The 57,671-nt window shown below is 31.4% G+C and carries 63 protein-coding genes and 1 tRNA gene (2 of these 64 cut by a window edge); 28 read left to right on the top strand and 36 right to left on the bottom strand.

Annotated features, from left to right (window positions below):
• From ACYU7A_RS10435 to ACYU7A_RS10350, 18 genes are all read right to left on the bottom strand, one after another.
• Positions 1-189: the 5' portion of a YgaP family membrane protein gene (locus tag ACYU7A_RS10435; RefSeq protein WP_344816746.1), read on the bottom strand. 3 nt of this gene lie to the left of the window's left edge; 189 of the gene's 192 nt are visible here — the first part of the coding sequence; its start codon is at positions 187-189; its stop codon lies beyond the left edge, outside the window.
• Positions 190-223: 34 nt separating this feature from the next.
• On the bottom strand, positions 224-529 hold the full coding sequence (locus ACYU7A_RS10430; protein WP_460576352.1) for a hypothetical protein: 306 nt from the start codon (positions 527-529) through the stop codon (positions 224-226).
• A 132-nt stretch (positions 530-661) separates the two neighbouring features.
• On the bottom strand, positions 662-3,856 hold the full coding sequence (locus ACYU7A_RS10425; RefSeq protein WP_460576350.1) for an efflux RND transporter permease subunit: 3,195 nt from the start codon (positions 3,854-3,856) through the stop codon (positions 662-664).
• Between the two features lie 155 nt (positions 3,857-4,011).
• Positions 4,012-5,100 carry an efflux RND transporter periplasmic adaptor subunit gene (locus tag ACYU7A_RS10420; protein ID WP_460576348.1) on the bottom strand — a complete coding sequence of 363 codons (1,089 nt, stop codon included), beginning with the start codon at positions 5,098-5,100 and terminating at the stop codon, positions 4,012-4,014.
• A gap of 48 nt (positions 5,101-5,148) precedes the next feature.
• The gene (locus tag ACYU7A_RS10415; protein WP_460576346.1) at positions 5,149-6,462 is read right to left on the bottom strand and encodes a TolC family protein; all 1,314 of its coding nucleotides are present in this window, start codon (positions 6,460-6,462) and stop codon (positions 5,149-5,151) included.
• A 136-nt stretch (positions 6,463-6,598) separates the two neighbouring features.
• On the bottom strand, positions 6,599-8,197 hold the full coding sequence (locus ACYU7A_RS10410; protein WP_460576344.1) for a hypothetical protein: 1,599 nt from the start codon (positions 8,195-8,197) through the stop codon (positions 6,599-6,601).
• A gap of 80 nt (positions 8,198-8,277) precedes the next feature.
• Entirely contained in the window at positions 8,278-8,478 is a 201-nt protein-coding gene (locus tag ACYU7A_RS10405) for a hypothetical protein (RefSeq protein ID WP_460576343.1), read from the bottom strand.
• A 56-nt stretch (positions 8,479-8,534) separates the two neighbouring features.
• Positions 8,535-8,870 carry a hypothetical protein gene (locus ACYU7A_RS10400; RefSeq protein WP_460576342.1) on the bottom strand — a complete coding sequence of 112 codons (336 nt, stop codon included), beginning with the start codon at positions 8,868-8,870 and terminating at the stop codon, positions 8,535-8,537.
• A gap of 102 nt (positions 8,871-8,972) precedes the next feature.
• Complete coding sequence (locus ACYU7A_RS10395) at positions 8,973-9,164, bottom strand: hypothetical protein (protein ID WP_396145797.1); 192 nt, start codon at positions 9,162-9,164, stop codon at positions 8,973-8,975.
• Between the two features lie 96 nt (positions 9,165-9,260).
• The gene (locus ACYU7A_RS10390) at positions 9,261-9,458 is read right to left on the bottom strand and encodes a DUF6132 family protein (protein WP_460576340.1); all 198 of its coding nucleotides are present in this window, start codon (positions 9,456-9,458) and stop codon (positions 9,261-9,263) included.
• A 1-nt stretch (position 9,459) separates the two neighbouring features.
• Complete coding sequence (locus ACYU7A_RS10385) at positions 9,460-9,726, bottom strand: heavy-metal-associated domain-containing protein (RefSeq protein WP_298305371.1); 267 nt, start codon at positions 9,724-9,726, stop codon at positions 9,460-9,462.
• Between the two features lie 9 nt (positions 9,727-9,735).
• Complete coding sequence (gene trxA, locus ACYU7A_RS10380; protein ID WP_460576338.1) at positions 9,736-10,038, bottom strand: thioredoxin; 303 nt, start codon at positions 10,036-10,038, stop codon at positions 9,736-9,738.
• Between the two features lie 2 nt (positions 10,039-10,040).
• Positions 10,041-10,238 carry a hypothetical protein gene (locus tag ACYU7A_RS10375; protein ID WP_460576336.1) on the bottom strand — a complete coding sequence of 66 codons (198 nt, stop codon included), beginning with the start codon at positions 10,236-10,238 and terminating at the stop codon, positions 10,041-10,043.
• 7 nt (positions 10,239-10,245) lie between these two features.
• Complete coding sequence (locus tag ACYU7A_RS10370; protein WP_460576334.1) at positions 10,246-11,670, bottom strand: MBL fold metallo-hydrolase; 1,425 nt, start codon at positions 11,668-11,670, stop codon at positions 10,246-10,248.
• 226 nt (positions 11,671-11,896) lie between these two features.
• Positions 11,897-13,315 (bottom strand): MBL fold metallo-hydrolase, encoded by a 1,419-nt coding sequence (locus tag ACYU7A_RS10365; protein WP_460576333.1) that lies wholly within the window; start codon positions 13,313-13,315, stop codon positions 11,897-11,899.
• Positions 13,316-13,371: 56 nt separating this feature from the next.
• Complete coding sequence (locus ACYU7A_RS10360; RefSeq protein ID WP_460576332.1) at positions 13,372-14,181, bottom strand: sulfite exporter TauE/SafE family protein; 810 nt, start codon at positions 14,179-14,181, stop codon at positions 13,372-13,374.
• Positions 14,182-14,245: 64 nt separating this feature from the next.
• On the bottom strand, positions 14,246-14,875 hold the full coding sequence (locus ACYU7A_RS10355; protein ID WP_460576330.1) for a Crp/Fnr family transcriptional regulator: 630 nt from the start codon (positions 14,873-14,875) through the stop codon (positions 14,246-14,248).
• A gap of 2 nt (positions 14,876-14,877) precedes the next feature.
• A complete protein-coding gene (locus ACYU7A_RS10350; protein ID WP_344816709.1) occupies positions 14,878-15,333 on the bottom strand; it encodes a DUF1801 domain-containing protein in 456 nt (151 codons plus the stop codon).
• A gap of 108 nt (positions 15,334-15,441) precedes the next feature.
• Between ACYU7A_RS10350 and ACYU7A_RS10345 the strand changes: the two genes are divergently transcribed.
• Both ACYU7A_RS10345 and ACYU7A_RS10340 read left to right on the top strand, forming a co-directional pair.
• Positions 15,442-16,560 (top strand): DUF3667 domain-containing protein, encoded by a 1,119-nt coding sequence (locus tag ACYU7A_RS10345; RefSeq protein WP_460576328.1) that lies wholly within the window; start codon positions 15,442-15,444, stop codon positions 16,558-16,560.
• Positions 16,561-16,659: 99 nt separating this feature from the next.
• Entirely contained in the window at positions 16,660-17,691 is a 1,032-nt protein-coding gene (locus ACYU7A_RS10340) for a M28 family metallopeptidase (RefSeq protein WP_460576326.1), read from the top strand.
• Between the two features lie 43 nt (positions 17,692-17,734).
• Here the strand turns inward: ACYU7A_RS10340 and ACYU7A_RS10335 are convergent, their stop codons facing one another.
• Complete coding sequence (locus ACYU7A_RS10335; RefSeq protein WP_344816712.1) at positions 17,735-18,196, bottom strand: hypothetical protein; 462 nt, start codon at positions 18,194-18,196, stop codon at positions 17,735-17,737.
• 120 nt (positions 18,197-18,316) lie between these two features.
• Here ACYU7A_RS10335 and lpxD point away from each other — a divergent pair, with 120 nt between their 5' ends.
• Entirely contained in the window at positions 18,317-19,306 is a 990-nt protein-coding gene (lpxD, locus tag ACYU7A_RS10330; RefSeq protein WP_460576324.1) for a UDP-3-O-(3-hydroxymyristoyl)glucosamine N-acyltransferase, read from the top strand.
• Positions 19,307-19,367: 61 nt separating this feature from the next.
• On the opposite strand, the gene ACYU7A_RS10325 is transcribed toward lpxD, so the two are convergent.
• From ACYU7A_RS10325 to ACYU7A_RS10310, 4 genes are all read right to left on the bottom strand, one after another.
• Positions 19,368-19,441 (bottom strand) — tRNA-His (locus tag ACYU7A_RS10325).
• 63 nt (positions 19,442-19,504) lie between these two features.
• Complete coding sequence (gene bshB1, locus ACYU7A_RS10320) at positions 19,505-20,221, bottom strand: bacillithiol biosynthesis deacetylase BshB1 (protein WP_460576322.1); 717 nt, start codon at positions 20,219-20,221, stop codon at positions 19,505-19,507.
• A gap of 29 nt (positions 20,222-20,250) precedes the next feature.
• Entirely contained in the window at positions 20,251-21,309 is a 1,059-nt protein-coding gene (locus ACYU7A_RS10315) for an isochorismate synthase (protein WP_460576320.1), read from the bottom strand.
• Positions 21,306-21,734, bottom strand: a complete 429-nt coding sequence (locus ACYU7A_RS10310) for a hotdog fold thioesterase (RefSeq protein ID WP_460576319.1) — start codon at positions 21,732-21,734, stop codon at positions 21,306-21,308. The genes ACYU7A_RS10315 and ACYU7A_RS10310 overlap by 4 nt, the downstream gene beginning before the upstream one ends.
• Before the next feature lie 131 nt (positions 21,735-21,865).
• Between ACYU7A_RS10310 and ACYU7A_RS10305 the strand changes: the two genes are divergently transcribed.
• Positions 21,866-23,497: a hypothetical protein gene (locus ACYU7A_RS10305; RefSeq protein WP_460576317.1), complete on the top strand. Its 1,632-nt coding sequence runs from the start codon at positions 21,866-21,868 to the stop codon at positions 23,495-23,497.
• A gap of 6 nt (positions 23,498-23,503) precedes the next feature.
• Here ACYU7A_RS10305 and ACYU7A_RS10300 read toward each other — a convergent pair whose 3' ends face one another.
• The gene (locus ACYU7A_RS10300; protein ID WP_460576315.1) at positions 23,504-25,858 is read right to left on the bottom strand and encodes a DUF7619 domain-containing protein; all 2,355 of its coding nucleotides are present in this window, start codon (positions 25,856-25,858) and stop codon (positions 23,504-23,506) included.
• Between the two features lie 187 nt (positions 25,859-26,045).
• Here ACYU7A_RS10300 and purL point away from each other — a divergent pair, with 187 nt between their 5' ends.
• The 9 genes from purL to ACYU7A_RS10255 all read left to right on the top strand — a co-directional run bounded on the left by purL (position 26,046) and on the right by ACYU7A_RS10255 (position 35,565).
• Positions 26,046-29,738 carry a phosphoribosylformylglycinamidine synthase gene (gene purL / locus ACYU7A_RS10295; RefSeq protein ID WP_460576313.1) on the top strand — a complete coding sequence of 1,231 codons (3,693 nt, stop codon included), beginning with the start codon at positions 26,046-26,048 and terminating at the stop codon, positions 29,736-29,738.
• Between the two features lie 18 nt (positions 29,739-29,756).
• Positions 29,757-30,533, top strand: coding sequence for a hypothetical protein (locus ACYU7A_RS10290; protein ID WP_460576311.1), 777 nt, complete (start codon positions 29,757-29,759; stop codon positions 30,531-30,533).
• Positions 30,534-30,832: 299 nt separating this feature from the next.
• Positions 30,833-31,306 carry a hypothetical protein gene (locus ACYU7A_RS10285; RefSeq protein WP_460576309.1) on the top strand — a complete coding sequence of 158 codons (474 nt, stop codon included), beginning with the start codon at positions 30,833-30,835 and terminating at the stop codon, positions 31,304-31,306.
• A gap of 186 nt (positions 31,307-31,492) precedes the next feature.
• A complete protein-coding gene (locus tag ACYU7A_RS10280) occupies positions 31,493-32,005 on the top strand; it encodes a hypothetical protein (protein WP_460576307.1) in 513 nt (170 codons plus the stop codon).
• A 189-nt stretch (positions 32,006-32,194) separates the two neighbouring features.
• Positions 32,195-32,971: a hypothetical protein gene (locus tag ACYU7A_RS10275; protein WP_460576305.1), complete on the top strand. Its 777-nt coding sequence runs from the start codon at positions 32,195-32,197 to the stop codon at positions 32,969-32,971.
• A 260-nt stretch (positions 32,972-33,231) separates the two neighbouring features.
• Positions 33,232-33,618, top strand: coding sequence for a hypothetical protein (locus tag ACYU7A_RS10270; protein ID WP_460576303.1), 387 nt, complete (start codon positions 33,232-33,234; stop codon positions 33,616-33,618).
• Between the two features lie 170 nt (positions 33,619-33,788).
• Positions 33,789-34,313 (top strand): hypothetical protein, encoded by a 525-nt coding sequence (locus ACYU7A_RS10265; protein WP_460576301.1) that lies wholly within the window; start codon positions 33,789-33,791, stop codon positions 34,311-34,313.
• A gap of 210 nt (positions 34,314-34,523) precedes the next feature.
• Positions 34,524-35,045 (top strand): hypothetical protein, encoded by a 522-nt coding sequence (locus ACYU7A_RS10260; RefSeq protein ID WP_460576299.1) that lies wholly within the window; start codon positions 34,524-34,526, stop codon positions 35,043-35,045.
• A 67-nt stretch (positions 35,046-35,112) separates the two neighbouring features.
• Positions 35,113-35,565 carry a hypothetical protein gene (locus ACYU7A_RS10255; RefSeq protein WP_460576297.1) on the top strand — a complete coding sequence of 151 codons (453 nt, stop codon included), beginning with the start codon at positions 35,113-35,115 and terminating at the stop codon, positions 35,563-35,565.
• Between the two features lie 50 nt (positions 35,566-35,615).
• Here the strand turns inward: ACYU7A_RS10255 and ACYU7A_RS10250 are convergent, their stop codons facing one another.
• The 10 genes from ACYU7A_RS10250 to ACYU7A_RS10205 form a co-directional block, all read right to left on the bottom strand.
• Positions 35,616-36,041 carry a hypothetical protein gene (locus ACYU7A_RS10250; protein ID WP_460576295.1) on the bottom strand — a complete coding sequence of 142 codons (426 nt, stop codon included), beginning with the start codon at positions 36,039-36,041 and terminating at the stop codon, positions 35,616-35,618.
• 67 nt (positions 36,042-36,108) lie between these two features.
• Positions 36,109-36,447: a YtxH domain-containing protein gene (locus ACYU7A_RS10245; RefSeq protein ID WP_344816727.1), complete on the bottom strand. Its 339-nt coding sequence runs from the start codon at positions 36,445-36,447 to the stop codon at positions 36,109-36,111.
• A gap of 11 nt (positions 36,448-36,458) precedes the next feature.
• Entirely contained in the window at positions 36,459-37,100 is a 642-nt protein-coding gene (locus ACYU7A_RS10240) for a porin family protein (RefSeq protein WP_460576293.1), read from the bottom strand.
• 59 nt (positions 37,101-37,159) lie between these two features.
• The gene (locus ACYU7A_RS10235) at positions 37,160-37,315 is read right to left on the bottom strand and encodes a lmo0937 family membrane protein (protein WP_460576291.1); all 156 of its coding nucleotides are present in this window, start codon (positions 37,313-37,315) and stop codon (positions 37,160-37,162) included.
• A 350-nt stretch (positions 37,316-37,665) separates the two neighbouring features.
• Entirely contained in the window at positions 37,666-38,100 is a 435-nt protein-coding gene (locus ACYU7A_RS10230) for a response regulator (protein ID WP_460576289.1), read from the bottom strand.
• The gene (locus ACYU7A_RS10225; RefSeq protein WP_460576287.1) at positions 38,100-40,088 is read right to left on the bottom strand and encodes a PAS domain-containing hybrid sensor histidine kinase/response regulator; all 1,989 of its coding nucleotides are present in this window, start codon (positions 40,086-40,088) and stop codon (positions 38,100-38,102) included. Before ACYU7A_RS10225 ends, ACYU7A_RS10230 begins: the two co-directional genes overlap by 1 nt.
• Before the next feature lie 3 nt (positions 40,089-40,091).
• Complete coding sequence (locus ACYU7A_RS10220) at positions 40,092-40,652, bottom strand: helix-turn-helix domain-containing protein (RefSeq protein WP_460576284.1); 561 nt, start codon at positions 40,650-40,652, stop codon at positions 40,092-40,094.
• Between the two features lie 32 nt (positions 40,653-40,684).
• Positions 40,685-41,038 (bottom strand): cupin domain-containing protein, encoded by a 354-nt coding sequence (locus tag ACYU7A_RS10215; protein ID WP_460576282.1) that lies wholly within the window; start codon positions 41,036-41,038, stop codon positions 40,685-40,687.
• A 347-nt stretch (positions 41,039-41,385) separates the two neighbouring features.
• Positions 41,386-41,973 (bottom strand): dual specificity protein phosphatase family protein, encoded by a 588-nt coding sequence (locus ACYU7A_RS10210; protein WP_460576280.1) that lies wholly within the window; start codon positions 41,971-41,973, stop codon positions 41,386-41,388.
• Between the two features lies 1 nt (position 41,974).
• Positions 41,975-43,903 (bottom strand): LTA synthase family protein, encoded by a 1,929-nt coding sequence (locus ACYU7A_RS10205; protein ID WP_460576278.1) that lies wholly within the window; start codon positions 43,901-43,903, stop codon positions 41,975-41,977.
• A gap of 108 nt (positions 43,904-44,011) precedes the next feature.
• Here ACYU7A_RS10205 and ACYU7A_RS10200 point away from each other — a divergent pair, with 108 nt between their 5' ends.
• The 6 genes from ACYU7A_RS10200 (at position 44,012) to ACYU7A_RS10175 (ending at position 49,189) form a co-directional block, all read left to right on the top strand.
• On the top strand, positions 44,012-45,790 hold the full coding sequence (locus ACYU7A_RS10200) for an AMP-dependent synthetase/ligase (protein WP_460576277.1): 1,779 nt from the start codon (positions 44,012-44,014) through the stop codon (positions 45,788-45,790).
• A 206-nt stretch (positions 45,791-45,996) separates the two neighbouring features.
• Positions 45,997-46,638, top strand: coding sequence for a hypothetical protein (locus ACYU7A_RS10195; RefSeq protein ID WP_460576275.1), 642 nt, complete (start codon positions 45,997-45,999; stop codon positions 46,636-46,638).
• A 74-nt stretch (positions 46,639-46,712) separates the two neighbouring features.
• On the top strand, positions 46,713-47,114 hold the full coding sequence (locus tag ACYU7A_RS10190; protein WP_460576274.1) for a hypothetical protein: 402 nt from the start codon (positions 46,713-46,715) through the stop codon (positions 47,112-47,114).
• A 142-nt stretch (positions 47,115-47,256) separates the two neighbouring features.
• Positions 47,257-47,640, top strand: coding sequence for a hypothetical protein (locus ACYU7A_RS10185; protein WP_460576273.1), 384 nt, complete (start codon positions 47,257-47,259; stop codon positions 47,638-47,640).
• Between the two features lie 131 nt (positions 47,641-47,771).
• On the top strand, positions 47,772-48,581 hold the full coding sequence (locus ACYU7A_RS10180) for an alpha/beta hydrolase (RefSeq protein WP_460576271.1): 810 nt from the start codon (positions 47,772-47,774) through the stop codon (positions 48,579-48,581).
• 143 nt (positions 48,582-48,724) lie between these two features.
• Positions 48,725-49,189 (top strand): hypothetical protein, encoded by a 465-nt coding sequence (locus ACYU7A_RS10175; protein WP_460576270.1) that lies wholly within the window; start codon positions 48,725-48,727, stop codon positions 49,187-49,189.
• Between the two features lie 23 nt (positions 49,190-49,212).
• On the opposite strand, the gene ACYU7A_RS10170 is transcribed toward ACYU7A_RS10175, so the two are convergent.
• On the bottom strand, positions 49,213-50,580 hold the full coding sequence (locus tag ACYU7A_RS10170; protein ID WP_460576269.1) for a hypothetical protein: 1,368 nt from the start codon (positions 50,578-50,580) through the stop codon (positions 49,213-49,215).
• A 152-nt stretch (positions 50,581-50,732) separates the two neighbouring features.
• On the opposite strand from ACYU7A_RS10170, the gene ACYU7A_RS10165 reads away from it, so the two are divergent.
• The 4 genes from ACYU7A_RS10165 to ACYU7A_RS10150 all read left to right on the top strand — a co-directional run bounded on the left by ACYU7A_RS10165 (position 50,733) and on the right by ACYU7A_RS10150 (position 52,915).
• Complete coding sequence (locus ACYU7A_RS10165) at positions 50,733-51,686, top strand: DUF6624 domain-containing protein (protein ID WP_460576267.1); 954 nt, start codon at positions 50,733-50,735, stop codon at positions 51,684-51,686.
• Positions 51,687-51,721: 35 nt separating this feature from the next.
• Positions 51,722-52,102 carry a VOC family protein gene (locus ACYU7A_RS10160; protein WP_460576266.1) on the top strand — a complete coding sequence of 127 codons (381 nt, stop codon included), beginning with the start codon at positions 51,722-51,724 and terminating at the stop codon, positions 52,100-52,102.
• Between the two features lie 434 nt (positions 52,103-52,536).
• Entirely contained in the window at positions 52,537-52,731 is a 195-nt protein-coding gene (locus ACYU7A_RS10155) for a hypothetical protein (protein WP_460576265.1), read from the top strand.
• Positions 52,715-52,915, top strand: a complete 201-nt coding sequence (locus ACYU7A_RS10150; protein ID WP_460576263.1) for a hypothetical protein — start codon at positions 52,715-52,717, stop codon at positions 52,913-52,915. The genes ACYU7A_RS10155 and ACYU7A_RS10150 overlap by 17 nt, the downstream gene beginning before the upstream one ends.
• A gap of 134 nt (positions 52,916-53,049) precedes the next feature.
• Here ACYU7A_RS10150 and ACYU7A_RS10145 read toward each other — a convergent pair whose 3' ends face one another.
• Positions 53,050-53,340: a hypothetical protein gene (locus ACYU7A_RS10145; RefSeq protein WP_460576262.1), complete on the bottom strand. Its 291-nt coding sequence runs from the start codon at positions 53,338-53,340 to the stop codon at positions 53,050-53,052.
• A gap of 170 nt (positions 53,341-53,510) precedes the next feature.
• On the opposite strand from ACYU7A_RS10145, the gene ACYU7A_RS10140 reads away from it, so the two are divergent.
• The 5 genes from ACYU7A_RS10140 to ACYU7A_RS10120 form a co-directional block, all read left to right on the top strand.
• Positions 53,511-54,080 (top strand): DUF4274 domain-containing protein, encoded by a 570-nt coding sequence (locus ACYU7A_RS10140; protein WP_460576261.1) that lies wholly within the window; start codon positions 53,511-53,513, stop codon positions 54,078-54,080.
• Between the two features lie 215 nt (positions 54,081-54,295).
• The gene (locus tag ACYU7A_RS10135; RefSeq protein ID WP_460576260.1) at positions 54,296-55,048 is read left to right on the top strand and encodes a hypothetical protein; all 753 of its coding nucleotides are present in this window, start codon (positions 54,296-54,298) and stop codon (positions 55,046-55,048) included.
• Complete coding sequence (locus tag ACYU7A_RS10130) at positions 55,041-56,357, top strand: DGQHR domain-containing protein (RefSeq protein ID WP_460576258.1); 1,317 nt, start codon at positions 55,041-55,043, stop codon at positions 56,355-56,357. The genes ACYU7A_RS10135 and ACYU7A_RS10130 overlap by 8 nt, the downstream gene beginning before the upstream one ends.
• Before the next feature lie 198 nt (positions 56,358-56,555).
• Positions 56,556-57,146, top strand: coding sequence for a hypothetical protein (locus tag ACYU7A_RS10125; RefSeq protein WP_460576257.1), 591 nt, complete (start codon positions 56,556-56,558; stop codon positions 57,144-57,146).
• A gap of 178 nt (positions 57,147-57,324) precedes the next feature.
• Positions 57,325-57,671 carry the beginning of a hypothetical protein gene (locus ACYU7A_RS10120; RefSeq protein ID WP_460576256.1) on the top strand. 439 nt of this gene lie beyond the right edge of the window, so 347 of the gene's 786 nt are visible here — the first part of the coding sequence; its start codon is at positions 57,325-57,327; its stop codon lies beyond the right edge, outside the window.

Genomic DNA, 57,671 nt, shown 5'->3' with positions numbered 1-57,671 from the left:
ATCTTTCACTCCTAATTTAGTCAAAATATCGGCCATCAAACACCATTTTGTAATGGATGATTGTAAAAGATTAGCACCAACAAAGGCAGTAAACCACAACCAATTTTGATTTACATATAAAGATAAAAGTATGCTTATAAGGATAAAAGTTCCTGCAACAGCGTGAATAATTCTTGTTTTCATTTTAATATTAGATTTTAGATATTAAATATTAGATATCAAATTAATTAGATTTTTCAATGTTTATAACTGCGGAATGGATATGTGATAATGTCTCTTGTTTTGCATTGAATTCTGTAATTGCGCTACAAACCATATCAACATTTTCCTTTTCTACAAAGGCGTAAAACATTATGGATTCATTTTCGTTCATTTCTGTGCCAAACCAATTGCTTTCTATGGCGTCTTCTGACGTATTTCTGTAGCCTGTAACTTCTCGGTAAGAGAACGTTTTGACTTGTGCTTTTTTTAGAATTTGTTTGACTTCTTTTTCAAATTCGGCTACTGCTGTTATTAATAATAGTTTCATGTTTAAAAGTTTAAGAGTTTAAAAGTTTAAAAGTTTAAAGGCATAGCTTAAAAACTAAAACTTATATTTAAAATGCATTTCGACAAGCTCAGTGTGACAATTGACTGAATACTGAACACTGACCACTGACCACTAATTATTCTCCCATTTTTTTCTTTCTGTAATGTAGTAGATTAATGGTACTACAATCAAAGTTAGAATTGTTGAAACGATGGCTCCAAAAACTAATGAAATCGCTAATCCTTGGAAAATTGGATCGAATAGAATGATTACAGCTCCAATTACAACAGCTCCTGTTGTTAGTAAGATTGGTGTGGTTCGCACTGCTCCTGCTTCGATAATGGCTTGTTTTAATGGAATTCCATCATTCAGTCGGATCTCGATAAAGTCGATGAGCAAGACCGAGTTCCTGACCATTACTCCTGCCAAAGCAATCATTCCGATAAAAGAAGTTGCTGTGAAAAAAGCTCCCAATAACCAGTGTCCAAATACAATTCCGACCAACGAAAGTGGAATCGCCATCATCATAACCATTGGTGTTTTGAAATTTTGGAACCAACCTACAATCAACATATAAATAATCACGATTACAACCGCAAATGCTACTCCTAAATCACGGAAAACTTCTAATGTAATTTGCCATTCGCCATCCCATTTTACAGTAAAATCACTTTCATCTGATGGTTGATCCATGTACAATTCGTTGACTTTGTAGCCTTTTGGCAATTTCATTTTTTGCAATTCTTCGTTCATTCCCAAAATAGCATATACCGGACTTTCTAGTGTTCCTGCCATATCTGCCGTTACATACACTACACGTTTTTGGTCTTTTCTGTAAATCGTTTTCTGCAAAGTATCAGCAACCACTTTAACCAAATCAGAAACTGGAACTACATTACCTTGACTTCCTTTTATTTTTAAATTCTGAATATCTTGCAACGATGTTTTGTCTTTATCATCAAGAGACAATACGATTCCAACGCTGTTATTAGAATTTTCATCATATAAATTTGAAACTGGATATTCTTTCAACAAATAAGTCAAGTTTCCAACTACTTGTTGTGGAGCGATACCATTAAGCATTGCTTTTTCTTTGTCAACTTCCAATCGATATTCGGTTTGGTTATCTTCAGTCATCCAATCGACATCAACAATATCAGATGTTTTTTCTAAAATACCTTTTACTTGATTGGCAACTGCAATTTGATCTTTATAATTTGGACCATAAATCTCGGCAACCAATGTTGATAAAACTGGTGGTCCGGGCGGAACTTCGATAATTTTGACATTCGCACCATATTTTTTAGCAATCTTTTGCACTTCTGGACGAACCAATTTGGCAATATCATGACTTTGTAAATCTCTATCTTCTTTGTGTAATAAATTTACTTGAATATCAGCCATATTGCTACCACCACGCAAATCGTAATGACGAACCAAACCGTTAAACGTAATTGGTGCAGAAGTTCCGATGTAATTTTGATAATCCACCACTTCTGGAATAGTCGTAAGATATTGAGCAATTTCTTGTGTCACAGCCGCGGTTCGTTCCAACGTAGTTCCTTCAGGCATATCTACTACTACTTGGAATTCGTTTTTGTTATCAAAAGGCAGCATTTTTACCAAAACGGATTTGGTGAAAAACATCAAAACTGAACCTGCTAACAAAACAACCGTAATTCCCAACATCACTCTACGTTTGGTAGAATTTTCTAAAAATGGACGTTCCAATTTATTGTACACTCTATAAATCCAAGATGTTTCTAATCCTTGTTCAGCTTTGTGTTCTTGTTCGTCTTTTTCGTGTAATAAATGGTAACCTAAATAAGGAGTAACAGTTAAAGCTACAAACAATGAAAGCAACATCGCAATAGAAGCTCCAATAGGCATCGGACTCATATAAGGTCCCATCATTCCTGACACAAACGCCATTGGAAGAATTGCTGCAATAACGGTAAACGTTGCTAAAATGGTAGGATTTCCAACTTCATTAATCGCAAAAATAGCGGCTTGTTTGAATGGTAATCGCTTCATTTTGAAATGGCGGTGCATGTTTTCGGCAATGATAATACTATCATCAACTACAATTCCGACCACAAAAACTAAGGCGAAAAGCGTAATTCTGTTAAGCGTATAACCCAACATATAGTAAGCAAACAAAGTCAAAGCAAACGTCAATGGCACAGAAAAGAATACCACTAATCCACCACGCCAACCCATAGCTAACATAACTAAAAGTGTTACGGCAATAATCGCAATTCCTAAGTGCATCAACAATTCTCCTACTTTGTGAGAAGCAGTTTCTCCATAATTACGAGAAACCTCCACATGAACGTCGTCGGTAATTAATGTTTTCTTCAAACCTTCTACTTTTTCAAGTATTTTATCTGCAATTTTCATCGCATCAGCGCCTTTTACTTTTCCGATAGAAATAGTAACGGCTGGATATTCTGATTTGTTTTTAGTATATTTTTCATTAGCTTTTCCGTAACCGAAAGACACATAACTTCTTGGTGTTGAAGGTCCATCTTGAACAGAAGCTACTTGTTTTAAATAAACTGGCATGTTTGCATTTACACCTACAACCAAGTTCTCAACATCTTCTGAAGTGGATAGAAATTGTCCTGTTGTAAGTAAAAATTCTTTATCATTTGAAACAAAACTTCCTGATTGCGAACTACCATTATTGGCTTGAATCATTTGCATAACACCCAATGCATCCACGCCATTTTCGGCCATTTTATCTTTGTCTAAAACTACTTTTAGCTCACGCGTTCTTCCACCAATTTCTTTGGTAATAGCAACATCTTTTACTTTTTCAATTTCAGAAGTTACTTCTTCCGCAATTTGACGAATTTCGAAATCGTTTAATGTTTCACTCCAAAGCGTCAATCCCAACATAGGAACATCGTCAATAGAACGCGTTTTTACCATAGGTTTGTAAACACCTTTTGGAAAAATATTTTCGTTTTTCATCAACTCGTCGTATAATTTTACATACGAGCGTTCTGAATCTTCACCCACATAAAATTGCACAATAATCATCGCTTGACCATTCATAGCCATACTATGCAAATGCTCAACGCCTTTGATGTTGGACAAAATTTTCTCTAGCGGTTTTATAACACGGCTTTCCACTTCAGCCGGACTTGCTCCTGGATAACCAATCATAACATCGGCCATTGGAACATTGATTTGCGGTTCTTCTTCACGTGGAATTAAGAACGAACTGTATACACCAATAATCATCAATCCAACCATCAACAAAATGGTTAATTTAGAGTTGATGAAAAAATGGGCTATTTTACCTGATATACCTTCTTGCATTTTTTTTTTAGTTTATGAGTTTAGAAGTTTAAGAGTTTAAAAGGCAATGCTGAAAAACTGAAAACTTATATTTAAAAATCACTTCGACTGCGCTCAGTGTGACACTGAAAACTGCGACTGATTACTGCGACTGAACACTGATCACTGAACACTGATTACTGAACATTAACCAAAGCTCCGTTATACAATTTTCCTTCTGCTGAAACGATGTATTGTTCGTTAGCCGATAATCCTGATAAAACTTCTACTTGATTGCCGAATGATTTTCCGGTTCTTATCCATCTTAAAATGGCAGTTTTTCCGTTGGCTACTGTGTAGATACCTGTTAGTTGTCCTTGTTTTACCAAAGCACTTTCTGGCACCATTACTTTATCTGATTTTACTGTTGTTTCCGTTTTTGGTTTGTTAGCTATTGGGAATTGAACATTCACAAACATTCCTGATAAAATGGCTTTGTCAGTTGCGTTCAAGGTTACTTTTACTAAATATTGTCCACCTGTATTTTTAGCCGAACCACTCACTTCAGAAACTTTTCCTGCCACTTCTTTGTTGATTGATTTTACTAAAACTTTAACTGCCATTCCGTTAGTAATTTGAGCAATATCACTTTCAGAAACCATTGCAGTTACTTGCATTCTAGAAACTCCTTCAACACTTACCAAAGGCATTCCTGGATTCGCCATATCACCTTCTTTTACAAACGTATTGGTAACTTCTCCAGAAAATGGAGCCGTAATATTGGAATAAGAAAACTGCGCCATTACTTCGTTTCGCATTTGCCTTGCTCCTTCTAAACCAGCTTTTGCCATTTCGTAACGCGAAGTCATATCGTCTAATTCTTTTTGAGAAGCGCTTTGCTGATTGAATAAAGCTGTAAATCTTTCATAATCTTTTTTAGCATTATTATAACCTGCTGTTGCTTGCAAAATTGAAGCATCAACTTGTGCTTTTTTGGCTTGTAAGTCAGTGTTGTTTACACTAACTAAAAGTTGTCCTGCTCCTACTTTTTGTCCTACTTTTACGTGAACTTTAGTCACATAACCCATCATTCGGGTAGAAACATTGGCACTATTTTCGGCTTCAATTTTACCACTTGCTGTTACAAATTCGCCGTTATTATCTGCTGAAATTCCGCTTACTTGAACTGCAATGGCTGGTTCGTTATTGGTAGTTTCTTTCGTTTCTTTTCCGCATGATACGAATAAGAATGTTGAAAGGGTTAGGATAGTTATTATTTTCTTCATAATATTTTCTATTGTCTTAATACTTAATACTCTAATCTTAATACTCTTTTACTTAGTTAAAAACTGCAAATACTGTTTAGTGAAATTATACTCGAAAACCGATTGCAAATGCTCCAATTCTTTTTGAATCGTTTGAGTTTCTGATTGCAATAAATCGGTTGTTTTTTCTAATCCTTGTGTGAATCTGTTTTGACGAATTCTATAAGCTTCTTGGGATTGTTCCAATGCCAATTTTGACAGATTTACTTTATTTTCAGCATCTTTCAATTGACGATTGGTTTTGTTTAATTCCAACTGACTTTGCTTTTTGTATTGATCTTTTTCAACCTCGGCTTTTTGTGATTCGGCTTTAGCTTTTTGAAATTTTCCAATAGATTTATATCCATCAAAAACATTCCATGAAAGTTGTGCTCCAACTAAATAACCTTTAGCAGCCGTTCCTAAAAAGTTTTTGTCGTACAATTCATAACTTCCGAAAGCATTTAATCTTGGTAAGAATGCCATTTTAGACGATTGTAACATTTTAGCATAAGCTTCAGACGATTTACTCATCGCTTGAATATCTTTTCTATTATCTGATAATGAAGTGTTTATTTCTTCAATTACAATTGCATTATCCAATTCTTCCGATGGTTTGTAGATTTTCCCATTACTATCTTCATTCAATAAAAAAGCTAAATAATCGGACGCATTTTGCACATTACTTTTAGCATATTGCAATTGATTTGCGATTTCATTTACTCGAACTTGAACATTCAGCAAATCGGTTTTTTGCAACATTCCTTGTTTGAAATAATTATCAACTAATTTCAAATTGGCTTTTCCAGTTGTATTGGCTTTTTCTAAAACTTTTACAGCTCTGTAAGCCAATTGCAATTGCATGTACGCTTTTGAAACCTCTAATTCTAAATATTCTTTTGTACGCTCGGTTTGCAATTGATAGGCTTCCATTTTAGATTTTGCAGCTTTTCTTTCAAACAAACCATCAATATTTATAAGTGGTTGTTGGATTTCAAATTTGGTTGCAAAATTTTGAGTCTTCGCTGGATCATTTAACAACGCTGGATTGAAATCTGCCATAGTCAAAATCTCTTGATTTAGTTTAGAACCAAAAGCCATCAATGGATTGGTTGTAGAAATTCCGGTATGCGACACATTGATGTTGGGCAAAAAGAGTGCGTTGGATTGATTGTAATCTGCCTTTGCTGATTGATAGGTTTTTTCAGCAATTTTTATTTGTAAATTCTTTTCGGATAGTTTCTGAGACAATTCGCTTTTAGAAATAGCCAAAGTATCTTGACTAAAACCAAAAAACGAACTCAAAATTGTTCCTGTAAAAATGATGTAACTTATTTTCTTCATAATTTTATATCTGAATTATAAAGCAAAAGTAGAACGGTAAAAATGGCATTACAGTTACAAATGTTACAGAGTAACTAATGTTACAAAAAAAGCGTCCAATTTCTTGAACGCTTTTTGAATAAATAGTGTGATTTATTTAGTTAACTATCACTTTTTGAGAAACATAAAATTTATCATTAAAGATAAAAGTTATGATAACAGTTTGATTTGCAACGCCATCGATTTCAAAATTCATTGAATTTTCTCCTTGTTTGGCATCAGCAACTTCACCGTCAGTAATTATTTTTCCGTCTAATGAAGTTACGAAATAATCAATTGTTGTTTCATAAGCCATATTAAAATTGATTTTTACGACACCATTTTGAGTTGGATTTGGAGAAACCGACATAGAAAATGGATTTTTTCCGTTGATTTCTTGAACTCCCAAAGGTTGATTACGAATCAATTTTACTTCATAAATGGTTGCACTTGCCGAAGTTGTACTAGTTTGATTCACGCTAAAAGGATTTTGTGTCGGACTGCTCAAACCACCTACGATATGACCAATTACAAACTCATTTGCTGTGATTTCATCTAACTTTATTACTTCATTTGAAAAATGTGGTAATGCTTTGTTTTGAATAAATTCGGCACTTGCTCCTTTTAAAGAAGGCATTGTTTCTGGTAATTGATATTCTTGCAAAGAACCATCTGCAAAGCGTGTTGTGCGACTAATTGTATTTACAAAAGGAACCTCATTATCCTGAATCAAAGTGGTTCCGTTATAGTAATACTGACTCATTCCACCAAAAAACAAATTGTGCATTCTATTTTCAGTCGCATCATACAAAGCAGAAACAGCGCTGTGGTAATTACTCAAATACTGATTGAATGTGGTTTGCGGAAAATAACCTGTTTCTTTGATATCTACAGGATAAAGAAAAGGCAAATCGACATTAATTTGAAAAACTCCTGATGAAATCGTGAAACCCAATTCTCCATTAGGAAAAACTTGAGGCAACAAATTATAATCACGTCGGTGTAAATGAACCGCATCCGTAACGACTTGGTAATTTGAAATACTCAATTGCGAACCTGAATTGTCAATTTGAAATTTCTTGATACTGTTGGTGTAGGTTTGCGTAAAAGTGGGATTGTTCATTGGATTGTAGCGTCCGTCAAAACGATGCCCACCAACTAAGTAAAATGTATTATTAATTTTGGCTAAATGTCCACCATTGACCGCCAGATTTTCATCGGTCATTTGCTTGAAATTACTAGCAATTGAAGTTCCGTTGATGACAGCATTTATTAAATTTGGCACATCAACTGATGTCATTTTATTGAACGTAATATGATCATTGGCTGTGGCCGAAAACGCGTAACCACCAACTAAATAAAGAGTTGTGTCATCTTGGTAAAAGTTGAAATTAGTTGCTTGCAATTGCTCTTTTAAAGCAGTTGCCAAAGAATTTACAGAAGCCGACCAAAACTGATTGGTAGCAATATCAACCACATAAATATTGGTATTATTACTTGCCGCTGGAAAAGCATTGAAAGGTTGGCGTGCATGAATTCCGTCGATTCTTCCTCCTATTATTAACCATTTTCCGTTATGTTGTGCAAAGGCATACGAATGAATTCCGGGAAAATTCGGAATGGTTATCGGATTTAATTGCACCTGATAATCAAAAGTAGTTTGCGAAATGGCAAAACTTGAGATTAAAAGCAATACAATTTTATATAATGTTTTCATTTTAAGATTTTTAAAATTGTATAATAGAAGATTAGTGCCAATTAAAAACTGACACTAATCATCACTATTACATTAATAAATTACGCTTTTTTCTCTTCGGCTTTTTTAGAAGAACAACAGCCTCCTTTTTTCTCACCTTCACCACAAGATTTTTTCTCTTCTGAAGAACATGATTTTTCTGTTTTAGCTTTTTTCTTTTTTTGTTTAGGCTCTTGTTGAGCGTTGACATTCATTGAAAATAAGAAAGCTATTGTTGATAATATTGAAACTATTTTTTTCATTTTTTTATGTTTTAAATTTTAAATTGATTTGTTGTAATTCATTAAATTACATTGATTTAAGAACACAAAAGTGATTCTGGAGGCTGCCAAATAGTTACATTATAATTAGGACTAAAGTTTTTGTGGTATAAAATATTTTCTTTTTTTGGAATAAAACTTATGTTGTTTACAAAAGAATATGTTGAAGCAAATACTAAAAATGTTGGACTATTCAAGCTATAACTTAAGAGACATTTTTCTTTTTCACAACCTTTAGTTGGTTCACAGTCAGAATTGGATTTATTGCATGAAACTTGTTCTTTTTGAGCCAATTGCATTTTTATAGCTTTAACAGATGGAAGTATCGTTAAAGCATTAAAATAGAAGCATAATAAAATTGCAAAATATTTCATAGAACAAATTTATCTAATAAAATTCACTTAAAATGTGACAAATGTTACATAAAAAAAAAGCGTCCAATTACTTGAACGCTTTTTTAAAAATATCTTAGCTGATTATGCTGCTTTTTTAGATGCACAACATCCACTTTTTTTCTCACCTTCACTACAAGATTTTTTTTCTTCTGTTGTTGAAGCTGTTTTTTCAGTTTTAGCTTTTTTCTTTTTTTGTTTTGGCTCTTGTTGAGCATTTACATTCATTGAAAATAAAAACGCTACTACAGCTAACATTGATGCTACTTTTTTCATTTTTTATATTTTTAAAATTAATGTTTCTTTACTTATTTATATCAAATAGTGTTCCAAATATACTATTTTATTCATTAAACAAAAATAAATTAACTTTTATTTATTCTTGTTCTCCTTTACAAATAAATTGAATAACAATCCGCCCATCAAGGCTCCATATAATGTGCTATTCAATGGTTTGGATGTTATAGCACAAGTTCCGCTAGCGCAACCTACATAATGATAGTAGGCATATCCTGCAATTGCTCCAACGATAACTCCAACTGCTGTTATAATAATTGCTTTCTTACTCATATTATTTAGTCTCACTCATTCTTCCAATAGCGCAATTCACATAGGATTTGGCTTGACGAAGTAATGTATTGTCTCCTTTTTCTGGATAGCCTAACTCATTTAGTTTAGCAATAATTGTTTCTCTATTCGCTGTTCCTTTTACAACTATGGTATCAATTTCTTTATCAATGGTAACTTCTTCTACGTTATCAATTTTCAATAAAGCTGTTTTAATACTGTTCATACAACCACCACATTTTATATTCTCAACTTCAAAAATTGTTTCCATTTTTATTTATTAATTTGTTTTTTCCAGAATAATTTGAATAATTTCTTCTTTAGATAAAACTCCTGATTGACGCCACAGTTGTTGTCCTCTTTGATACAACATCATTGTTGGAACACCACGAACTTGTTGCATTGTAGCTAATTCTTGGTTTTTATCTACATCTACTTTAATGATAGAAACTCTATCACCTAAACTGTCTTTAACTTGTTTCAAAACTGGTCCAAGCATTTGACATGGTCCGCACCAAGTGGCAAAAAAGTCTATTAAAACAGGTTTGTCAGAATTGATAATATCTTTAAATGAATCGTTCATAATTATTTATTTTTATCGTAATTTACATTACATCCATTTGGTCCGCAACCCATATTAAAAAGGGCTTGAAACAAAAAGAAGATTCCAAAAACTATAAAAAACCATTCGTGCGTTTGATAAGCATTGTAAAATAAAAATAATGCTAATGCTACTCTAAGGAATCGCATAAAATGCCAATTGGTAAAAAGTAATTGTTTCATTATTTATTTATTTCAATGTAGATGGACAAACGTAATTTGTTGTTTTGATTCCAGTATTTCTTATGGCAGCAAAACCACCTAATACGTTGATTACATTATGATAACCACGAGCTTTTAATATCGATGCAGCAATCATAGAACGATAACCTCCGGCGCAATGCAAGTAAAAATCTTCTTCTTTAGGAAACTCAGCTAAATGTTCGTTTAAAAAATCTAAAGGAGTTGAAGGAACGTCTAAAATATGTTCAGAAGCATATTCACCTGGCTTTCTTACGTCAAAAACTGGAACCTTTTCATTGTCATTCTGAACTTGATTCAGAATCTCATCCAATTTTTCCGCTGTAACAGAAGTAATTGTGTCATATTCTAAACCAGCTTTTTTCCATTCTTCAAATCCACCTTTTAAATAACCTAAAGTGTTGTCATATCCTACTCTAGCTAATCTTTTGATAGTTTCTTCTTCTCTACCTTCTGGAGTTACAAGAAGAATTTCTTGTTTGATGTCTAAAATCAAAGCACCAACCCAAGGAGCAAATTGACCGTCAATACCAATAAAAATTGATTTTGGAATATGTCCTTTTTCAAAATCATCTTGGTGACGAACATCCAAAATCAACGCCTCAGTTTCGTTCGCAACTAATTCAAATGTTTTTGCATCAAAAGCTTTCGCTTCTTTGATAATATCTTCTACATTAACATAACCTTCTTTATTCAACTTTACATTCATAGGAAAATAAGCAGGCGGTGGCAATAAACCATCGGTAACTTCTGCAATAAATTCTTCACGAGTCATATCGGCACGAAGCGCATAATTGGTAGCTTTTTGGTCACCAATACTTCCTACAGTTTCTTTACTTAAATTTTTTCCGCAAGCACTTCCGGCACCATGCGCTGGATAAACAATTACATCATCTGCTAACGTCATTACTTTGGTGCGCAAGCTATCAAAAAGAATTCCAGCTAATTGTTCTTGTGTCATATCGGCTGCTTTTTGAGCTAAATCTGGACGACCAACATCGCCTAAAAATAAGGTATCGCCACTAAAAAGTGCGTAATCTTTTCCGTCTTTATCTTTCAATAAATAACACGAACTTTCCATGGTATGACCAGGCGTGTGAAGACATGTAATTGTTATTTCGCCTAATTGAAAAACTTCACCATCTTTAGCAACATGCGCTTGAAAAGTTGGATTAGCATTTGGACCATAGACAATTGGAGCTCCTGTTTTTTCTGCCAAAGTCACGTGTCCACTAACAAAATCGGCGTGGAAATGGGTTTCAAAAATGTATTTTATTTTACCTCCATTGGCAGTCGCTTTATCAACATAAGGTTGCACCTCACGAAGTGGATCAATAATAGCAACTTCTCCGTTACTTTCAATATAATAAGCGCCTTGTGCTAAGCAACCTGTGTAAATTTGTTCAATTCTCATACCTAAAAATTATTTAATGTAAAATTAATTAGTTTTACTCGATAACACGGTAACTTTAGTTACATTTTAACAAATAATAAGAAAAAAGTAATTCCAACTGAAGGTGATAAACAAAATTTTATAATTCCTTAAAAAAAACCATTAAGAAATTAAGTTTCATTAAGTCACTTTGCTTAATTTACTTAACTTTCTTAATGGTTTAAAGTTATAAAAACTTAGTAATTAATTATAACAATGTTGATGGACAAACATAATCCGTTTTAGCTAGACTTGTATTTTTTATATCTGCAAATCCTCCAATTACATCAACAAAATTATCAAAACCTCTTTGCTTTAGCATGGAAGCAGCAATCATTGAACGATAACCGCCTGCGCAATGCAAAATAAATGCTTTATCTTTTGGAAACTCAGCTAAATGATTGTGTAAAACATTTAATGGAATATTTACAGCATCAACCAAATGCTCTGATTGGAATTCGCTTACTTTTCTAACATCAATAATAAATTGTTTTCCTTCGTTACAATGTTTTTCAAGCTGTTCTGCTGAAATTCTGTGGACAATATCAATTTCTTTACCAGCGTTTTTCCAAGCTTCAAATCCGCCATCTAAATATCCAATAGCGTTATCATAACCTACTCTCGATAAACGAATAATAGCTTCTTTTACTTTGTCGTTATTCTCAGCAACAATTATAATTTCTTGTTTGATGCCTAAAATCAATTCGCCAACCCAAGAAGCAAAATTGCTCTCTAAACCAATATTCAAGCTATTTGGGATAAATCCTTTTGCGAAAATTTCGGCTCTACGTGTATCCAGAATTAAAACTTTCGTTTCGTTAATAAGAACTTCAAATTCTTTAATTGTAAAAGCTCTTTGACCTTTCTCCATAATAGAATCCAAAGAATCATAACCTTGAATATTCATCAATACATTTTTTGGAAAATATTGTGGTGGCGTTGTCAATCCAGTTAAAATTGCTTCTACAAATTGGTCTTCGGTCATTTCTTGCAAAGCATAATTGGTTTTCTTTTGATTACCAAGTGTATCAGTAGTTTCTTTACTCATATTTTTACCACAAGCACTTCCAGCACCGTGATTTGGATACACAATCAAATCATCTGATAAAGGCATAATTTTAGTGCGAAGCGAATGATACAAATGGCGTGCTAATTTGTCTTGAGTTAAATCGGCAATTACGTGTTGTGCTAAATCAGGACGACCAACATCACCAATAAATAAAGTATCACCAGAAATTAAACCTTGCTCTTTTCCATCTTCATCTGAAACTAGAAAACAAGAACTTTCCATAGTGTGACCTGGCGTATGGATAAGCTTGATTTTAATTCCACCAACTTTAAAAATTTCGCCATCGGTTCCAACGTGAATTTCAAAACCTGTTTTCATTGTTGTTGGTCCGTAAACAATTGTAGCTCCAGTTTTCTTTGCTAAATCTATATGTCCTGAAACAAAATCGGCGTGAAAATGGGTTTCAAAAATATATTTTAACTTTACATTATCACGTTCTAATCTATCTAAATAAGGTTGGGTTTCTCTCAAAGGATCAACAATTGCTGCTTCTCCATTGGAAGTGATGTAATAGGCAGCTTCTGCAATACATCCGGTATAAATTTGCTCTAATTTCATAAGATAAAAATTTTATCAAAAATAGAGGAACAAAAAATTAGAAAATATGATAAATATCAGATGTTACCAATGAAAGTCTCCTTGATGATAATGTAAATTCCCATGGCGAGAACGAACCATCCGAAACCTGTTTTGAGTTTTTCTCCTTCAATTTTTTTAGAAAGATAACTTCCTATAAAAACACCAATTATAGAGCAAACTGTGAAGATTATAATTAAATTCCAATCCAAATTTTGTTCTGGACGAATATCACCAATAAAACCTATTAATGATTGAACTGAAACAATAAAAAGTGATGTTCCAACTGCCATTTTCATTGGAGTTTTTGCTAAAAACAATAAGGCAGGAATGATTAAAAATCCGCCACCAGCGCCAACGAATCCTGCTACCAATCCTATAAAAAGTCCTTGAGAAAAAATTGCAATGTAGTTTAGTTTAGAATCATCATTAACTATTTTTTCTTTTAAAGGTTTTATCATTCTAAGTGATGCCGCAATCATAACAATGGCAAAAACAACCATTATCAAAACCGATTTATGCAATGTAAATGAAGTTGTTGAAAAGATAACTTCAGGAATATTGGGCACAATGAATTTTCGCGTTAAGAAAACTGCAAGAATTGTAGGAACACCAAATATTAGTACTTTTTTAAAATCGACTAATTGTTGTTTTGCCTTTTGAACACCACCAAATAATGCTGTTGTTCCAACTACAAATAAAGAATAGGCAGTTGCTAAAATAGGCTCGACACCCATAACATATACTAAAATGGGAACCGATAAAATTGATCCGCCACTTCCTATTAAACCAAGAGTGATTCCAACAAAAACTGCTAAAATGTATCCAATTATATGAGATATTTCCATTTACTAAATTTTGCTGGACAAAGGTTCGTATTTATACTTTTAAATTGGGTAACTATTGTTACAATTATTCAACAATTTCGATGGAAGCTCTGTGTAATTTTATTCTTCCTTCGTTTTCTAAAGCTTTTAGCAATCTTGAAATTACTACACGTGAAGTATGTAAATCATAAGCAATTTCTTGATGTGTGTTTTGAACGTGATTTGTTTTATTGATTTTTGCTTTCTCAAAAAGATAATTCAAAAGACGTTCGTCCATATTCATAAATGCCAAATTATCAATTGCTGTTAGCATTTCTTTCAATCGATTATTGTAGCTATTGAAAACAAAATTGCGCCATGATTTGTATTTCCCTAACCATTCTTCCATTTTATTGACTGGAATCATGATTAGTTTCACATCGGTTTCGGCAACGGCTTTAATTTCGCTTTTAGTATCTCCAAGGCAGCAAGCCATTGTCATGGCACAAGTATCTCCTTTTTCTATGAAGTATAATAATAGTTCTCCTTCATCAAAATCTTCTCTTAGAATTTTGATTGCGCCTTTCAATAATAATGGCATATTTTTGATATAATCACCAAAATCTATCAGCACATCTCCTTCCTTAAAATCGTAGATTCTTGCCACTTGGGCTATTTCTTCAAGAAGTTTTTCTTCAAAAATGGCACTGTAATTTTCTTTTACTATATCTAACATTATTATTTTTTTAGGTTTTTTTCATAGTCAGAAATCCATTGTTCAACAGTAACTTTTGAAAGTAATTCTCCAATTAAATCATAAGGAATATCGTTCATTTTCTTAAAGCGTATGCAACTTTTTCCCATATCTAATTTGGATTTACAATATTTAGGATATTCAGCCGAAAACCAATCGTGTAAATTTTTATCAGAATAAACCATCATATGATAGATGTTTATAGAATTCTTTTGAGAAGCGATAGCAAAAAAAGGCAAAGGCAATTCAGGTGTACAATGATAACCATTTGGATAAATAGAATGTGGTACAACATAACCCAACATACCATAACTAATTTGCTCTTCAAAACCTTTTGGAAGATTTTGTAACGTTATTTCACGAAGTTTTGACATAGCTTCTCTTCTGTCTTCTGGAAGTTCTGCTAAATATTGTTCAGGAGTTGTAGCTTTTGATTGCATATTCTAAATGTATTTGTAACAAAAATAAAATTTTATAACTAATTAATAGTATCAAAAGTAAAACTAATTTTTTTTAATAGCTTTACAACATAAAATATCGTTTACTTTATGTCGCACAAAAGTCCTTTAAGAGAAGATAAAACTTGTTTGAATTGCAATCACGTTGTTGCTGGTCGTTTTTGTCCCAACTGTGGTCAAGAAAACACTGAATCTCGTAAAACTTTTCATCATTTGTTTATACACTTCTTTGAGGATTTAACACATTATGAAAATGCTTTTTGGAAAACGATTAAAAATCTTTTATTACGTCCAGCATCATTAACTAAAGAATATTTATCGGGAAAACGATTGTCTTACCTTGCTCCTGTTAGGTTGTATATTTTTATAAGTTTTGTTACGTTTTTTCTAATTTCACTTTTACCAAGTAATATTGCTGAAGAGATAAAAGCTGATGAAGCTAAAACCAAACCAAAAATTACAAAAACTGCTGGTGGATTGGTTAAAATTACAAATAATACATCTACTTTTAATGCAGATACTCTAAAATTATCACCACAAGGATTAAAATTAAAATCCTTATTTAAAGAAGGAAAACTAACTCAAAAGGAATTCGATACACTACTTACTTACACCCAAAAATCGGAAGACAAACAAGTTAATTTTTCTTTTGGAGGACAAATATTCAAATCCTTACACGAGATGGATTCAATACAAAAATATGGTAAAAAAAAGTTGCATCCTGTTAGTTATTGGTTTGCAAGAAAGTTAATGAAAGTAACTCAAAATAAAGACAATGAAGAAATAATTCCTGCATTTATAGAATCTTTCAAACGCAACATTCCAAAAGCATTATTTATTTACATGCCTTTATTTGCCTTTTTATTATGGCTCTTTTATGATAAAAAGAAATGGTACTATTTTGATCATGGTATTTTTACTTTGCATTACTTTTCTTTCATGCTTTTAATAATTTTAATTTCAACATTTTTAATTAGATTTATTTATCTATTTGGAGAAAATGGAGTTACAGAAACCATTGATTTTATATTGAATTTAATTATTCCTATTTGGTTTATATTTTACTTTTACAGAGCAAGTAAAAATTTCTATCAAGGTAATCGAATAACATCATTCATAAAAAGTAGTTTGCTTCTATTTCTAAATACAATTTTGATGTTTTTTGTTTTACTCTTTTTTATAATCTATTCATTCATAACCATACATTAAAATATGAAATCGCCACTAACAACAAGTTTGTTGTAAACAAAAACCAATGATTAAAAAGGCGATACCATATGTTACCTCTAAAAAATAAAATTTAAACATATGAAAAAAATACTAATTACAGGTTTAGCGCTAATACTATTATCGTGTTCTGGAACTCAAAATAGTCCATCTACCAAAACGACTAAACCCTTAGATGTTAATAGCTATATTAACTCAATCTCTTCTGAAGAACTTAAAACAAGTCTTACCATTGTTGCTTCTGATGAAATGCAAGGAAGAGAAACTGGAAGTGAAGGTCAAAAAAAAGCTGGACAATATCTTATTGAACAATATAAGAAAAACGGAATTCCTTTTCCGAAAGGAGCTGATAGTTATTATCAAAAAGTTCCAGCAGCTTATTTGAACGAAAAGCAAAATGAAAACCTTCCTGATTCTGAGAACATTTGGGCTTTTATTGAAGGTTCAGAAAAACCAGATGAAATCATTGTTATTTCAGCTCATTACGATCACGTTGGAATGAAAAACGGCGAAATTTACAATGGCGCAGATGATGATGGCTCTGGAACTGTGGCACTTTTAGAAATAGCTCAAGCTTTTCAAAAAGCAAAGAAAGAAGGTCACGGACCAAAACGTTCCATACTAATACTTCACGTAACTGGAGAAGAACACGGATTGCATGGCTCAAGATATTATTCTGAAAATCCTTTGTTTCCTTTAGCTAATACTGTTGCTGATGTAAATATTGACATGATTGGACGTCGTGATGAAGCACATGCTGATTCAAACAATTATGTTTATGTAATTGGTTCCGATTATCTTTCAACCGATTTATACAATATTTGCGAAGCAGTAAATAATAAATACACCAAATTAACTTTGGATTATAAATACAATGACAGAAACGATAAAAACCGTTTTTACTATCGTTCCGACCATTACAACTTTGCTAAAAATGGAATTCCATCAGTATTTTTATTCAACGGAACTCACGCAGATTATCATAAACCTACTGATGAAGTTGATAAAATTGAATTTGATGCATTAGCAAAAAGAACCCAATTAGCCTTTTCAATTGCATGGGAAATAGCCAACAGAAAAGATAGAATTGTCGTTGATAAAGATGGTAAATAGATTATAAAAGAAAGCTCCGATTAATGTCGGAGCTTTTTTTGTATTAGAATTTTGAAATAAATTCCTTTAATAATTTTTCTGAAAAAAATAAAGACGAATAAGAATCGTGTGCTTGTGGATTATTTAATTCAAAATCGGCTAATTTATCTAGATATAATTTCAGTTGTTCTTTGGTTAATAGATTTCTATAATCTTGCTCTTGACGAATCAAGGTTTTAATATATAGAGCCGTATCTCTTTCATCTTCGGAAACATTCATTTTGTTATAAATAACTAATAATTCTTTATATTGACTAATGAATAAATCCTTGAAAATTGGATTTTGTTCTTCTGTATAATTTACAATTCCGAAAGTAATTCTACCTTTTGTTTGCCAGAACATAGTTTCACCTTCTGCACCTTTGGCAACAAAATTTTGCATCACAGCAACTTTAAGCTTAATTGCTCTTTCAATCTGTCCAAAGGTTAAGATTGGAGCTAAAAATAATATTAATAAATATTTCATCTTTTAAAATTATAGAAACAAAAGTAAAATATTTTCAAAAATAAATAAGGCATTTAACTAATAATTAGTGAATATGAAAACTATTTACTTAATTTGAAAGCTATAACCAAACCAAATTAAATGAAAAATTATACAATTCAGGAAATTAATGCCATTCTAAATGGTGAAATTATCGGAACTACCAACAACACGATAACTGCTCCAGAGCAATTAGAAGTAGCTACTGAAAATGAAATTTCTTTCATTGGAAATAAAAAATACGAAAAATATTGGGCAGCTTCAAAAGCTTGTGCTGCAATAGTAAACCAAGATATTTCAATAGAACCAGGTGAAAATCGAGTGTTCATAAAAGTAAAAAATGCCGATTTAGCGATGTCTCAAGTTCTTGAGATGTTTGCTCCACCTGCTCCACAATTTAGTCACGAAATTCATCCAACAGCTACCATTGATGCTTCTGCAAAAATTGGAAATGGTTCTAGAATTGGAGCTGGATGTTATGTTGGTCCAAATGTAGTTTTAGGCGAAAATGTTACTTTATATCCTAATGTAACCATTCTTGACGAATCGACTATTGGAAACAATACTGTGATTTGGCCTGGAGCTGTGGTACGTGAAAGATGTCATGTTGGTGCCTATTGTATTTTACATCCTAATTGTACTATTGGCGCTGATGGCTTTGGCTTTAGACCATGTCCTGAAAGAGGATTGGCTAAAATTCCACAAATTGGTAATGTAATACTTGGGAATAATGTAGAAATTGGAGCCAATTCAAGTGTTGATAGAGGCAAATTCAGTTCAACAATTCTTGGTGATGGATGTAAGATTGATAATTTAGTTCAAATTGGACACAATAGTAAACTTGGAAAATTCTGTATCATGGCAGGAAATAGCGGTCTTGCTGGTTCAGTAACTTTAGGAAATGGAGTTATGATTGGAGGAAGTGCTTCTATAAAAGACCATTTAACTATTGGTGACAGAGCTATAGTTGGAGCAGGTTCTGGAGTTGCAGCCGATGTTGAAGCAGGAAAAACTGTTTTAGGATATCCAGCAGTAGACGCTCGAACAGCCTTAAAACAATGGGCAATTTTAAAACGAATGGCTACAGAATAACTATTAATTAAACTATATAAACGAAAAAAGCCTTGAATTTCTTCAAGGCTTTTTAATTAAGGGTGGCTGACCGGGTTCGAACCGGCGACCCTCGGCACCACAAACCAATACTCTAACCAGCTGAGCTACAACCACCATTTTTAACGAGTGCAAATGTATTGCAAAAGTTTTATTTTACAAAGAAAAATTTAAAAAAAATTATTTCAAATCACTTAAGCTATTGACTGTCAAATATCTTTCTACAGTATATCCTTCAGCGTAAGCAACACCTGTTATTCTTCCTAAGTCTTGGGCTCTATATTTTACACTATCTAAGAAATTTTTCGAACTTATAGGAGACTCTGGTTCTTTAGAATTTGGATCATAAAATTGTGAGCCATATGCTAAAATTGATTCCATTTTAACTTCCATAAAACCTGAAATATCTACTACAAAATCAGGTTCCAAATTTTTCCATTGAATGTAATGATATACAACTTTTGGTCGCCAAGCACTTTGCTTTTCACCATTACATTCTGTTTCAATCATTCGTAAACCTGATAAAAAACAAGCGTCTGAAACTAATTTACTTCCTTTTCCATGATCGATATGTCTATCATCAATAGCGTTACAAAGCACGATTTCAGGTTGGTACTTTCTTATCATTTCGATGATTTTCAACTGATGTGCTTCATCGTTTACAAAGAAACCATCTCGCATATCAAGATTTTCTCTAACAGAAACACCCAGAATTTGAGAAGCCTTAGCTGATTCCGAATTACGAATTTCAACGGAACCACGAGTTCCTAATTCACCACGAGTCAAATCGATAATTCCGACTTTCTTCCCAAGAGAAATTTCTTTTGCAATAGTTCCGCTACAACCCAATTCGACATCGTCTGGATGAGCGCCAAATGCTAATATATCTAGTTTCATTTTTAATATTGTGTAATGATTATCTAATTTTATAATACACTTTTAATAGTCAAAGACTTATTTTGTGTTTCTATAAATTCTTTTTCAGGATTACTATCTTTTGTAATTCCGCAACCAATATATAAATTTACTTCTTTATTTTCAATTTTCATGCATCGCAAGTTCACAAATAAATCCGTTTGTTCTTCTTTAAAGGTTTGAAAATCCTTATTCCATTCTCCTAAAAATCCTGCATAAAATTCTCTATTATAACCTTCGCTTTCAAGAATAAATTGTTTGGCAACCTCTTTTGGAAATCCGCAAACAGCTGGTGTTGGATGTAATGAATCGATAATATTTGAAATACTATTCCTATCCTCAACTTCAGCTTGAATGTCTGTTTTAAGATGCACTAAATTTCCAGCTTGCTGATTATAAGGTTTTGAATAAGTTACATTTTCTGAAAAAGATTTTAAATTATTTACAATGAAATCGGTAACTATTTGCTGTTCTGAAATTTCTTTATCTTGCCATTTAACTAATTCTAAACCAGTATTTAATTGTGTACCAGCTAAAGAAACAGTTTTAATTAAATTTTCGTCAATTTTTAAAAACTGTTCCGGTGTTGCACCCATCCAAAAACCAATTTTAGGATGATAAAAACAATATTTAAAAGCCGATTTATAATTAAATAGTAGTTTTTTAAAAACCAATTCAATATCGAAATTATCAACTTGTGTGGTTTCTTTTCTTGATAAAACTACTTTTTCAAATGTGCAATTTTGTATAGAGTCAATTCCTTTTTTTACTAAACTCTCAAACTTATTTTTATCCTCTAAATTGGTTTCTGATTTAAAAGTATTTTCAAGAATAAAATCAGAATTTGAAACTTCTTCAAAATAAATATCCGAATTATCTTCAGGAATTAAATACCGCTTTTGATTATCAAAAGATACAAATGCGAAACCACTTTTATCATTTTCAAGCTCAAACAACGCATCATTTTTCTGAAGAAAAGCAATTATCTTGTCGGAATTGGGTTTGCAATAACTAACAAATGGAAGCTTGTTATTGAACTGCTCTTTTACTTTTTGAAATAAGAAACTCATCGTCCTTTACTTGGTAAAATCATGTTCGTTAATTTACATAACGATATTAATCTATCGGCTTCATCTACAATTCTTATTTCCCAAAGATGAATACTTGCTCCTTTGTGAAGGATTTTTGCGGTTGCTGTTACTATTCCTTCACGTTTACTTCTAACATGATTGGCTGAAATCTCTATACCACGAACTTCTTGTTTTTCTGGATTAACAAACATGATGGAAGCTGCACTTCCAACGCTTTCTGCTAAAGCAACAGAAGCACCACCATGCAACAATCCCATGGGTTGATGCACTCTTGGATTTACAGGCATCGTTGCCACCAGAAAATCTTCTCCAGCGTCGATGTATTCAATCTCTAATGTTTGCATCAAGGTATTTTTAGACCACTCGTTACATAGTTGTAACATCTTCTCTTTATCAAATGACATAGCAATAATTTTATACAAAATTAGTCATTTTTAAATTACTTGATTAGGAAGTAAACTAATAAGTAACTTTTGACGTTATCTATTTTTGAAATTTCAAATTATTACATACATTTACCAAAATTCAGTGATCCATGCGTAAATTACTTTTTTTATTATTTATAACTATTGCTCTAAGTTCTTGTAGAAAAGACTTTGAATTTGAACCGAATACAGGCGGATTATCATTTTCAAAAGATACGGTTTATCTTGATACGGTTTTTACTAACATTGGTTCAAGTACCTACAGATTAAAAGTTTACAACAAAAGTGACAAAGACATCTCAATTCCTAAAGTTCAATTAGGAAAAGGCATCAACTCTAAATACCGATTAATGATTGACGGAATGACTGGAGATGCTGGTGCTCAAGGTAAAATCTTTAGTAATGTTGAATTACTTGCTAAAGACAGTTTGTTCATTTTCATTGAAGTTACAAGTGATGTAGCAAGTGCTAATCCTACTGATTTTCTTTACACTGACCAAATACAATTTACTAATGTAACTGGAGCGCCGCAAACGGTTGAATTGGTTACTTTAATTCAAGATGCTTATTTTATTTATCCAAATCGTACACAGAATGTTGATAATTCATATACCTACGAAAATATATCTTTAGGATTGGATACTGACGGAAATGAAATTAAACTCATAGGAAGTAATTTAAGTGAAACCGATCCTGTAAATGGTGATGAACTCCATTGGACCAATGTAAAACCCTATGTAGTTTATGGCAATGCTTTAGTTCCGAATGGAAAAACATTAGTTGTTGATGCTGGAGCCAGAGTACATTTTCATGCTAATTCAAGTTTGATAGTCAATCAAAATGCATCTATTCAAGTAAATGGAGGAAATCCACCTGCCAACAATCCTGAGAATATAACCAATGAAGTTATTTTTGAAGGAGACAGATTAGAACCTTTATTTGCAAATGTTCCAGGACAATGGGGATCAATAATAATTTTATCTGAGTTAAATACTAACACCATTAATCATCTTACTATAAAAAATGCTACTGTTGGATTATTAGCTCAAAAAAGATTATTAGATGAAGACGATATCCACCAACCAAAGGTTACAATAACCAATTCTCAAATATACAATTGTTCCAATGTAGGTATCTTAGGTAGAGACGCACAAATTACTGGTTCTAACTTAGTTGTCAACTATTGTGGTGAAGCAAGTTTGGCAGCAACTCTTGGTGGTTCCTATAATTTTACACATTGTACCTTTAACAATAATTGGAATAGCTCAAGTCAGGTTGCTGTACTTTTGAGTAATTATTTAGAAACATCTACCGCGCTTTACGTTAGTGATTTAAATGTAGCAAACTTTAACAACTGTATTATATATGGAAGTAATCAAATCGAAATGTTTCTTGATAAAATATCCCCAACTCTTTTACCATCGAGTGTTAACGTTCTATTTAATTACAAATTCAATCATTGTTTGATTAAATTCAACAATATCAACAACCAGTTTACAAACAATCCAATGTATAATTTTAGCGACACTAGTCCTACTTCAAATTATACTTCTTGCTCTATTGCAACTAATTCTTCTACATTTAATCCAAAATTTAAGAATGTAGCTAAAAATAAATTATGGCTAAGCGAAGCTTGGAATACAGCAATGACAAATGATGCTGTATTTAGCTCTTTCAATGATATTGTTGGCAATTCACGAAGTTCTAATGTTGCATTGGGTGCTTATCAATTTGTTCCTTAAATTTATTTACTCTTTTAGAAATTGACAATTTGACAAACCTAAATTTGAAATGATTTTCACAAAGTAACTACCTGTTTTTAATTCAGAAACATCAATAAACCCATTTGGATTAGTAACTACTAAGACTAATTGACCTAAAGAATTATAAATATTAATTGAAGAAACATCAATATCTTTTTTTACTTTAAAATTCAATTTACTATTTGCTGGATTTGGATATAATGTTATATAATCAGTAAATTCAAAATCAGTTTTATTTAAATTTTGAATTGTTGTTAAAGTGGTGTTTGTTTCAATAGGAAAATTATAATCAAAATAAATATTAGCATTATTACTAAATGTATCTCCAATTGATAAACTTGGTAATGTCTTGATTTTAAATGCTACATAACCATCATTATTTGCATCATCAAAAGGCAATTGTATATTTTCAAAAATAAATTCAACAATAGTACCATTTGATATTTTAGTAACGAATGGATGGCTTGAGCTTGTTGGAGTTAAAGTATTAATATCAAACTTAGTAGCGTCAATAATATCTTTTACAACTATGTTCTCTGCAGGAAAAGTTCCAGTATTTTCAAATCGAATTACATAGTGAATATAATTTCCTATTACTTCAGCTCCAACCACATCACCTTCTATACAAGTTTTGTCATTAGGATCATAGGAACCAACCACAGTTTGTTTAAAATTTATTCTATTGTCTAGTATATACGAATCACCAGAAAGAGGGTTGATAATAACTATAAAATTTAATTGATCACCAATATTTACTGCTGGAGTTTCTGTTGGTGAATTAATATTCATTGTAATTATAATTTCTCTTGTTTCAAATGGTGCTAAATCAGAATAATTATAAATTAACTCACCAGTAGATATCGTTGTATAGGATGGCGTTGAGGAAACAAAATCCATTTTATTGTCTTCAAAATCTAATACAACGGAACCTGACAAAGTAGTATTTCCTTTATTTTTATATAGTATTTTATAAGTTGCATCAAAACCTGGTCTTGCTGGAAGTAATGGTATAATTACTACTTCCAAATCATTATAAACTCCATTGGGTGTAATGCAAAAATTTTGAATAATTGGATTACTCGCATTTGGAAGTGTAACTTGTAAACTTGATGGAGCTACATTAAAATAAGTTGGATTTTCTAAAATTGGAGTAATGGTATGTGTACCTTGACCAACAAAAATTGAATAATCACCTGAAGTATTAGCAATTATATTTCCTGATGAAAACCCATCAGTAATATTAAAATTTAAATTTGGAAATAGTACATCATTACTATCACAACCATTTACGTTAGAATCAAATTTTTGACTCCCTTGTATGGTGTAATAATTTCCACCTGGAGTAAATGAACAATAGGAATTTACATTACATGCAACACCATTAAAATAACTGGATACAACATCAAATTCGAATTCATCACAACAAACATAGCCTATGTTATCGTTTCCATCAGTTATCATACCGAAATTATCATATAATCCATTCTTACAATAAATATTATTCAAATTATTATATCTCAAATCTATACTATAAAGAAATGTGTTACTTTGATATCCTTTACAAACATCGTTTAAATTAATAGAAGTTATTTGATTGTTATTACAAAAAATTGTCCTTAACCATACCAATCCTGAAAGATCTATTTGTGTCAATAGATTATTTGGGGCATATAATGTCTCCAAAAAAAATAAATTTGAAACATTTAAATTTTCAATATTATTAAACCCACATCCTAATGTTTTTAATAAAGAATTATTGGATAAATCAATTGTATTCAGCAAAGGATTCCAACTACATTCTAAAACTTCTAAATTTGGAAGTGTATTTAGATTAAGACTTGAAAGTTGATTATAAATACAACCTAAAGATTTTAAAGAAGGTGCATTAGTATTCAAATTAGTAATTTGATTAAAGGAACAATCAACTATTTCAATGTTTGGGAAATAAGACAAATCAACATTTGTTAACATGTTTTCACTACAATACAATTCTTTTAAATTAGATAATCCAATAATATTCAAACTACTAACTTGATGTCCTGAACATCTAAAAAATTCTAAATTAACAAAGCTTCCAAGTCCTACTAAACTTGATATGTAATTATAATCAAATGCAGATCTTAAAACATCAATATATAAAACATTTGAAGCCTCATTTAGTTCTATTTGCTGGTTATTATTTTGGTCAATTTTAAAATAGTTTCCCGATAGATTTTTAGCTATATAGTTTGTAACATCTGCCTGTAAAAGTTTTGCTTTAAAATTAGCATCAGGAATATTAACAATTTGGCTATTTACTTGTAAAACAACAAGCAGGAAAAGAAAATATATTTTTCTCATATCTATAAATAATTTAGTACAAATATAATGATTTATAAATTTCAAGAATGCATTGTCAAAAACTCGTTAAAAACTATTTGCTTCTTTTTTGGCACTCCACACTATTTGACTTAAATTTGCACAACAACTAAAATTGAACTTCAATCAGATGAGAATTTGAAACAAGTTCAGATTAAACAACAACACAATGATTCACTTTTTCGGAAACGAAACCGCTACTGTATTTGCTGTTCAAACGCAAAACGAATTATCAGCAGAAACTATCTCAAAATTAAATTGGCTTTTTGGCAACGCACATAAAATAGATAAATCCGTACTTGCGGATTTTTTTGTTGGTCCACGTGCCGCTATGGTTACTCCTTGGAGCACCAATGCTGTCGAAATTACCCAAAACATGGGAATCGAAGGCATCATCAGAATTGAAGAATTTGAAAAAGTTTCAAGTGATTTCTCTGATTTTGATCCAATGCTTTTGCAAAAATATTCAGAATTAAATCAAGATATTTTTACCATCAATATTCAACCAGAAGCGATTCTTGAAATTGAAGATATTGCAGCTTACAACAAGCAAGAAGGTTTGGCGCTAAACGATGAAGAAGTTATTTATTTAGAAAATCTATCTAAAAAACTAAACAGAAAACTTACTGATTCAGAGATTTTTGCTTTCTCACAAGCGAATTCTGAACATTGTCGTCATAAAATTTTCAATGGAACTTTTATCATTGATGGTGTTGAAAAAGAAACTTCTCTTTTTAAATTAATCAAAAAAACATCTTCTGAAAATCCGAACGATATTGTTTCCGCATACAAAGATAATGTAGCTTTTGTTAAAGGTCCGAAAGTGACTCAGTTTGCTCCAAAAAGTGCAGACAAACCTGATTTTTACCAAGAAAAAGAATTTGATTCAGTACTTTCATTAAAAGCAGAAACCCATAATTTTCCAACAACAGTTGAACCTTTTAATGGTGCGGCAACTGGTTCTGGTGGAGAAATTAGAGATAGATTGGCTGGCGGACAAGGTTCTTTGCCTTTAGCTGGAACTGCGGTTTACATGACGTCGTATTCAAGATTGACCAACAATCGTTCGTATGAAAATAATGGTATGCCAGAAAGAAAATGGTTATATCAAACGCCAATGGATATTTTGATAAAAGCATCCAACGGAGCTTCCGATTTTGGAAATAAATTCGGTCAACCTTTGATTACTGGTTCGGTTTTGACATTTGAACATAGTGAGGCTTCGAGAACCTCAGCCTCCGACACTTCGACAAGCTCAGTGCAAGCAAGAAAGTTAGGTTACGATAAAGTAATCATGCAAGCTGGTGGAATTGGTTACGGAAAATTAGATCAAGCCATAAAAAAGAAACCACAAGAAGGAGATAAAATCGTAATTCTTGGAGGTGAAAATTATAGGATTGGAATGGGTGGAGCTGCGGTTTCCTCAGCTGATACTGGAGCTTTTGGTTCTGGAATTGAACTAAATGCCATTCAACGTTCCAATCCTGAAATGCAAAAACGTGCTGCCAATGCCATTCGCGGATTGGTGGAAAGCGATAACAATCCGATTGTTTCTATTCACGATCATGGTGCTGGTGGGCATTTGAATTGTCTTTCGGAATTAGTGGAAGAAACTGGTGGATTAATCGATTTAGACAAATTGCCTGTTGGTGATCCAACGCTTTCTGCTAAAGAAATTATTGGTAACGAATCGCAAGAACGAATGGGATTGGTTATTGGTAAAAAAGATATCGATACCCTTCAAAAAATAGCTGACAGAGAACGTTCTCCAATGTATCAAGTTGGTGATGTAACAAATGACCATAGATTTACTTTTGAGTCGAAAACTACTGGTGCAAAACCAATGGATTATGCGTTAGAAGACTTTTTTGGAAGTTCGCCAAAAACCATTATGACTGACAAAACTATCGTTAGAAATTATAGTGATTTAGAGTATTCTCAAGAAAATATTCCGGCTTATTTAGAAGAAGTTTTAAAACTAGAAGCTGTTGCTTGTAAAGATTGGTTGACCAATAAAGTCGACCGTTGTGTTGGTGGAAAAGTAGCCAAACAACAATGCGCTGGACCATTGCAGTTGCCATTGAATAATGTTGGTGTAATGGCTTTGGATTATAATGGAAAAGAAGGGATTGCAACTTCTATTGGGCACGCTCCTATTTCGGCATTAATTGACCCAAAAGCTGGAAGTAGAAATGCGATTGCGGAAGCATTATCAAATCTTGTTTTTGCTCCTTTAAAAGACAATTTAAAATCGGTTTCACTTTCTGCCAACTGGATGTGGGCTTGTAAAAATGAAGGTGAAGACGCAAGATTATATGAAGCTGTTGAAGCTTGCTCAGAATTTGCTATCGAATTGGGAATCAATATTCCGACTGGAAAAGATTCGCTTTCTATGAAACAAAAATATCCGAGTGATGAAGTGATTGCTCCAGGAACAGTGATTATTTCGGCTGCTGGAAATTGTTCGAATATTACTAAAGTGGTGGAACCTGTTTTACAAAGAAACAAAGGTTCGATTTACTACATCAATTTATCGCAAGATGATTTCAAATTGGGTGGAAGTTCGTTTGCGCAAACCTTAAATAAAATTGGTTCAGAAACGCCAACTATCAAAGATGCTCAGTTTTTCAAGAAGGCGTTTAACTCAATTCAAGAGTTAATTAAAGACAGACAAATCGTTGCAGGACACGATATTGGGAGTGGTGGATTAATCACAACTTTGTTAGAAATGTGTTTTGCTGATGTGAATTTGGGTGCAAAAATATCCTTCGATGCTTTCGCAGAAAAAGATTTAGTCAAAATTCTATTTGCAGAAAATATCGGAATTGTGCTTCAAGCAAATGATGACGCTGTTTTTGAAAAAGCATTTGAAGGAATGGAAATTTTCAAGATTGGTTCTGTACAAAATATACCTTCTTTAGATTTTGGAATTTGGAATTTCAATATTGGAATTTACCGTGAAATGTGGTTTGAAACCTCTTTCCTACTCGACCAAAAACAAACTAAAAACGGAAAATCGTTAGAGCGTTTTGAAAACATTCCAAATCAGCCTTTACAATATAAATTTCCAAGTCATTTTACAGGATTGAAACCTGTGATTGATGCAACAAAACCTCGTCCGAAAGCGGCTATTATTCGTGAAAAAGGAAGTAATTCTGAGCGTGAAATGGCTAATGCAATGTACTTAGCAGGATTTGATGTAAAAGACGTTCACATGACCGATTTGATTTCGGGAAGAGAAACTTTGGAAGACATTCAATTTATTGGAGCTGTTGGTGGATTCTCTAATTCAGATGTTTTAGGTTCAGCTAAAGGTTGGGCTGGAGCATTCAAATACAACGAAAAAGCAAACATTGCTCTGAAAAAGTTCTTTGAACGTGAAGACACACTTTCTGTTGGAATTTGCAACGGTTGTCAGTTGTTTATGGAATTAGAATTAATCAATCCTGAGCATGAAGTTCATGGAAAAATGCATCATAACGATTCTCACAAACACGAAAGCGGATTTACTTCGGTAACGATTCAAGAAAATCATTCTGTGATGTTGAATACTTTGGCTGGAACAACTCTTGGTGTTTGGATTTCGCATGGTGAAGGAAAATTCAAATTACCTTATGCTGAAGAAAAATACAACATTGTAGCCAAATATGCTTACGAAGGTTATCCTGCCAATCCAAATGGTTCTGATTTCAATACGGCTATGATGTGTGACAAAACAGGAAGACATTTGGTAATGATGCCACACATTGAGCGTTCTACATTCCCATGGAATTGGGCGTATTATCCAACCGATAAAAAAGATGAAGTTTCTCCGTGGATTGAAGCTTTTGTCAATGCAAGACTTTGGATTGAAAAACAATAAATTAAATTAAATAAAATTATGTCTAAATTGTCTAAATTATTTACGTTACTAATTACAGTAACATTGTTCTCTTGTTCTGGTGATGAAGGTAATAATTCTACAGCCGTCAATCCACCAGCTAATTCTTTAAAAAAAGTAACTGAAACAACCTATATTGCTGGAAATGTAGAAAATTTTTCAGCAAATTTTAATTATGAAAATGGTATCTTAAAAACAATTTCTGATCCTACAAATCGAATTGAAATTACCTATTCTAATAACAGAATTTCAAGCACAATATACTATAAAAACGAAGTAATTCAAAATAGTTATTCCTTCACTTATAATGGTAATTTATTGCAAACCATTTTGAATACAAAAAATAATTTTGAGCGAACATTGTTTGATTATAATAATGGTATTTTAGTATCAGAAAAAAATCAAAGCCTAATTGGTTCAACTTGGCAAACTGGATATACACAAAACTATGTTTTTGCGAACGGAAATATTATTGAAGAAAATAGTTTTTTTCAAAGTAATGCTCCTTACAAAAACACGTATGACTATGATACAAAATTAAATCCTATGCATTACATGAATCCAGATGTTAGAGAATTAATTGGTATGGAATCTGCAGATTTAAAAACTTTAAATAATCAAACAAATACCTACAAATACTCAAATGCTTCATCAACAACACCGATTTTAGATTTTACACGCGTAATAACCTATAACGCTCAAAATTTACCAATTTCAATTAAGAAATACACGACGAGTAACACTTTGGTTTCTGAGGCTAATTTTGAGTATTACTAAGTAATATATTTTTTAAGAAAATAATCAGTTCAGAAAATCGCAACTACGTAACGCGTTTTTGAATGCAAGACTTTGAATTGAAAAACAATAACTCGTTTTATAAAATAGTTGAAATCCTTACTTGTGTCAAAGCAATTAAGGATTTTTTTATATATTTACGAATGTTTTCAGACAGTTATAATTATTTGTAAATGTTTGTTTGTGTGGCTATTTTCAAGTTAGGCATAATGTTAAAACCGAAAGGAGAATTCAATGATATTAAGTTAAAAGAGACAAACCTAAAAACTAAACTAAATGTTATGATTAATTCGAATGAATTAAATGATTATTCAAATAAAGTTTATGAATATTTAAAAAAGAATAATAGCAAATTACTCGAAAATATATCATTGCAACCTTCCGATTTTGGAAAAAATCACATTTTTATAGAGCTTATAACTAAAAACGAAAATAGCGCTTCAAACTTATTCTTAAGTTCCGAAGATAACTTATTAACCGTTGGATTTGATAGTTATCATTGTCATTTTGATAGTTTTAGTGAACAAGATTTCGAAGAAGAAATGAAAATTGCGTTAGAATATTTTTATAAAATATTAAATGAGGAACTATTTGTTGTTTGCGCAGGAGGTGGAACTACTACTCTATTAACAAATGAAGAAATCAATATTATAGAAAACGGGCAGAAACTTGAAAAATTTGATTATGATTGTATCACATATTATGTAACTTCTTGGAGTGGCAAGTATGATAGAATCTTCAAAAATCCTAATTAATAAGCATTTTGAATAAACAAAAACACTATGCCTAACACACGCTACAAGCAATTTGGGTATTAGGCTTAATTTGAAATTGGTTTTGTATTTGGAAGATTTGGCAAATCCAAAAAATGGGCTTAATTTAGTCCCAAACTGCCTGTAGCGCGGGAACGTTGGCATCAATTCTGGACGAGAGAAGAATCAATGAAAAAAATAAACGATATAAATCAAGGAGACTTATTGACATTCAAAGCGAATGACGAAAAGTATAAAGTCTTACTTTGTACAAGTACACATAAAGAGAAAAGTCCTCAGATTTTTACTTTTGCCGCTTTGACATATGACGACATAGAAAAACCTAATGCTGAAAAAATTCTTAATAGTGACTTTTGGGGAGTTGGAAATACAAAGAACGACCATTTTAAATATTCAGACAATGAACTAAATAAAATGTGGAGCATTCACCCTTACATAAAACCTTATTTTTTAGGATCTTATGGACTCGTAATTTGGAGAAAGGACTTTATGAAATTTCGTGAAAATTTCGAGTTGATTGGTAACTTAAAAATTGTTGATAATCTCGACAAAAATGGCAATGGAGGAATGAATGCGAGCGACTGGAGTTTCATCAAAGATTTCTTTGCTAAAAATTTCAATGCTATTTTAGCAGACAGAGGACAAAAAAATTTTAAGGTTAAATCAATAATTCGAGACTGACAAAAAAGAGAAATACCCACGCTACCGCGCGAATCCTTTCGCATGGTAACTAAATAAGCTAAAGCAGTAATTTAGAAGTAAAAACCATATTAAAATATTTTATCAAAAAATACTATATTTACAAAACATGACACGCGAAATGATTCGCGCGTTAACGAGGAAAAACAATAAATTAAATAAAATAAAATTATGTCAAAATTGTCTAAATTATTTACGTTACTAATTACAGTAACATTGTTCTCTTGTTCTGGTGATGAAGGAAATAATTCTACAGTCATCAATCCGCCAGCAAACTCAGTTAAGAAAGTTTCAGAAACCAAATATTCAAATGGAACAGTTAGTACTATTTCAGCTGATTTTAATTATGAAAATGGTATCTTAAAAAGTATTTCTAATACGACAAATAGAATTGATATAACATATAGTGGTTCTAAAATTTCAAATACTGCTATTTACAACAACAATACAGTTATTAATACTTATTCTTTTAACTATAATGGAAATTTATTAGAAACCATCTTAAATACAAGTAATAACTTCGAACGTACTTTGTTTACTTATTCTGGTGGAATACTTACATCAGAGCAGAATCAAAGTTTTATTGGCTCAACTTGGCTTTCAAATCACAATTATAGTTATATCATTTCTAACGGAAACATAACCGAAGAAAATAGAACTTTACAAAATAATTCACCTACAAAGTATACTTACGACTATGATAATAAATTAAGTCCGATGCATTACATGAATCCAACAGTTAGAGAATTAATAGGTTTAGAATCATGTAGTCTAAAAAACTATAATAATGAAATTGTTCAATACAATTATGCTAATGCAAGTTCAACGACACCAATTTTGAATTTTACTTATCAGATAACCTATAACGCTCAAAATTTGCCAACAATTATAAAAAAATACAACTCTAGTAATGCTTTAGTATCTGAGGCTACTTTTGAGTATTACTAAGTGAATTCAAATCAGAGTATTTTTTAAAGACAATAATTGGTTTCGAAGCTCGTAACTGTATTAAGCTTTTGTCAATGCAAGACTTTGGATTGAAAAACAATAACTCGTTTTATAAAACATTTGGAATCCTTAATTGTGTTAAAGCAATTAAGGATTTTTTTATATATTTACGAATAGTTACAAACAGTTATAATTATTTGTAAATGTTTGTTTGTGGCGGCTATATACAAGTTATAGGCAATGTTAAAAAAATTGTGATTATGAGAAATTTATTTTTTTGCTTTCTAAGTATCATTATTTCTTCTTGCTTAAATTCTAATAAAAACTTAGAATCGAATGAAAGAGATATAAAACAAATAAGCGTTAACAAAAATCAGTTTTTCGAATTCATTGAAAAAAACCCTAAATGTTCATTTTATTTTGAAAAGTATGAATTTAAAAACAGACATGATTATCTAATTGTAAAAATAATTGGTGATAGCTCAAACATAATTGGAACGTTTAGAGTAATTACAAATGGCTCGACACTTAACAAACTCATAGAAACAAAAGGAATGGGTTATAGAGGTGCTAAACTACTAAATTTTAAATATGAAATTCTTGGAGAAGAATTAGTATGTGTAAACGTTGAAGAAATAATTGATTGAAAACACAACACTGCCTATAACAACCGTTTCAAAAAATGGCGCGGTTAGGGATTTATTTGAAATCGGAAAGGTTTTTAATTTAAAGTTTTGGTTATATTTGTAAAGGCTTGGTCTTGGTTCATCGCCACTTCATGAAGCCGAAAACGTTAGCTGTAATACAAAATCACGTCATGAAAAACAGAACCGAAGAGATTGAAAAATCGATAATGAGAAACCATGATAATAAACTAAAAAAATTGCTAAAGGAAGCTGTTCTTGAAAATGACACTTCAATTTTAGCAATTTTAAAAAACGCTATAGAAACTGAGCAGACGAATGGAGCCATAATAAGCGAAACAACCAAAGCATATTTTAGACTGAAAAGAAAAAATATTCATGATTGTAACCCACTCTTTGAACTAATGAATATTGATGTTTATATTGTTCAAGAATCACTCTTAGATGTTTTGGGCTATGATAAAGTCATTCCAAGTTTGGAAGAACAAAAGACAATTATTGAAAAGTATTTTGATTTTGGTTCAGGGATTGACCTAAAATATTATTCCGATCCAAGATATGGTCTTGCAGCTGCATGTGCTGGATGGGACTTTGATGTAGTCGAACAATTTTTAAAAAACTGTATAACTATTAAAGATGTTCCTTTACAATATGTCGCCGAAAACTCATTGAAAAAAAAATATGTCAGATTAAGGTAGAAAATCAAGTACTATAGCTAACAGATGTTTAGCAAGATTGCCTACGCTACCGCGCGAATCACTTTTCGTGGTAACTAAATAAGCTAAAGCAGTAATTGAGAAATAAAAACCATATTAAATATTTTATCAAAAAAATACTATATTTACAATACATGACACGCGAAAGGATTCGCGCGTTAGCTAGGATATTTTTGGAAAAAGCGAAAAAATATGAATAAATCATTTAGCGGAAATTATATTCCATTTTACACTAGACTTCTAAAAAGACTAGCTCCTTTTATATTAGTTTTTATCATTGCCTATCTACAAGTAACTTATGGCAGATTATCAAGAGGAGAAATGGCAAATTACAGAATTTACTGGTTGATTTTTTTTGCAATCTGTTTCCTAATTGGACTTTATTACCAAATCAATCGCTTGAGAACCATAGTAAACGAAATACGTTTCACTGAAAATAATTTACAAATACTTGGACACGACTTTAATTCAAAATTTGAAGACAAACTAGTTTTGGACAAGGTAATGATTGAAATTCAAGAAGAAGAGCAAGGCAAAAAAAATGTTCGCTATTGCTTGGAAATATATTCAGAAGATAAATATTATTATTTAAATAAATTCAACGATTGGAATTATCAAACTCTTGCGGAAATCGTGGATGAGTTCAAAATTAGAACTGGAAAAAATATATCTGGAAATGACTTTTATTTGGAATTGAATAAGAACACGAAATAAACGTCGCCTAACAACCATATAGCAAGATTGCAACTTTGTATTAAACTGATAATTTAAAAAGATAAAAATGAAAGTAAAAAAAATAGTTCTTGGGATTTTTTTATTTGTAATCGGTTCCTCATTTGCTCAAAATTCGGTTACTGAAATAAACACAAAAAATGGTGTAACTTATTTAACAACAGACATTAATTATTCTGTCACTGGAATTTATCAATATAAAGGTAAGGAACCCATAGTTGAATTAAATGCTGATGGTAGTGGTTTTTATCAAACGGAAGGCGAATCAAAAAAAGCTATTAATTGGGGTTTTGAATGTTCAAAAGATGGCGTTCCAAAATTTGTAAAAGGATTTGACAGCATCGAATATGTTTTTTATTACAAATACATTTACTCCGATGAAGATGATTCAGAATGGAAAAAAGTAGAATTTTCTATTCATTTAAACTCGATGAAAATGTTTATTAATGGTGAAAGAGTAAAGATTTTTACACCAAAAGAAAAACAAAAAAAACTGCCCTAAAGCAGTTTTCCTAAACTAACCAACAATACAAAAAGTAAAACTAAAAACTTTTAAAACTTATCGGTTTCCAAAACCCTCATGTTTCCGGGATAAAGAACACTTGGGTCATCTTCTGCTGTTACAAAAATCAGTTTTGGTTTAGAAGATGAAACCGTTTCAAATTTTACATGAAGTTTTGATGTGCTAATAATTTGTCCCAGATTAATAGGATTATCATCTTCAGTCAACATCCAAACAACATACGTCATTCTTGGTGGATTCAATCGTTCTGGTTCTGCCAAATACGAAATTTGTAATTCAATATTATAATTTTTGTTTTTATCTTTTTTTACCGAAACTTCGCCTCTTGCAGCAGGAGTTATCGGTGAATTATTAAAAACGGTTTTCTTTGCACACGAAACACTGACCACTAAAAACAAAATTGAAAGAATCAAAATTACTTGTTTGATGCTTATTGAAAATTTTATTGTTTTCATTTTTGAGATTTTAAAATTTTGCAATGGCCTTTATACTAACCAACTCTAAAGGCCAAAGCAAAAAATATTATTTAGTAACGTGATCTGAATTCATTTGCAAAAGAGCATTGGCTTTTTCTTTCAAACTTGAAGAAACGCTTTCGAATTTTCCTTCCACCATACCTTCTAATTCGGCTGCTTTGTCTTTCAACATTTTAGCATCTTTAGAAACCATTTTTTTGAAATCTTTGGCTTCACGACTCATTTTTTTCTTGAAATCTTTAGCCATATCTTCAGCTCCACCAGCAATCATGCTTCTTGTTCTTGTTCCTTTGTGAGGAGCAAATAAAACTCCAAGAGTTACTCCAACTAAAGCTCCAACTACTAAAGAACCAACTATTTTTCCTGTGTTATTTGAATTGTCCATTTTTATTTTATTTAAAATTTATATCCTATTGTTGCTTGGTACCACATGTTTTTGTAACGTGGCGTTGTTGAATTTCCATCACCATCATTATTCTTAACATCCCATCCTCCTCTTAATCCGATAACTAAATGGTCAATATTAAAATCGACACCACCAGTTAAACCAAAGATGTTTTTACGTAAATTACTGTTATCAAATTCATCTTGTTGTGATGTAGATAAAGAACCACCAGTAAAATCATCGGTTTGTTTCATTAAGAAAGAAAATTGAGGACCGAACAATAAAGAAACATACTCAACTGGTTTTATTGAAACTAAAATTGGCACATCAATAAAATCTGTTGTTCTTGTCATTTCATAATTGGTTCCTAAAAAAGTACCTGTAGATTTGAATCCTTTTTGAGAATACAAAACCTCTGGTTGAATGCCAAATATCTTTCCTAAAGGAACTACTACAAATGCTCCTGCTGCTAATCCGAATTTTCCATCTGCTACAAAATCTTCTCCTTCTGAATCATATACATTAGAGTAATTAGTACCTGCTTTTACACCGAAAGTCAATTTGCCGCGATTGTCTGTTGTAGTAGTTGTTTGTGCTTTTAAACTTGTCGTTGCAAAGGCAACTAATGCGATCATTATGATTGCTTTTTTCATTTTTTTTTATTTAAGTTATATGCGTATTATTCATTATGTTATGCGTATTATTCATTCTATTATAAAACCTTTCTGCCGCTAATTATTCTAAGTAGAATAGCTACAATTGCTATTACTAATAAAATATGTATTAGACTTCCTGTGTTGTAAACAAAGAATCCTAAAGCCCAAGAAATGACCAGAACCACTGCTAATATGTAAAGTAAATTGTTCATGATATTTATTTTATTAAGTTATTAAATTTGTACACTACAAAGTTGATGATTGTAGTATTAGTTGAGTTACAGAATGCAATTCTTAAATTACATATATCCCATTTTTTGAAATAGTATTACTATCTTAAAATAAAAAAAGCGTAGAAACTAAATTTCTACGCTTTATATTGGCTTATATATGTATTCGAAGTATTACGTAAATTCTAAGTTGCCCATATAATTAAGTCAAGTTCCAGTATAATTCAAGTTTGTTTACTATCAATTTCTTATAGTACAAAGTTGCAACTAAATGGTTCTTAAAATATTACATCAAACAACATAAATATTACATAAATCGCATATGTTTTTAATTACATTCTGTCAATATACCAATTAAGTTGATTTTGAACTTTTTGAGAATGTAGTGTTCTAGTAATAATTTGTTTCAATCTCAAAAAAGCAGTTTCGCTTTTCACCACATAATCTGTTGCTTTGTGATGAATACATTTAACGGCTACATCAATCTTATCTTGTGATGAAAGCATAATGACTGGAACTTGTTGATTTACAAGCTTGATTTTATCCAAAACCTCCAATCCATTCATGGCACCTTTATTGATTCCGTCTAAATGATAATCAAGAATTATTATATCTGGATTTTCGTTTAAATTTTCTAAGCAAAGTTCTCCTGTTGAGAAAGTTTTAATTTCAAAATCGGCACTCTCGAGGAAATCTATTTGTAGAGACTTTAAAAAAAGTGCATCGTCATCTACAAGAAATAGTTTTATTTTTTTTCCGTCTAGCATTATTTCATTTTTTTTATGATAATCAATTCTTCTTCAAGTTCTCTACAGGCTTGCACACAGATATTTTCAAGTTGTAAAACCATTTCTGGAATAGATTCTACTTCAGATTGTTTTCCTGCAAAATCTTGTATTTTTTTTGCCATTGTTTCAAAATCTTGATGGATTCCAACAATAGAAAATGAAGGAATCATTTTGTGAACTGTTGCATATAATGTTGTCCAATCTTTCTTATCAAAGCTCTGACGCATTGCGCTTATTAATGGTGGAGTTTGTTCAAGGTATAATGAAATCATTTCCGACATCAAATCAGGATTAGATTTGGTACGTTTCATTAAAAAATTTAAATCAATACATCTAGTTTTAACTTCCAAAATACTCTTTATTTCTTCTTGTTTTGTTTGGTATCCTTTTTTTAATAAACTAATTATTTTACTATACAAAATACGTTCATCAACTGGTTTAGATAAATAATCGTTCATTCCTACTGCTTTACATTTATCAATATCTACAGTGGTAACATCGGCAGTTAATGCTACAATTGGAACGTTCAAATTGAGTGTGTTACGTATATATTCTGTAGCTTCAAATCCGTTCATAATTGGCATTTGTAAATCCATTAGAATAATATCATAGGTATTGGTTTGCAACTTGTCTATAGCAATCTGTCCATTAGAAGCTATATCACAGGTAAATCCAAATTCATCTAATAATGTGCGCATCAAAAGCTGATTTAGTGCAATATCCTCAACAACTAATACTTTAATATTCTTTATATCGTCGTCAAGTGTTATAATTTCTTCAATTATTTGCGCTTCTGAATTGGTTTTTAAGAAGGGTAATCTAAAACTAAAAGTAGAACCTTGACCAATTGCACTTTGCACTTTAATACTTCCTTTTTGGCCTTCAACAAGTTGTTTCACAATTGCTAATCCTAAACCTGTTCCACCATAAATTCTTGAAGTTCCGCTTGATGCTTGTTGAAAATTTTCAAAAATTGTTTCCATTTTATTTTCTAAAATACCAATACCTGTATCAGAAACTGCAAATTCTATAATTACTTCTTTATCGGTTTCTTGAACTAATTTTACACTAACTATAATTTTTCCTTTAGACGTAAACTTTACAGCATTACTAACTAAATTTAGAATTATTTGATGTAGTCTAACTGGATCACCTAAAACCACTTCTGGAATTGAAAAATCATATTCTTTAAGCAATTTCACATTTTTTTCTTGACTTTTAATATCAAATACGTGAATCATGGCAGCAATTGATTTTTCCATCTTAAAAGGCACTTTTTCAAATGACATTTTACCTGAATCAACTTTAGCTAAATCTAAAATATCATTAATTAAAACGATTAAAGCATCACCACTTGTTTTTATTGCTTGTAGATATTCTCTTTGTTTTGATGATAATTCTGTTTTTAAAACCACTTTTGTAAATCCGATAATGGCATTCATTGGAGTTCTAATTTCATGACTCATATTAGACAAAAACTGCTGCTTAGCTTTTACTGAGTCAACTGCAATTCGTGTTGCTCCTTCTGCTTTTATCTGGGCTTCTTCTGCAATTTTTGTAGCTAATTCTGCAAATGCCTTTGCTTCATTTAATTGATTTGAAATTATTTTTTGATCGGTTACATCTCTTGCAACAATAACAACTCCAAGTACTTTTTCGTACTCATCTTTATAAATAGAACCATTAAATAAAACATCGGTAAGTTTTCCTTTTTTATGACGAAGTGTCAATGGCGAATCGGCTACCGAACCATTAGCGAAAACTTCTTGATAAACTTCTCTTGCCTTTTGAGGTTCGGTAAAATAATCGAAGAAATCAGAATCTGTTAGTGCCTCACGTGATAATCCTGTAATGTTTATTGTAGCTTGATTCATATCCATAATTTTACCATCAATATTTATGGTCACTAATGGATCTAAACTTGCTTCTATTAAACTACGAGCATATTGATTTTCTTGATTTTTCATACTTTAAATTTCATCTATCGGACATCTTCGTTTGTCTTTAAGTAATTTGAAATGTGATGGCGATAATCCTGTAACTTTTTTAAACTGATTGGATAAATGCGCCACACTACTATAATTTAATATATAGGATATCTCAGTAAGATTCAACTCATCATACAAAATCAATTCTTTTGCACGTTCTATTTTATGATTGATAATAAACTGTTGGATGGTAATTCCTTTTACTTCAGAAAAGATATTTGATAAATAGGTATAATCATGGTTCAGTTTTTCACTGATATAATCTGAATAATTTACTTTGGGAACTTCATCTGAATAATGAACCATTTCAATAATTACGTTTTTAATTTTCTCAATTAAAACCGCTTTTTTATCGTCCATTAATTCTAAGCCATAAACTAATAATGCTTTGTTTAATTCTGTAAGTTTCTCTGCAGAAAGTTCCTCCATGATTTCAACTTCTCCCAAGTCAACCAATACAAAATGAAGTCCCATTTTCCTTAACTCTTCCTTAACTACCATTTTGCATCGAGTGCTAACCATGTATTTGATATAGAGCTTCATATAGTTCTTATTTACATTGTATTTGTTAAAGCCTATTCTTCATAACCGCTTTTAATCACTGTCGAAATCATTTTAAACTGAACATTAGCATTAAACTGATGCTTAGAGTTTGCTGGTATTATGATTCCTTCTCCTAATTTTAGTTTGAATTTTTTGTCATTTATGGTAATTTCTGCAACACCATCAATAATTTGAATATAAGTATCAAATGCTGACGTTTTTTCATCTAATTCTTCACCAGCATCAAAGGAGGAAACGGTAACATTACCTGTAGTTTTTTTTATAATAGTTCTACTGACTACAGCGTTTTGCATGTATTCAATAATTTCAACAATGATGTGAATTTTTGATTTTTCTAATTCGGCATTGTCATTGACTTTTTTCATTTTTTTGTTTTTTGTATTATATTTATATTCAAACAATTGTTAAAAAAACCATACTCTACAAAGTTGAATAAACTAATAACGTAGTCGTTTACATTTAGATTTTAATAACTTACATAAATCACACTTTTACAAATGTGTTTAAGTTAAAATAGTTAGGTAATTGAGAAGAAAATCAGTTATTATTTAAGCTGATTGAATTGGGTTAAATGAAGTAGTAATACCTAACAAAGGTATTTCTCTATAAAGGTAGTTTAAATAAAAGGAACTAAATTTTTATATTGCAGTTATAATTTGAAATGATTAACAATTTAACATAAAAAAAGCGACTCTTACGAATCGCTATTGCTTTATTTATTCTCTGTTGCCTTTTGTTTTCGGCTCTTGTAAGCTTTTAGATATTCTCCTTTGGGCTTTCCATCATCAAAAGAACTGAACATAACCGGAAATGCCGCTTTGCTTCTAGCCTCTTCATTTGAAAAACCTTCGTATTCAATTCTGTACAATGCCGAATACATTTGCGCTCTTCCAATTCCGTGATAGCAATGAATCAAAACAGGATAATTATCTTGGTTGTCCATGATCTTGAAAAAAGAATCCAAATTCTCTTGTTTCGGAACTTGATCGGAACCATTGTTGAAATAATTTACTCCAGGAATTTTTGCTACAGCTTCCTTCTCTGCTGTCAATTCTGCAGGAATTTCTGGATTATTAACATCATCTCCTGTTCCAGGAAAACGCAAATCTACAATCGATTTGATTTTATATTTCTTTACATAATCAGCAATTTCATCTGGCGGAATCACACCACTTTTATATACTTTACCTTCAGTGATTTCCATAAAATTATGGTTGATATGTCTATCATAAACATACTTTCCTGTAATGCCTAAAAACACTACAACTAAAGCAATTAGTATCTTCTTTTTAGTACTCATGTTATTTATCTTTTGAAGTCAGTTTTTTGTCGATAATGCGATCCATATAATCTTGTAAGAACGCTTTGCAACGTTTTTCTAGCAAATTCATTTCGGCATTGCGCTGACCTATTAAATTGTTTTTTAAATCTTTATCTTCCTTTTTATAGAAACCAACTGCTTTCTCACCATCAAAGGTACAAATATAATTGCCACTCATCATTTGATAGTGATCAGAAGAATAACGCATTACAAATGGTGGTACTTTTTTCTCACTTATCAAACTTCTACCCCAACTTCTAAAAGGCTTGTCATAACCCATCATATCAAGTAATGTTGGATATATATCAATCTGTTGTGCCCAATCTTTATTTACACCAACATACTTCTTGTTCGGACTAAAAAACAAAATCGGAACGGTATGAAAGTTTTGATCTTTCAAATAATCATCATAAAAGATTAAATTATCATGGTCGGCAACCAATACGAAAATAGTATTCTGATACCATTTTTCTTTTTTAGCAGCATTGAAAAATTGCTTCAAAGCAAAATCGGTATACCCAATACATTGGTGAATAGGATTATCACCTTTCGGAAATTTACCAATATATTTATCAGGAACAATGTAAGGTTCATGTGACGAAACCGAAAACAAAGTCGCCATAAACGGTTGCTGTTTTTTCGAAATCGTTTTGTTGAAATACTGCATAAAAGGTTCGTCCCAAATACCCCAAACACCATCAAAATCGACATCGTTGTTGTATTCGTTTTTACCATAATAGTGATCGTAACCCAATATGTTTCCGAAACCTAAGAAACCCATCGAACCATTTGGTGCACCGTGAAAAAATGAAGTATCATAACCATCACTTTTTAAAACAGAAACTAACGATTCTATCTTTTGCTTCGGATAAGGTGAAGACGTAAAAGCATCTTTAAAAGAAGGAATTCCGGCAATTACAGAAGACATTCCGTGGATGGATTTATAACCATTAGCATAACCGTTTGTGTAAATCATACTATGTTGTGCCAAGGAATCTACAAACGGAGAATATCCTTTATAGTTGCGAATATTCATGTCTTTGTTGAAAGCACTAATGTATTCTTTAGCATAACTCTCCAAAATCAAAATCACCACATTAGGCTTTGTTTTCGGATTGTTTTTATAGTGTTTGATAGGAACAATTAAGGAATCAATCGTTGTTTTATCTACCAAATTTACTTTCTTAAACGTATTGGTATTCCAAGTTCTAATAATGGCGAAAGGAGTATTTAAAACAAAATCAGCTTGAGAGGCATCTGTTACAAATCTACTAGCGTCTAATAAATTAATTGGTCGAGTGCTTTTTCTAAAATCGCCTCTAATTCCTCCAATGCAAAGTGCTGTAATCAATAAAAAACTAAATACAGAAGCCAAGAAATACTTGAAGTTTGGTTTTGATTCGTGGTGTTTTACTTTTACTTTTTTGTACAAATAAATCCACAAGAAAGCCATCAAGAAAAACAGGAAGAAAACGTGCCAATAATTCACCAAGAAATTCAAGAACAGCGAACCTTTATTACTCTCATTTTGAAGAGTATCCAACGAGGCTCTTGTACTTCTATTGAAGGTATATTTATAGTAAATAAAATCAATAAAATTGGCCGTATAAAAAATCAGATTGACTGTAAAATACAAGTAAAACAAAAACTTCTGAAATCCTTTTCTGGTGTTGATTAGTAAAGGTAAAACCGATAAAATTATAAAAAGTGAATTGGCATAGAGAATCGTAGTTGTATCAAATGCTAAACCGTGATAACACAATTTTATAAAGGCAACAAAAGAATCTATTTTAATTAAATTTTGATTATAAAAATAGAACAAAATTCGAGCCATCATATAAAACAAATAGGCCAAACCTATTCTGTAAAACAGCACTTTATATTCGTTAAGTCTTGGAAATTTATTCATCTATTGTTTACTACAATTTTGTGCAAAACTACTAAATTGAAAAAGGATATTTAAAAATAAATTGTTAATCTGTAATTTATTAATTAATTTGCATCAAAATTAACTCCAATGATTCCAATTACGCGTCTGTTTGACTTCCCATATTATCAATTAGAAAAGAACAATGTACCAGATTGTCTTGTCACTAAATACAATGGTGTTTGGGTAAAAACCTCAACGCAGGAATATGTCGATAAATCGAATGCTATCTCTCGTGCGTTGTTGCGCATGGGAATTCAAAAAAACGATAAAATTGCCATCATTTCTTCTTCCAACAGAACCGAATGGAACATTATGGATATTGGAGTTATGCAAACTGGAGCACAAACCGTTCCAATATATCCAACAATTTCTGCTGAAGATTATGAATATATTCTAAACCACTCGGAAGCATCCTATTGTTTTGTTTCGGATGATGTGGTTTTGAAAAAATTACAATCCATTCAGAAAAACGTTCCTCTTTTAAAAGATATCTTTTCGTTTGATGAAATCAATGGTTGTAAAAATTGGAAAGAAGTGCTTGCTTTAGGTGAAGACACTTCTAATCAAGATGTTGTGGAAGACCGAAAAAACAATGTCAAACCAGAAGAATTGGCTACAATCATTTATACTTCTGGAACTACAGGTAAACCTAAAGGCGTAATGCTTTCTCACAATAACATTGTTTCTAATGTGTTAGATAGTTCACCAAGAATTCCATTTGATGAAGGAACTAGTCGTGCGTTGAGCTTCTTGCCTATTTGTCACATTTTTGAACGTGTTATTTTATACATTTATCAATATTATTCGGTAGCGATTTATTTCGCTGAATCTATTGAAAAACTTTCTGATAATATTAAAGAAGTTAAACCAACTGTTTTCTCGGTTGTGCCAAGACTTCTTGAAAAAGTGTATGATAAAATCTACGCTAAAGGTGCCGAATTAACTGGAATCAAAAAGAAATTGTTCTTTTGGGCAATTGATTTAGGTTTGAAATACGAACCTTATGGAGCCAACGGATTTTGGTATGAAACCCAACTTAAAATCGCTAGAAAACTTATTTTTAGCAAATGGCAAGAAGGTTTGGGTGGTAATCTAACCGTAATGGTTTCTGGAAGTGCAGCATTACAACCAAGATTAACCAGAGTTTTTGCAGCTGCAGGAATGCCAGTTATGGAAGGTTACGGATTGACTGAAACTTCTCCTGTGATTTCTGTAAACGACATGAGAAATGGCGGATTTAAAGTAGGTTGTGTTGGTAAAGTCATCAATAATGTAGAAGTAAAAATTGCTGAAGATGGCGAAATCCTTTGTAAAGGACCAAACGTAATGATGGGTTACTACAAAGACCAACAACTAACCGATGAAGTAATTATAAATGGTTATTTCCATACTGGTGATATTGGCGAAATCGACTCACAAGGTTTCTTGAAAATTACCGATAGAAAGAAAGAAATGTTCAAGACTTCTGGAGGAAAATACATTGCACCACAATTGATTGAAAACGCTATGAAGCAATCGTTGTTTATAGAGCAAATTATGGTGATTGGTGATGGTGAAAAAATGCCTGGAGCGTTCATACAACCAAGTTTTGATTTTGTTAGAGAATGGGCAAAACGTCATCATGAAGATGTTGGCGACTTAAACGAAGAAATTGCCTCAAACCCAAAAGTAATAGCACGAATTCAAGAAGAAGTAAACGAAATCAACAAAAAATTTGGAAATTGGGAAATGATTAAACGTTTCGAATTAACTCCTAACATTTGGAGCATTGATGGCGGCGAACTTACACCAACACTAAAACTAAAACGAAAAGTAGTAAGAGAAAAATACAAAGATCTTTACGATAAGATTTATAGAACTGAATAAATTTAGAAACACCTTTCGAGGTGTTTTTTTATAGATAAATTATTATATTTGATAATCTATATTGCTTTTAGCAATAAATTTTGGTACGTTTTACCTTATTTTAAATATACTAATTGTAATTCTCTCAAAACCAAACAAAAATGAGTAAACGAAATTCTATAATTTTACTTCTGTTCTTTTTCTCATTCTCATTTTCACAAAAAGAGGTGAAAATTGATTATTATAAAGAAAATGCGAATATAAATTTATTTGCATTTATTGGAGAAAAAATATCAATTGAAGAATTTAATCCAAATACAACAAAACAAGATAAAATAGAAATTGACCCAAAAACTGGCGATACACTTATTCGTAAATCATATGTTATTGACAGAGCTTTTAAATTAAAATATAAAGTTGTTAAAAATTTATATAATGATTTGAAAGTTGATACAATAGAATTTGTTGCATATGATCATTATGGAATACCAAATTTTGCAGAATTTAAAAATGTAATTTTATATATTTCAAAAAGTCAAGATGATAAATATTATTACCATCAAAAATATCAATTTAACGCAATATATAAAACTAAAGAAAATGAATGGATTGGGCTACTAAATTTTGGAAATAGATATCTCATAGATGAAGGAAAAAAACTGATTTTAAAAAAAATAAAACTTGACAAAATAGCAAATGTTGATATAAAGAATATGAGGAAAGTGTATGTTGAATATTATTATCCAGAACCTTTTTACAAAATCAAAAAAAATAATGCCATACCAATTCTTGGCCTGCCAATAAACGATTTACTTAAATATAAAATAAAAAACATAATAGATGCAAATAACGAATTGATTGAAAATTAAAAATGACAAAATCCAGATAGTGCGGATTTGTAATCCGTGCTCATGCGAAAATAAAAACTATTAAACCAATACATATGAAAATTAGACCAACAATTTTACTTTTTCTAACGCTAATTTTCATATCATGTGGCAAAGAATCATCTATAGCAGATGAATCATTTGAACTTTGGTCTAATCATGAAGTTCCAAGCGACTTCAAAATTTATAATGGTCAATACTGGAAATCATCGCATTGGAGTTATGAATACATTACTTTTTTGCATTTCAAAGCTCCAACTAATTGGATTGATGATTTTATAAAATTAAATGATTTGCAAATAGCAACTGGTGATTATAGCTTGCCAAACGATGCGCCAAAATGGTTCGCTCCAAAAGTTGGACAAAAAGTATATAAAGAGAAAGGATTTACCCAAGGTTCAATGTATTTCGTTAATGAAGAAACAGGTGAAGTTTTCTTGTATGAAATACAATTGTAAGTAGTAAATTAATCATTCAAATTTAATCCTCAATTATAAACAATTCCTATACTTAAATGGTTAATAATTAAACTAATACCATATTAAACAATTCTTAATTTTTAGTAATTTTATTCCATTAACCAATAAAACTATTTTAATTATGAATTTAAAAAACTTTATTATCGGAGGAATCGTTGGCGGAATTGTCGACTTCCTTTTAGGTTGGCTATTTTATGGGCAACTATTTACTAACATTTATCCGCAAAATGAGAATACCAAACTCGAATTTATCTTTTTAGGTTGCATGACTTTTGGCTTCTTTGTTTCATTAATTTTTACAAAATGGGCTGGAATAACTAACCTTGTAACTGGGTTAAAAGCTGGTGCGTTAATTGGCTTGTTTTATGGCCTTTCCATGAACTTTTTCATGTATTCTTCTCAAGTTGTTGATTACAAACTTTTAGGCCTTGACACCATTGTTAACCTTGTAATGGGAGCTGGTGTTGGTGCTGCTGTAGCTTTTGTTTTAGGAAAAATGAAATAATACTAAACCCTAACCAATAATTTGAAAACCATGAGTTTCGGCTCGTGGTTTTTTTTATGAAATGTATTTTCAATCAAGTGAAATTTCTTACTCAAAATTGTACATTTGTTTACCATATAATATTATAAGTTATGAATAGCAAATACCTAATCCTTTTTCTAATCGTTATTTTGACCGCTTGTAACAATCAAGCACAACAACAAGATCCAATTCCGGTTCATGATACTTTTACGATTGATTCTAAACTTGTTGGAGAAAAAAGAACTATCAACGTTTGGACTCCAGAAGATTATACTAAAACTAAAGATTCTTTACCAGTAATGTACATGCCAGATGGCGGAACTGCAGAAGATTTTCCTCATATTGCCAACACTATGGCTGAGCTAATCAAAGCTAAAAAAATACCTCCTTTCATTCTTGTAGGAATTGAAAACACAGTACGCAGAAGAGATTTATCTGGTACAACTGAAGTCGAAAAAGACAAAGAAATTGCTCCTGTAATTGGTGGCGCATTAAAATTTAGAGCGTTCATCAACGACGAATTATTTCCAGAAATCAACAAACGTTACAGAACAAAGAAAACTAAAGGAATTATTGGCGAATCACTTGCAGGACTTTTCATAGTAGAAACGTTTATGACACAGCCCGATATGTTTGATTACTACATTGCTATGGATCCATCACTTTGGTGGAACAACCACTATTTGGTTAGAACCGCAAAAGAATATCTTGCAAAATTTCCTGAAGGAAATAAACGTCTATGGTTTGCTGGCTCAAGCGCATCTGATATTTCTAAACACACAAAAAACCTTGCCAAAATTTTAACGGCAGAAAACAATAAAAACATAACTTTTCAATATTCTAACGAACCAAAAGAAGAACACCAAACCATCTATCGTGCAACTAAAGAAAAAGCACTGATTTGGACATTGAATCCATAAGAAATTTAGAAATAAATAGATTGATTAGCAGCAACTATTTTACAGATAAAACAAAATAGTAAATTATGGTTCTTGGAGCGCAAAAAAAGTGACGGCAATATTATTTGGATTTGAATTAAAAGGAAGAAAAAAACATCTTAAGAATGAAAAAACTACTATTCTTTTTACTGCTATTCTTGTCAACGACAACATACAGCCAAAACGTTTCCAAAAATATGGAGAACGTAAAATATATTTATAAAACTGATAAACCTTTTTTGCTTTATGATGCAAGTAAAAAAAACTTAGACTATCTAAAAGTTTTTAAAGCCGAAAATGAAAACAAATCATTGCTAATTTTTTATATGTTATCTAAAGATTCCATCAAGATTGTTAGTGGCGGAAAATTTCTAAAGGAAGATCGTTTTTCGGTCAATAGCACGAGTGTGAGATCTATTCAACCCATATCCAATCAGAAGAGTTTAGAACTAATTTTCTTCAAATCAACTGGTGAAGAAAAAATCACCATTACTGCAGATGATTTAAAAAAGTATAAATTTATCTATGTTAGTTCAAGGGAATATCCTTTACAGATAGAATTTACAAATACATGGAGGATGTTTATGTAAAAGCACAATCTTTAAAAAAGAACTTAAAACTCATAACTCATAACCAAAACCCCATCCATAAAAACGCCTTTATCTGAACGAAGCACAATGCTTTTTCTATCGCCTTCAAAAGTTACTTTAGCATTTTTCAATTCAAATGTTTTCCTAACCAGATTTCCTGTGTTTTTATGAGCATGAAAAAAACGTGGTAAATTAGGTGGTGTTTGATTGGGTGCTTGAGTACTAAACAACGTTTGACCAAAGTAAAAATGCATCGGATATATTACACGATCTATAGTTAACGAATCCTTACTTTTAATATAATAATAAAATCCTTTAAAGACATTGCTTTTATAAACCTCAGCATAGGATTTTATGACATCAAAATCAGAGAAAACAATCAAATCATAATCGGTTTTGTTTTCAATCGTAACCGTTTCTTTTGATTTTGCCATCACATAACTTGAACTCACAAAATCAAAACCTGTTTTTAAAGTATCTGAATAATTACCCATAAGCAGCACATTATTTTGTGCAGGCTTTACAAAACTTTCATAGAAACCTTTTGGTTCTAAATCGCTCTTTCTTACAGGTTCGTCTTTCTTTAAAAACATAATTCCAAAAGCTATAATAAGTATTACAATTCCTAGAAGCCCTAACATGAATTTAAAATCGCCCATTACTCTATTCCGAATCTTTAATTCGTAGGCATCGGTTGGTACATAAAACAAATAATGTAAACCTTTAAACATGGTTTCGAAGAAGAACACTATTCCTGGCTTGTCAATATGACTTGCTATCTCGCGCATTTCTTGATACATCAACTGTTTTACCTTAGCTTCTTTCTTAACCAAAACCTCAACAGGAACAAGCGCAATTAATTCTGATACTTTTTTAAATTCGTCATCGTGTTTTAACTTTCCTTTGCGAGTCATTTCTCCAATGTAGCCATCCAGTTTAAACTCTAATCGATGCGTCAATAAATCAACAACTTCCATTGGAAGAATTTCTATGTATTTAAGCAATACTTTCAAAGCAATAAAATCTTGTTGCTCCAATCGTGTTATAACAAATTGATTCAACTCATTCGATAAATTAGCCGAAATCTCTTGTTTTAATGCACTATAATCATAGGTATCAAAATTGGGAACGCCATAGTCTTTCAAGAAATTAAATCGTTCAAAAAGTAACGAATAGAATTCTTCATTGGTTGGTAAAAACTGAAGTAAAGAACTGTTATTTTTGAGTGCTTCTAAAAAACGTTCTACATCGTTAGTATTGAATTTTGAACTATCAATACGAACTTCAGTCTTCAATAACTTTTCATATTTGACAATCGTTTCCGAATCCAAATGCGAAAGTGACTGAGGATGCAACTTCTTTAGATATTGATAACAATGAATAAAACTCATACTTTGTGAACTGCAATAACGCTTACCGCAATGATACAAAAAAATAGTTCAAAGTAAATTCGAATTAAAAGTCAATTTTAACAAACTTTATAAAAATTGCCTATTTGTGATTTTACAAATTTTATATATTTACTAAATACAAATCAATTTTTATGAAAGCAACATTCACCACTATCCTACTCTTCCTTTTCTCATTAAGTTTCGCCCAAAATTATAAAGCACTTGTTAGTGAAGCCGATGCTTTATACAAAAACAAAGACTATAAAAAGTCGGTTGAAAAATATACCGAAGCTTTTAAAATCGAACAAAAAAGTGGTAGTGATTTTTACAATGCGGCTTGTTCTGCAGCACTTTTAGGAAAAAAGAATGTGGCTTTTCAATGGTTGCAACTTGCTTTAGACAAAGGTTGGATAAACGTAAGTCATTTAAAAACGGATACCGATTTGGACACTTTGCACAATGATAAAAAATGGTTGCCTTTTGTAAACGAAATGCAGAAAATTGTTGATGTAAAAGAAGCCAATTTAGACAAACCTTTACAAGCCGAACTATTAGCGATTTACGAAGACGATCAAGGTATTAGAAGAACATTCATCAAAGCTCAAAAAGACTATGGTTTTCAAAGCAAAATTGTAGATAGCTTGGGAAGAATCATGATGCAAAAAGACAATGTCAACTTAATTAAAATTACCAAAATATTAGATAAACACGGTTGGGTTGGTGCTGATAAAGTGGGTGGTCAAGCCAATCAAACGCTGTTTTTGGTGATTCAACATTCCGATTTACCTACGCAACAAAAATACCTTCCAATGATGCGTGAAGCTGTTAAAAACAAAAATGCTAGCAGTAGCGCACTAGCTTTACTAGAAGACCGAGTAGCTCTTGGTGAAGGCAAAAAACAAATCTACGGAAGCCAAATTGGTTTTGACAAAGATACCAATACCAATTATGTACTACCGTTAGAAGATCCTGATACTGTTGACCAAAGAAGAGCCAGCGTCGGACTTGGACTATTAGCCGATTATGTCAAAAATTGGAACATCGTTTGGAATGTTGAGGAATACAAAAAGCAGCTTCCAGAACTTGAAGCAAAAAGTAAAAAATAATTACTATTTTTGAATTATAACCAAAAACAAACATTATGAAAAATCCATTTGCTTGGGTAGAAATTTATGTGTCTGATTTGGCACGTGCCCAAAAATTTTACGAAACCGTATTAAACATTACCATGATTCCGATGGAAACTCCTGGAGGTTTTGGCGACCTTGAAATGCTATGCTTTCCTTGGGAAGAAGGCGGAAAAAATATCAGTGGTGCTTTGTGTAAAATGAAAGATATGGCACCTGGAAATGGAGGTACACTAGTTTATTTTGGATGCGATGATTGTTCGGTAGAATTGTCTCGTGTAGCGAAAGCTGGTGGTATTGTATTACAAGAAAAAATGTCGTTGGGCGAACACGGATTTTGTGGCATTGCGCTAGACACTGAAGGAAACTCAATTGGATTTCACTCAATGACATAACTACATAAAAAATAACTGCCAAGCACAAGTAATCGCTTGTGGTTTTTTTATGTTTTTTTCACTAAGAAATTCTGCAAATATGAACACTTTTGAATGCTTTTGAATGCTTTTGACATAGAATGAACGATTTTGAATGGTTGGTAGCAGTTTTATAGGGGTTTGGTTCGTATTTCGTTCGTAGTTTGTTCGTAAGCGTTTTGCTAAAATGGAACTTGTATCGAACATGCTACAAATAAAGGTAGATCAAAACCCAAAAATAGGATGCTCTCTTTGTAAAGATTAGGTAGAAGTACGTGGTTTTTATAGTAGAAAATTTATTACATTAGCAGAGTAAAACTAAAACAAGTAGCGCTAATCATACCTAATTTGGGTGTATTAGGATGATAACGTCAGACTTATACACTAGTTGGCGGTAATTGCACTTTACGAAACATATGAATTTAAAATTAAACATAGTTTTTTGGACAATAATCGGATTATCATTCTTGATTTCCGAAGACAAGCTACCTATTGGAAAATGGAACTTAAAGAAATCTGTTTGCGATGAAGACCAATATCTTGGTAATAGAGTTGACTTGCAATTTAATGAAAACGGAAAAGGATCAATTATTTATGATAAAAAAAAATAAAGTTGACTTTGAATGGAAAATGGATTTAGATACTTTAAAATTTAACTTTACATCAGAAAACAGAAGGAAAGGTTTTGTTTTGGGCGCCGAAAAATTTATATGTTTGAATGAACCATTCGAAAATCAAATGAGTTTGAAATATATTGACTCAAAATGTAAATGGATTTTTAGTGCTGAAAAATAGCAACTACCGCCAACAACCGTTTTGCGCTATTGCGAGAAAAGTGCAAAATTCACGTTTTTCTTTCGCAAGAATTATTATCTTTAACAGAAAATTTGGCGTTCCGAAGCTCGCAACAGACGCAAAGCCGCCTCACGTTATACGCAAGTGGCTACATTTTCGTAAGCAGACATCATTTCGTTAAAATCAGTGGCGGTATGATTATGCAACAAGAACGGTTCTTTTTGAAAAACTGTTACATTGTTGTTTTTTTCGTAGGTTCTAAACCCTAAGTTTTTAAATCCTTCGTGCCATTCAATTATTTCTGCTTTACCTGTATGACATAAGCAACCTACTTCAAGAGCTATTTCTTGCAGTTTTTTGTAATTTTCTTTGTTCACCCAATAAAAATTGTTAGTGAAATACTTTTGTTTAAATTCTTGTTGCATTTTAATTTTCGTTTAACAAACCGCCACCAGCGTATAACAGCGGTTTGGTGCTATTATTTTGCCTATAAATTTTATCTAAGGATTGAAATGTCTGCAAGGCAAAATAACAGACACCAAGCCGCAAACCGTTAGTGGCTATTATACCTGAAAACCGCAGAAAATATAACGAAATGATAATATTACCTTACAAAGAAAAATATATTCAAGAAAAATTCATTGAATTTTCATTTAAAAATGAAGACGAAGATTATCTTCCTGATTTTAAGAATTTTGAAAAACTAAATTCAACTGACCAATATTATCTTGCGAAAAATTATAATTGGGATGATGGTGTAGAAATATTGAAATGGATAATTGAAAGTAAAAAATGTGATAAAGGAACTGCGTCACTTATATTTTGGACGTCTGAACCTGATTATTATTTTGAGAAATCAGAAAGTGAAATTTCAGATTACGAAAAAGAAACTTTTATGTTGCTCAAAAGAATTGTAGAAAAGTTTATTAACAAAGAATTTAAGAACTCTAATCTAAAATATGATCCGACAGATAGAGAAAAAAGAATTGATTGGAATAAACAGAATTCTGAATGGAATATTCCAGAAGAACTTAAAAAGACAACAAAAGGTTTTTCAATAATAAGTCTTGGAATTATCCAACAAAAAATTTGGGATTGGCAACGAAAACGAAAAGAAGCAAAAAGAGCCGAAAAAAGAAAGAAACGAAAAAATAACAGCCACTAACAGCCGTTTCACGAAATTGCGGGGCTTGGGATTTATCAGAATTGGTAATTTTTGAAACTAAATTTTGTCTATATTTGTAATCAAAAGTGTTGAAAATCCGCAACTTCGTGAAGCGGCGACACGTTGGCAGCAATAGCCTCGGACGAAAACGTTGAAATAACAACTATGAAATGAATAAAATATATGTATTATATTTAAACTTTAAAAAATCAATTATGACTTGGAAAAAATATCAATTGTTTTTGAACATCGTTGCTACTGTCATTGTAGCAATTGCAGTAATTGGTGTTTTGATAATTAGTTACAACTATTTAAAAATTCCTGATACAAAAACTCAAACAATTAAAATTGAATATCATATTTCGAAGTCTAAAAATGAGGAATCAAATAAAGCCGAGATAAAAAAACTTGATTCAATCTTAAAATCGATTACACAAACCTCTAACAAAATTCAACAAAAACAACTTGAATTGATAGATGATAAATCAGATGAAAATTTTTTCAATAAACTATATACAGCTATTGTAGCAATTATTCTTGCAATAGCAGGTTTTTTTGGATTTAAATCTATTAGCGAAATTAAATCACAAGCTATTGATGATGCAAAAAAAGAATCTACAAATATTGCAAAAAAGGAATCTACCAAAATAGCCAAAAAAATAGCCAAAAAAGAGGCAAAAGAAGAGTTTATAAGAACATTTAATCCCGAATATGAGGCAAATGTTTTTGCGCAAGCTAATCTAGCAATGAATGAATTATTAAGGACTGAAATACAATCATTAGATGAGCGAGTTTATGCACTAGAACAAAATGGAGATAATCCAGATGATAATATTATTGATAATGATAATCCAGATGGAGATGGTCCTGATGAAAATCTAACATTAGAAACACCTAATAATGAAAACAATAATTTAGCAACCGATATAAATTTAGTAGAACCTGAAAATCCTTTTGAAAATGAATAATATAGAAACTGTAAAAGGATTTGTTGTTAATCAACTTACCTCAAAACCAATAGCCATTGCGGCTATAAATTTTAAAATATTACGAAATATTGTAAAATTCACTTCTAGAGAACCACAACAATATGATCCATTTAATCCTGAAAAATCAGTTAATAAAATAACTGAAGAAGTAAATAAAGATTATTATCAAAGGTTGAGAAATGATAAAAGAATTAGCAATATTTACAGCTTTCTATTGAAAGAAATCAATAATATTCATAATTCAAATAGTAATGCCATTGGATCATTTCCAACTGCAATTATTATATCAATGGATATAAATCAAGAAGCAGAAACAAAAGAAGAATATCTAAAAAACACTCTCAATATTAAAAATGATGAATATATAGGTGGATTTTATAATCGCCTTGATGGAAACAACCTTGAGTTACTTATTCCACAAAAAAAAGTTTCATTAATTGTTGATGGACAACATCGTTTGAGTGGAATGATAAAATTATATGAAGATGCTGTAAGTCACAATATAAAAATTGGCAGAAAATCTTTAATAGAAGAATATCCAAATTTATCATACGAAAAAGTTATAAATTCATTGGATCAATTTGATCTTAATTGTACAATCTTATTAGGATTTGACAAATGGGAACAAGGAAAAGTATTTGCTGATGTAAATTTCAATCAGAAACCGGTAAATAAATCTCTCTACTATGATATATTTGGTTCATTTCCTGACCCAAATAAAAATGATATTTTCCTTGCGCACATGCTGACGATGCATTTGAACAATAATGACAAATCTGTGATAAAAGGATTCATAAAAATGTTGGGATCAGGGAAAGGATATTTTTCACAAGCATTTTTTGTCGAAGCAATTTTAGAGCATTTCACTAAAAAAGGAATTTGGGGTAATATTCCAATGGATTTTCTCAATAATGGAGACGAACATAAAATTTTATCTAAATTTTTCAGAGCTTATTTTGCGGCTATCAAGGATGTTTTCAATCCATATTGGCCAACATTAGAAGAAGACACTTCAAGAAAATATCCTCATATTCTAGTAAAAACAACTGGTATGGGAGCATTAATTAAACTTATCAATCCAATATATAGAAAACTAAAGCTAGAAACAGATTTTAAAACTATTGAAGAAGATGCTTTATTGGAGTTATTGAAAAAAGAACTAGTTAAAGCAAAAGAAAAGGGAAAAGTTTTTTTCTCAAAAGAAGGAGAATATGCTGGATCAGGTTCGCTCGGATTACAAAGTCAACTATATAATGAACTTGGAAAAGCATTAGGTTATTTCAAATAAGTTATTGCTACAGCTGCCAACAGCGGTTTCAAGAAATGGCGAGAAATCTGCTAAATTCACGTTTTTCTTTCGCAAGAAAAATTATCTTAGTGGAAAATATGCGGTTACGAAGTTCGCCACTTCTTGAAGCCGCGAAACGTTGGTGGCAATTTTGGCACAGACTCAAGAATCTAAAGCAATTTTAAATCAAAACAAAAAATGAGCAAAATAGAATCAATTATTGGTGGCGAAGATGATAAGCCAAAAAAGACAAGAGCAATTAAAGAACAACATCATATTACTGACAACGAAGAGACTAATAGGATTATTGAAGAACTTAAAATTTATATAGATGATAATATTAGTGAGCTAAAACGGAATGGAATAATTATACTTATAGTAACAATTTTAATCGCATTGGGAATATATATTCACATTGTTTTATCTCTAAAATCACAACTTTTAGAGATAAAAGCATCTTCAAACCCAACACAAACTGTAACATATTTAATTTTCAGAAGTACAGCATTGGGGGCTATTGCAACAACCATATTAATATTAGGATCAAAGATAACAATTTCAAGTTTTGACCAAGCTATGAGGTTTACCAAAAGAAAAATGGCTACATATTTTTTACATTTTTTATACAAACAACATAAAGACCAACTTCTTAAAGAAGTCAATTTAGACCAAATAATGAATTCATTTGACCATTGGAATAGAAATGTTGCATCTGCATTTTCTAACGTAAATATTGAAAGCCAAAACCCGATAAAAGACTTAAAAAACAGTAAGAAAAAAAAGAAATAATTACAAGAATACGCCAACAGAATAAAAAAAACTGCCACCAACAGCAGTTTGCAAAAATGGCGGGTTTTGGGCTTAATTTAAAGTTGGTTTTGTACTTGCAAAGCCAGTGTTTAACCGAAAGTTTTAGGCTTACTTAATCCGCCACTTCTGCAAGCTGCAAAACGTTAGCAACCATATTATGAAAAAAATTGCGGTAATATTTACAATCGTTTTTTCAGTTTTTAAAATTGAAGCTCAGAAAATTGAATTCAATAAAAACATTGATAAAGACTCATTATTTCAAGTTGTTATAAAAAAACTTCCAGATGAATTAAGAAAAGATCTTGTTAATTCATACAACGAAGGAAATGAACATAACAAAGAGTTTCTTTTGTATATGCTATCAATGCCAATAAGTAGTAAAAAAGAATTAATAGAAAATATTCAAAAGAAGAAAAATGAAATTCTAAATCTTAAAGATGAATATTTGAAAATTGTTCCTGAAAATTATATTGTAGAAATTGAATTTGAGCCGGAAAGTAAAAT

The sequence above is a fragment of the Flavobacterium koreense genome (assembly GCF_054776075.1).
Note: the sequence above shows the minus strand (reverse complement) of the source record. Positions and strands in the feature narration are given on the sequence as shown.

What these genes read in the sequence shown, in the direction of transcription:
- trxA (WP_460576338.1), bottom strand. Translation starts at nt 10,038, where the DNA reads ATGAACGATTCATTTAAAGATATTATCAATTCTGACAAACCTGTTTTA.
- ACYU7A_RS10310 (WP_460576319.1), bottom strand. Translation starts at nt 21,734, where the DNA reads ATGTCATTTGATAAAGAGAAGATGTTACAACTATGTAACGAGTGGTCT.
- ACYU7A_RS10190 (WP_460576274.1), top strand. Translation starts at nt 46,713, where the DNA reads ATGAAAATTAGACCAACAATTTTACTTTTTCTAACGCTAATTTTCATA.
- ACYU7A_RS10415 (WP_460576346.1), bottom strand. Translation starts at nt 6,462, where the DNA reads ATGAAGAAAATAAGTTACATCATTTTTACAGGAACAATTTTGAGTTCG.
- ACYU7A_RS10270 (WP_460576303.1), top strand. Translation starts at nt 33,232, where the DNA reads ATGAGAAATTTATTTTTTTGCTTTCTAAGTATCATTATTTCTTCTTGC.
- ACYU7A_RS10210 (WP_460576280.1), bottom strand. Translation starts at nt 41,973, where the DNA reads ATGAGTACTAAAAAGAAGATACTAATTGCTTTAGTTGTAGTGTTTTTA.
- ACYU7A_RS10375 (WP_460576336.1), bottom strand. Translation starts at nt 10,238, where the DNA reads ATGAAACAATTACTTTTTACCAATTGGCATTTTATGCGATTCCTTAGA.
- ACYU7A_RS10315 (WP_460576320.1), bottom strand. Translation starts at nt 21,309, where the DNA reads ATGAGTTTCTTATTTCAAAAAGTAAAAGAGCAGTTCAATAACAAGCTT.
- ACYU7A_RS10290 (WP_460576311.1), top strand. Translation starts at nt 29,757, where the DNA reads ATGTCTAAATTGTCTAAATTATTTACGTTACTAATTACAGTAACATTG.
- ACYU7A_RS10340 (WP_460576326.1), top strand. Translation starts at nt 16,660, where the DNA reads ATGAAAAAAATACTAATTACAGGTTTAGCGCTAATACTATTATCGTGT.
- ACYU7A_RS10350 (WP_344816709.1), bottom strand. Translation starts at nt 15,333, where the DNA reads ATGCAATCAAAAGCTACAACTCCTGAACAATATTTAGCAGAACTTCCA.
- ACYU7A_RS10175 (WP_460576270.1), top strand. Translation starts at nt 48,725, where the DNA reads ATGAAAAAACTACTATTCTTTTTACTGCTATTCTTGTCAACGACAACA.
- ACYU7A_RS10250 (WP_460576295.1), bottom strand. Translation starts at nt 36,041, where the DNA reads ATGAAAACAATAAAATTTTCAATAAGCATCAAACAAGTAATTTTGATT.
- ACYU7A_RS10155 (WP_460576265.1), top strand. Translation starts at nt 52,537, where the DNA reads ATGAATTTAAAATTAAACATAGTTTTTTGGACAATAATCGGATTATCA.
- ACYU7A_RS10335 (WP_344816712.1), bottom strand. Translation starts at nt 18,196, where the DNA reads ATGAAATATTTATTAATATTATTTTTAGCTCCAATCTTAACCTTTGGA.
- ACYU7A_RS10355 (WP_460576330.1), bottom strand. Translation starts at nt 14,875, where the DNA reads ATGTTAGATATAGTAAAAGAAAATTACAGTGCCATTTTTGAAGAAAAA.
- ACYU7A_RS10390 (WP_460576340.1), bottom strand. Translation starts at nt 9,458, where the DNA reads ATGAGTAAGAAAGCAATTATTATAACAGCAGTTGGAGTTATCGTTGGA.
- ACYU7A_RS10170 (WP_460576269.1), bottom strand. Translation starts at nt 50,580, where the DNA reads ATGAGTTTTATTCATTGTTATCAATATCTAAAGAAGTTGCATCCTCAG.
- ACYU7A_RS10185 (WP_460576273.1), top strand. Translation starts at nt 47,257, where the DNA reads ATGAATTTAAAAAACTTTATTATCGGAGGAATCGTTGGCGGAATTGTC.
- ACYU7A_RS10260 (WP_460576299.1), top strand. Translation starts at nt 34,524, where the DNA reads ATGAATAAATCATTTAGCGGAAATTATATTCCATTTTACACTAGACTT.
- ACYU7A_RS10135 (WP_460576260.1), top strand. Translation starts at nt 54,296, where the DNA reads ATGACTTGGAAAAAATATCAATTGTTTTTGAACATCGTTGCTACTGTC.
- ACYU7A_RS10230 (WP_460576289.1), bottom strand. Translation starts at nt 38,100, where the DNA reads ATGCTAGACGGAAAAAAAATAAAACTATTTCTTGTAGATGACGATGCA.
- purL (WP_460576313.1), top strand. Translation starts at nt 26,046, where the DNA reads ATGATTCACTTTTTCGGAAACGAAACCGCTACTGTATTTGCTGTTCAA.
- ACYU7A_RS10285 (WP_460576309.1), top strand. Translation starts at nt 30,833, where the DNA reads ATGATTAATTCGAATGAATTAAATGATTATTCAAATAAAGTTTATGAA.
- ACYU7A_RS10145 (WP_460576262.1), bottom strand. Translation starts at nt 53,340, where the DNA reads ATGCAACAAGAATTTAAACAAAAGTATTTCACTAACAATTTTTATTGG.
- ACYU7A_RS10125 (WP_460576257.1), top strand. Translation starts at nt 56,556, where the DNA reads ATGAGCAAAATAGAATCAATTATTGGTGGCGAAGATGATAAGCCAAAA.
- ACYU7A_RS10235 (WP_460576291.1), bottom strand. Translation starts at nt 37,315, where the DNA reads ATGAACAATTTACTTTACATATTAGCAGTGGTTCTGGTCATTTCTTGG.
- ACYU7A_RS10305 (WP_460576317.1), top strand. Translation starts at nt 21,866, where the DNA reads ATGCGTAAATTACTTTTTTTATTATTTATAACTATTGCTCTAAGTTCT.
- ACYU7A_RS10220 (WP_460576284.1), bottom strand. Translation starts at nt 40,652, where the DNA reads ATGAAGCTCTATATCAAATACATGGTTAGCACTCGATGCAAAATGGTA.
- ACYU7A_RS10430 (WP_460576352.1), bottom strand. Translation starts at nt 529, where the DNA reads ATGAAACTATTATTAATAACAGCAGTAGCCGAATTTGAAAAAGAAGTC.
- ACYU7A_RS10215 (WP_460576282.1), bottom strand. Translation starts at nt 41,038, where the DNA reads ATGAAAAAAGTCAATGACAATGCCGAATTAGAAAAATCAAAAATTCAC.
- ACYU7A_RS10150 (WP_460576263.1), top strand. Translation starts at nt 52,715, where the DNA reads ATGATAAAAAAAAATAAAGTTGACTTTGAATGGAAAATGGATTTAGAT.
- ACYU7A_RS10410 (WP_460576344.1), bottom strand. Translation starts at nt 8,197, where the DNA reads ATGAAAACATTATATAAAATTGTATTGCTTTTAATCTCAAGTTTTGCC.
- ACYU7A_RS10300 (WP_460576315.1), bottom strand. Translation starts at nt 25,858, where the DNA reads ATGAGAAAAATATATTTTCTTTTCCTGCTTGTTGTTTTACAAGTAAAT.
- ACYU7A_RS10275 (WP_460576305.1), top strand. Translation starts at nt 32,195, where the DNA reads ATGTCAAAATTGTCTAAATTATTTACGTTACTAATTACAGTAACATTG.
- ACYU7A_RS10165 (WP_460576267.1), top strand. Translation starts at nt 50,733, where the DNA reads ATGAAAGCAACATTCACCACTATCCTACTCTTCCTTTTCTCATTAAGT.
- ACYU7A_RS10345 (WP_460576328.1), top strand. Translation starts at nt 15,442, where the DNA reads ATGTCGCACAAAAGTCCTTTAAGAGAAGATAAAACTTGTTTGAATTGC.
- ACYU7A_RS10400 (WP_460576342.1), bottom strand. Translation starts at nt 8,870, where the DNA reads ATGAAATATTTTGCAATTTTATTATGCTTCTATTTTAATGCTTTAACG.
- ACYU7A_RS10255 (WP_460576297.1), top strand. Translation starts at nt 35,113, where the DNA reads ATGAAAGTAAAAAAAATAGTTCTTGGGATTTTTTTATTTGTAATCGGT.
- bshB1 (WP_460576322.1), bottom strand. Translation starts at nt 20,221, where the DNA reads ATGAAACTAGATATATTAGCATTTGGCGCTCATCCAGACGATGTCGAA.
- ACYU7A_RS10370 (WP_460576334.1), bottom strand. Translation starts at nt 11,670, where the DNA reads ATGAGAATTGAACAAATTTACACAGGTTGCTTAGCACAAGGCGCTTAT.
- ACYU7A_RS10245 (WP_344816727.1), bottom strand. Translation starts at nt 36,447, where the DNA reads ATGGACAATTCAAATAACACAGGAAAAATAGTTGGTTCTTTAGTAGTT.
- ACYU7A_RS10395 (WP_396145797.1), bottom strand. Translation starts at nt 9,164, where the DNA reads ATGAAAAAAGTAGCATCAATGTTAGCTGTAGTAGCGTTTTTATTTTCA.
- ACYU7A_RS10385 (WP_298305371.1), bottom strand. Translation starts at nt 9,726, where the DNA reads ATGGAAACAATTTTTGAAGTTGAGAATATAAAATGTGGTGGTTGTATG.
- ACYU7A_RS10225 (WP_460576287.1), bottom strand. Translation starts at nt 40,088, where the DNA reads ATGAAAAATCAAGAAAATCAATATGCTCGTAGTTTAATAGAAGCAAGT.
- ACYU7A_RS10200 (WP_460576277.1), top strand. Translation starts at nt 44,012, where the DNA reads ATGATTCCAATTACGCGTCTGTTTGACTTCCCATATTATCAATTAGAA.
- ACYU7A_RS10420 (WP_460576348.1), bottom strand. Translation starts at nt 5,100, where the DNA reads ATGAAGAAAATAATAACTATCCTAACCCTTTCAACATTCTTATTCGTA.
- ACYU7A_RS10365 (WP_460576333.1), bottom strand. Translation starts at nt 13,315, where the DNA reads ATGAAATTAGAGCAAATTTATACCGGATGTATTGCAGAAGCTGCCTAT.
- ACYU7A_RS10240 (WP_460576293.1), bottom strand. Translation starts at nt 37,100, where the DNA reads ATGAAAAAAGCAATCATAATGATCGCATTAGTTGCCTTTGCAACGACA.
- ACYU7A_RS10130 (WP_460576258.1), top strand. Translation starts at nt 55,041, where the DNA reads ATGAATAATATAGAAACTGTAAAAGGATTTGTTGTTAATCAACTTACC.
- ACYU7A_RS10280 (WP_460576307.1), top strand. Translation starts at nt 31,493, where the DNA reads ATGAAAAAAATAAACGATATAAATCAAGGAGACTTATTGACATTCAAA.
- ACYU7A_RS10425 (WP_460576350.1), bottom strand. Translation starts at nt 3,856, where the DNA reads ATGCAAGAAGGTATATCAGGTAAAATAGCCCATTTTTTCATCAACTCT.
- ACYU7A_RS10360 (WP_460576332.1), bottom strand. Translation starts at nt 14,181, where the DNA reads ATGGAAATATCTCATATAATTGGATACATTTTAGCAGTTTTTGTTGGA.
- ACYU7A_RS10180 (WP_460576271.1), top strand. Translation starts at nt 47,772, where the DNA reads ATGAATAGCAAATACCTAATCCTTTTTCTAATCGTTATTTTGACCGCT.
- ACYU7A_RS10405 (WP_460576343.1), bottom strand. Translation starts at nt 8,478, where the DNA reads ATGAAAAAAATAGTTTCAATATTATCAACAATAGCTTTCTTATTTTCA.
- ACYU7A_RS10160 (WP_460576266.1), top strand. Translation starts at nt 51,722, where the DNA reads ATGAAAAATCCATTTGCTTGGGTAGAAATTTATGTGTCTGATTTGGCA.
- ACYU7A_RS10265 (WP_460576301.1), top strand. Translation starts at nt 33,789, where the DNA reads ATGAAAAACAGAACCGAAGAGATTGAAAAATCGATAATGAGAAACCAT.
- ACYU7A_RS10140 (WP_460576261.1), top strand. Translation starts at nt 53,511, where the DNA reads ATGATAATATTACCTTACAAAGAAAAATATATTCAAGAAAAATTCATT.
- ACYU7A_RS10205 (WP_460576278.1), bottom strand. Translation starts at nt 43,903, where the DNA reads ATGAATAAATTTCCAAGACTTAACGAATATAAAGTGCTGTTTTACAGA.
- lpxD (WP_460576324.1), top strand. Translation starts at nt 18,317, where the DNA reads ATGAAAAATTATACAATTCAGGAAATTAATGCCATTCTAAATGGTGAA.